This is a genomic window from Psychrobacter immobilis (assembly GCF_003148585.1).
GTDB classification, from domain to species: domain Bacteria; phylum Pseudomonadota; class Gammaproteobacteria; order Pseudomonadales; family Moraxellaceae; genus Psychrobacter; species Psychrobacter immobilis.
The window spans coordinates 57,672-115,342 of record NZ_QGGM01000008.1 but is presented as its reverse complement, the minus strand read 5'-3'; the positions used below and the strand labels follow the sequence as shown (position 1 = coordinate 115,342).

The following is a 57,671-nucleotide window of genomic DNA, read 5'->3' as shown; positions in this document are numbered from 1 at the left end:
TACACAACAATTGTATCATTGATAGAATAACCAACCAGTGCCAAGACGGCCGCCAAGACGGTTAAGTCAAATGGGAAACCAAATAACGCAAAAACACCAATGGTCACGATAGCATCATGAAACAGCGATAATACCGCACCAAGAGCGAGTTTAAATTGGAAACGTAAGGCAACATAGCCCAACATACAGACCAATGCTAATACCAGTGACATGACTGAGTTTAGATAAATTTCATTACCAACTTGGCTGCCAATAATATTAACGTTACTGATTTCAACATTATTATTAGGCAGGGTTAATGCTTTAGTCAGGCTACTATTTAGGCCGTCTACGTTATCAGACTGTGGTGGCAAGCGTACGAGGAGTTCTTCTCGCGTACCAAGATATTGTACCACGGCATCATCAAAGCCATTATCGGCCAATGCTTGTACGACTTCAACTTGTTCGACAGGTTGCTCGTAACGCACATCTGCGGACACACCACCCGTAAAATCAAGTCCTAAGTTTAGACCGTTTACTGCAATTGCAATGATACTACCAATAACCATCAATAGAGATAAAAGTGCCATTGGCTTTTCTATCTTCATAAACGGAATAATACGCTGGTTGCCAACGGCTTTGATACCGCCTTCAGCGATTGCAGCCGCATCATCAGCGGCATCACCCGATTCTACATCAGGATTGGCTGCTTGGGTGGTCAGTGCTTGACTGTCTTTACCCGCATCCTTACTGCCGCTCAGAGCTTTGCCTTTTTTTGATTTAGCGGTAGTTGGGTTATTGGCTTTGGTATTACTACCTTTCCCATCACGGCGTGGTTTTTTACGGCGGTGTGTGCTTGCCTCAACATTTGAGCCACTTGAACCATCTCGATCTGGATTATTCTGCTGTTCTAAAGGATTGTTCTTATCAATCGTCATAATGTTCTCCTAACCGATGCTCAAACGTTTGATAGATTTACGCTTACCATAAGCAATTTGTACCAACGCACGTGTCACCATAATAGCGGTAAACAGTGAACTGACAATACCAATAGCCAATGTAACCGCAAAGCCTTTAATCGGACCCGTGCCAATTGCAAATAGAATAAAAGCAATCAATAGGGTGGTGATGTTGGCATCGAAAATACTACTAAAGGCTCGATCAAAACCTGCCACGATGGCGGATTTGGGCCGTACCCCGTTTGCTAGCTCTTCACGTATTCGCTCAAAGATCAGTACGTTGGCATCGACGGCCATACCGATGGTCAAAACGATACCAGCAATACCAGGCAAGGTAAGTGATGAGCCTAAGATTGACATAATAGCAATGATGATAATAACGTTTACGGCCAGCGCCACGTTGGCAATCACACCAAATAGACGATAGAATATAATCATAAACGCAAACACTAATAGATAACCGACTTGCGTAGAGAATAGACCTTTATCAATATTGTCTTGACCTAATGATGGGCCAATAGTGCGTTCTTCTACAAAGTACATCGGTGCGGCAAGTGCGCCTGAGCGTAGTAGTAGTGCAAGCTCGGCAGCTTCAGCGCTACTATCTAGACCAGTAATACGGAAGGATGAGCCAAGGACCGCTTGAATATTGGCACGGTTAATGACTTTGGTCTCAGCATAAGGCGTTCTAACTTCGACAGTTTCGCCAGTTTCTGGATCTTCTTCGTAAGTGATTCTTTGCTTGTTTTCGATGAACAATACAGCCATCTGTTTGCCAACGGCGGTACGAGTGGCATTTTGCATGAGCTTACCACCAGCACTATCTAAAGTAATGCTGACTTCAGGAGAGCCGCTTTCATCCACACCAGTTTGAGCATTAGTGACTTTATCACCCGTGACAATCGCTTGACGTTCAAGCAGTACCGGCGGACCATCAAGCGTCTCAAACGGGAAAGCTTCGGTACCCGCTGGAGGGATGCCGCCCGTATAGTTTTCGCTGTCTTCAGCAACCATACGGAACTCAAGGTTTGCAGTGCGCCCTAAGACACGTTTTGCCTCAGCAGTATCTTGTACGCCAGGAAGCTCGACGACGATACGGCTAGCACCTTGAGACTGTACTAAAGCTTCAGTCACACCAAGCTCAGCAATACGATTGCGAAGGGTGGTCAAGTTTTGATTGACCGCATAGCTATTGATTTCATCAAGCGTTGCATCGTTGTACGCTAAAATCAGTGCAGGACCTTGCTCATCAATAGAGGATTGCAAGCTAAAGGTATTGCCCATTGAGCCTTGCAGAACATTCTGTGCACGGTTACGAGCATCTGTATCAGCGAAATGTAATACCACACTTCGATCTTCTGTCTTAATGCCTTTGATCGCAATTCGCTCAGCACGTAGCTCGCGACGCATGTCACGACTGGCACTGGTCAAACGCTGTTCAAGCGCCTTGTCCATATCGACTTCTAGTACAAAACGCACACCGCCACGCAAATCAAGGCCGAGTTTCATCGGTTTTGCCCCGATATCACGTAGCCACTGCGGCGTCGTTTGCGCCAAGTTAAGCGCGACGACATAGTCTTCGCCCAAGTTTTGACGCAGTACTTCCTGAGCTTTGAGCTGATCGACTGGATTGTCAAGACGTACCAGTGCACTGTTGCCCTCAAAGGTTCCATCATGGTTATTGATGCCAGCCTCTTCAAGCAAGCTTTGAGACTCAGTCAAGATACCTTCAGACAGCTGTGTACCTGCAGCGGCGCTTGTAATCTGCACGGCAGGTTCATCAGGATAGAGGTTAGGAGCAGCATATAGACCGGCAATGATTAGCACGACGGCAATAAGTAAGTATTTCCAAGCGGGATATTGCATAATCACTTCTTTAGGTTGATAAACGACTGGCGACGTAGGCCACAAGTTAGCAGATGGGAAGTTAGCGATAGCAATGGTTGAGTGCTGTATCTAGCAGTCGTCATCATGCACCATTGCGATCATCCGCGATGATAGTAAAACAGTAGAGCAAATAATACAGACGTATCTTTATATAGTCATCAAAAATATATAGTCAGCAAAATATCACTGATAAAATCAATAAAGACGGCATGGTCAAAAGCATAAACATAAATTGTCTATACTCTATGAGACTGTTTTTACATCATTGCTCTATAGCGAAAAATGACCGTAAATAAGGTACGGTCATTCTTAGGCACTGTATTAATCACTATATTTATTAATGACAGATGAGGGCGTGTCCTCAATTCAATCGATTATCCTCTAAATGGGCTAAAAATGGCTAAATTTTGCCAAACATCGTCAAATAGCTTATTAATATCTCGATATTATTTAAGCTACTTTCCTTGTTTAACAGCAATTTATTTCATTTTTACCACCATTTTTAAAATGAGGACATGCCCTAGTAATCATCAATAAAACGCGACTAATATTTCAATCATTAAACGCTTTCGATTGTGCCAGCAGGTAACACTGAAATAACAGAAGCACGTTGTACTTTGACATCAGTATTATTGTTTAGGCTGACCACAGCATAGTCACCTTCAATGGCTTTGATGCGACCCATCAAACCACCAGCAAAAATGATTTCGCTACCGACAGTCAATGCATTGACCATGGCACGATGTTCTTTGGTGCGCTTAGACTGTGGACGAATCACTAAGAAGTAAAAAATCGCAAAAAAAGCAACAGGCAATAGTATTTGACTAAATAGTGACATCGCACCAGCAGCTTCTGGTGCAGCATGGGCAGCTTGAATAAATAACAACATAATTTCTCTCAGTAAGTCATAGATAATAATAAAATTAAACGCATAGTAACAAAAAATCCCAGACTTGGTAACTGTTAATCATAGGCTGAGTATGTTTTTCTTAAGGTAATGGCATGCTAACGGTCATTACTTTTTGCGGCAATATTTTTGCCACCTCATATAAGTAACGCCAAGGCGCTGAGAGTATAACAAAATTCAAGCAGCGAATGGATGCTAGGTAGCAGTAGCGTAGCAAAAGGTGTGGTCAAGGATACCAAAAAACAAAGACTTAACAATAGCGTCTTATTGTGAAATGACATCATCAATGCTACTATCAAATGGCAATAATTCCCTGCATTTAGCACACGGTTTATTAGTATATAATAGATCCTATTATCTGCTGCTAAATCAGTTTTGAGCAGCGAGTTACCATCGTTTTAGCAGATAACTAATAGCTAATTAATCATGTTGTTTGCTTTTAATGATTTAGTATCGTTTGCTCATTATATTATAATTATCCCTTTTACTTTTTTCTGTTTAGGTTACCTAACTTGTTTACCACTTTTATGTTTGTACCTCGTTTATGTCGTCCGCGCGCTTGTAAAGAAGCGTCTGCTAAACCTCCTCCGACATCACGCTATTCAAAGCGTCTTCGTCGTACCAATTCAATTGCTGGGTTATCAGCGCTGACGGCGATGCTGCTATTGCCATATCCAGCTTTTGCCGCTGAAGCGTTAGCAGAGCCGACCGCGATCAGTGTGTTATTACTCATACTTTTTGTGGTTGTCGCCATCGGTATCTCGTTTGTCTGTTCATTGGCTGAGTCTGCATTACTGAGCATGACGCCGTCTTATATCGCTGATGTTCAAGAAAGCAATCCGAAAAAAGCAAATATGCTAAGACGCTTAAAGGTTGATAATATCGATCAGTCATTGGCGGCTATTTTGACTTTGAATACAGTGGCTCATACATTAGGTTCTATCGGTGCTGGTGCCCAAGCCACGATTGTGTTTGGTAGTGCATGGTTTGGACTGTTTTCTGCCATTATGACCTTGGCTATTTTGTTTTTATCTGAAATTATTCCAAAAACGCTTGGGACACTGTACTGGCGTCAACTAAGCGGTATGGTCGCTTATTTCGTTCGAGGCATTATCCTGCTGTTGTATCCACTTATTTGGATCTCAGAAAAGTTAACCAAATTGCTAGTACGTGGCAAAGAACCCCAAGCATTCAGTCGTCGTGAATTTGCGGCACTTGCCAGTATCGGTGAAGAGTCAGGACAGATTGATCCATTAGAATCGCGCATTATTCGCAATTTACTGGCATTTGGTGCGATTAAAGTCGAAGATATCATGACCCCGCGTTCGGTGATGCTGGCGTTTGAAGAAAACAAAACAGTCGCTGAATTATTGGTCGATCGCCCAAAATTGACGTTTTCACGACTGCCGATTTATGATGGTGACTTAGATAACATCACAGGTTTTGTATTAAAAACAGACATGTTATTAGCCAAAGTAAACCATGCGATGCACAAGCCATTGACTCAGTTCAAACGTGACATTACTTTTGTTTTTTCAAAAATGAAACTGTTTGATTTGTTAGAGCTGATGCTAAAAAACCGTATTCATATTGCGATTACAGTGGGTGAGTATGGTGAAGTCAAAGGTTTGGTTACTTTAGAAGATGTGTTTGAGACGCTATTGGGACTTGAGATTGTGGATGAAATAGACCGCGTCGAAGACATGCAAGCACTGGCTCGACAAATGATGGACAGACGAGTAGAGCGATTGGGCATGAAGCTTAGTGATGATGAACAACAATACGAAGATAATAGTACGGACGCTAAGTAAGCTTCCGTTTGGCTTATTAAATTGAGATTGGATTGACAGGAAGTGAATCAAAACTGGAGCGAAAACTGAGTCGTGTACTGCGTAAGTGGCTCAGTTAGTATATTTTGTATTTATGACAACGATGGGCAGTGACTCATATTTTCAGAAATAATTGTGCCATATAGTTAGTATTTTAGTATTCGCAATAATTACACAGGGTGTCACATAGCTGTGAGAATTGAATGATAGTCTCACTCTATGGTAAAAGTACGCTGTCATCATTAATAAGTAAGTGATGATCAAACAGAAATAAGTAAGTGATGATCAAACAGATATTTTTTACAAGTAAAACGGAAACGAAGAGGGCACATGCTAGCCAGTGCTCGCTTCATTTATCATGATGTTAATGAGTAATAAACGACTACTATATTTAATCAATAAAAAACGTTAGTCATCAAAAGATGGCAACAACGATAACAGCATTGCTAAGGATTATGATGAAACGATTATGGGGAAAAGGGCTTTTGGCATTATTGCTAAAAAGTGCCAGCGTGGCGGCGGTAGTGACCGTTGTAAGTACTGTGAGTATCAGTGCGCAAGCGGCAGCCATGACCGAAGCTTTGGTGCAGAATTATATAGCAGCAATGAAGTCATCAGCGAATAGCCAAAATGTCAATCAGGTCGCCCGTCTTGTCTCTGACGATGCACTGATTTCATTATCTAGAAAAGGTAAGTCTACCAGTTTAGATAAAGATGCTTATTTAAAGTTGTTGCAAAATAGTTGGAATAACACCTCTAATTACCGTTATGATATTTCTGTGGATAACATCGTTATTACGGGCGATCAGGCCAAAGCCAATGTAACGACCAATGAGAGCTGGGTGAAAGATGGTAAAAATGTCTCATTTGTCACCACTTCAAGAGTGACGCTGACGTTATCGACTGGTAATGCGGTGCTGCTACGTGCTGTATCACAAGTAACGATTAATTAATCGTTACTCGACTAATAACCCAGTACTAGCTAGTCAGCAATTATGCATTATCAACAATTAGGTATTAATGGATAAGCATTGATTAAGAAACGTCTTGATCAGTGGATAATCAAAGAAAATAGTGCATTAATCAGGCTCTTCGAAAGCTAAGCATTCCATCATAAATAACCATACAGATTCACAATGTTGAATAATTAAATGATTGATTGCATTTCGTGAGAGGTCTAAAAATTGACTCAACTTATGATGATTATCTTTTTATATTAGACTGGTCTTTGCTTCACATTGCATACTATACTAGCAAGCAACTTTATCTTATCACTTTCTGTCGTTAGGAAACTTCCAATATCATGTCTACTGTGCTATCAAAATCTCGCTCATTTATTGCGTTGCCATTGACGCTTGCTGTATCAACTCTACTTATCAGTGCTTGTAGCAATACGTCAGCGGTAAAAAAGGGTGCGACCAATAGCTCATCTGTTATTACTAAACGTCCAGCTACTAAAGCGCCTGCAGCAAGCAGCAGTACGGACTATTCAACGGCATATTTAGATGCAGATAGCTTGGATGAGTTAGCCGATTTACTCGAAGCCACTGACATGACTATGGTGGAAGGCAACAAACTTGCTATTCAGCAGTATGGTGATTTATGGAGTCGCTTACGTGCTGGCTATCGTATGAATGGCGGTCAGCCGACTTATAATCAGCGTATCGAAGGGCAAAAAAGCTGGTTTACCAGTCGACAAGACTATTTAAACCGTTTGACTGCACGTGCTAGTCGCTATATCTATCACACCGTACGAGAAGCTGAGCGTCGTAATATCCCGACAGAGCTGGCTTTGTTACCTGTTATTGAGAGCTCTTACGATCCAAGCGGTACCAGTAGTGCGGCAGCAGCAGGCTTATGGCAGTTCATTCCAAGCACGGGTCGTATTTATGGTTTGAATCAAAGCAGTACCTATGATGGTCGCCGTGATGTCATCGAATCAACTCGCGCCGCTTATGACTTCTTGACCGCACTGCATAACCAGTTTGGCAGTTGGGAGTTAGCATTGGCTGCTTATAATGCGGGTCCTGGTCGCGTGCAAAAGGCCATTGATGCTAATAGAGCTCAGGGTTTACCGACAGATTATTGGTCTCTGAGATTGCCTACTGAAACGATGAACTACGTGCCGCGTTTCTTGGCGGTAGCGGAAATTGTTGCCAAGCCTGAGCAATATGGTGTCTACTTGCCAGCCATCGCCAACCGTCAGCATTTCCGTAGTGTGCCAGTGAATTATGGCGTGAGCTTGGCTGAAGTTGCGCAAATGACAGGTGTGAGCTACGACGAATTAGAAAGATTAAATACGGCCTTAACGTCAGGGCGTGTTGATTCTTCTGGTCCCCAGCGTATTATTATTCCTAATGATGTGAGTCTTAATACCGACGTTAAATTGAGCTCATTGAGAGGCAATGGTACGGGCAATATACTGGCATCGAGTAATACAAGCACACCAAGTAGCACGACCACGATGCCAAGCTATAATAACAAACCCTATACTGGCTCTTCATTACCATCGACAGGTAGCGCCTTGGCTGATTATGCTGCAAGCGCTAGTGTGCCGCAGCAAACGACCAGTTATATATCACCGTCAGCCACACCTACTAGCAGCTCTGTCTACAGTAATAATGCCTCGGTGCGGACTGAGCCACCATTGAGCACGGCAGAAACCAACAAGATCAATGCTGAGCTAAAAAGCAGCAACAGTTTACCGACCACCTCTGCTCAAATTACACAGAATAATACGATTGTCCAAGAACCACCACTGAGCAAAGAAGAGCGTGATTTTATTGCCAATCAAATTCGCAGTAACACGCCTGAAACCAATGTAATCAATGCTGATGGTAATATTAATTTATCCGCAGTACAGACACAGCAGTCTATTCTAGAAGCCAGTGGCGAAGAGAAAAAGCTTAGCTTTGCAAAAACATCAGTAAGCAAGCCAAAACCCCAAGGTGCACGTACCACTTATACCGTCAAGCGTGGTGATACCTTATCTAATATTGCCAGTCGTGCGGGCGTCAGCTGGCGCGATATCGCTGAATGGAATCAAATAGATGCCAGCTCTAAGCTGCTATCAGGCAGTACCTTATACTTATACAATGCAAAAACCATCAAACCGTTGAGCACAGCTAACAATGCCGCGGCAAGCCAACCAGAGAGCTATGTAGTACAAAGCGGCGATACGCTGATTGGTACTGCTAACCGCTTTGGTCTATCGGTGACTCAGTTGGCAACCTACAATAATTTGAGTAGTAGAGCGGATTTACTACGTGGTCAAAAGCTATGGCTGATACCAGGTAAGGTGACTGCGCCAGTGACCACGCCTGCCGCTCCCTCGACCAAGCCAAGTAAATCAAGCACCGCTACTAAGAACTATAAAGTAAAAGCGGGCGATGGCTTGATTGCTCTCGCACGTCAGTTCGATGTATCAACTGATACACTTGCCAGCCTCAATAATATGAGCACTACAAGCTCACTATATGTTGGTCAAACTCTAAAAGTACCTGCAAGTGTCGATTTCGATGCAGCAAACACCTCAAGCTCTAGTAGCCGTAACAGCAGCTCAAGTTCGGTGGCAACCACCAACTATAAAGTAAAATCTGGCGATACTTTGATCGGCATTGCCAATAGCGTGGGTATCAGTCCAGCTGAGCTTGCGGCGGTGAATAGCAACTTTGATGCAAAAGCACGCCTACAACGTGGTCAAACCATCAAAGTACCCGTGTCTAAAGGATTGGTTGATCGTCAGCTAAATGATAAAACTGTCAGTTATAAAGTAAAATCAGGCGATACGTTAACAGGCGTGGCTCAACGTTATAATATCGGTCTTAGTGACTTGGCAACAGCGAACAACCTGAAAACCAACTCTAATTTGATACTCGGTCGTACGATTACGATTCCTGCCAGTGGCAGCGTTGTAGCGACCTCTAGTAGCAATACCCAAAGCAGTAGTACGGCTAGCAGCACTGCCGCGACTAGCACAGCGAGTAGTGGCAAAAAATTGGGCAACACCGAGAGCTATAAAGTTAAATCAGGTGATGGTTTGATTGCTTTAGCACGTCAATTTGGTGTTTCGATAGACGACTTGGCTGCGACCAACGATCTCGCGACCAATGCCCAATTACAGCGTGGACAAACGCTTAAAGTACCAAAGCTCACAGTGAGCTACACCGTTGGGTCAGGAGACAGTTTGATTGGCTTAGCACGTAAATATGGCGTCTCTACGCAAGAATTGGCTGAAATGAATAATATCGCGGCGGATACGATGCTACAGCGTGGTCAGCGCCTGACCGTACCTAATCGTTAAGAGTAAGCGGCTTAGTGGAATAATAGCCAAGTAAATACGATTAAGACAGATCATTCTGCACAAAAAAGCTGCTCTTCATAAGAGCAGCTTTTTTTATCTATAAAATTCAATTCTCAAAATATCTAATAGCACTTATCAACTAGACAGTTTGAGTTTTGATAGTCTCAAGATAACTTCTAATATTGCTAACATAATGCATGGCTTGGCCATAACGACTATTGGTAGCTTTATTGTCACCTAAGTACGCATAAACGTTCGCCCAGCTTTTATCATCAATACCCTGATCTCGCAGTTTACGCTGAATACTCTTTACTGCATTTGGTCCCATGTTGTAGCCGGCAAGCGCAAACCAAATACGATCTGTCTTTGGCACATCAGCAAAGTCATCTTTCATTTGCTCTAAATAACGTGCGCCGCCGCCGATACTTTGGTAGGGATCGACGCGATCTGAGACCCCCATTGCTTTGGCTGTATTATTGGTCAACATCATAAGCCCACGCACGCCCGTTGGCGATACGGCATTGGCATCAAGGTGTGATTCTTGATAACCCATGGCCACTAATAATTCCCAATCATGATTATAATTGTGTGCTTGCTCTTCAAAAGACGATTGATAATCAGGCAGTTTTTCGGTCAACGTTTTTTGGAAATGATCTTGGCTATAGGCGTCTTTTAGCAAGTTTTGATTGTAAAAGGCAGCAAGTTTTTGTGTGTTTTTCAGCTTAATGCTGTCACATAAAAAGTAACTGGCTTTTTGTGATAATGGATCATTGGATGAATTGAACGTCCAACTGACTTTTGGATGTAAACCATTCTTTGTTAAGCTGGCGTCATAGCCGCAACTGATGTTGATAGACGATAAGTTAAACTTGCTCTTTAACTGTGTACTGGCCGTTGTTAATGCCATGTCTACCTCGCCCGATCTCAGCGCCTTTAGGGCAGTTTCTTCATTGGCATACGCTTTTAGGTCGATATCAACGCCAAGCTCGTCAGCATAAGTACGCACCAAATCAAAACCAAAGCCATGTTGAAAACCGTCAGTCGCAAAATAAGTGCTGTCACCGGGGACGGCAGCGATAGTTAACGTGCTTTCTAGCATAACGTTATCATAGGCTGGCACTGGCGCACGCATCGTCGTCAGACTCTCAGCAGGTAAAGAGAGAAGGGCGATACTAGAAACTTGCGCAAGCTTTTTGGTTCTAGAAAAACGACTCGATGTCGTCGGGGTAACGGATGAAACGATGTTACTTTTAGTGTTCGGTAGGCGTTTAGATGGACGCAGTAAATAAGAAATACGGCGTCTAGCCCCTTGCGCAGATACTTTCACACGATAAGTAATACGCTGCATGGATGTCTCCTGATTTTAGCCATCCTGCTTACCGTAAAACGCTTATGAATGTATGCTTATAAAGTAGTCATACATCGATGTTGCATTTTAGACAACCACGCACTTCTTAATAAGATAAGTGCGTCGTCATCTTGTTTAATAATAGTGCCGCTAATGAATTTTTATCAGATGTAGCGGTGCAGTTTTTAATTAGCTGGTTATCTACTGGCGTATTCAGTGTATCAGGTAAGAGGGCTAAAAAATCTCTCAAAATATCAATATAAAACATCGATATAAAGTATCAATACAAAATGATGAACGCACAACACCGCGAAGGATATAAATCGGATGATTCCTTCATCGATGCATAGATAGGGCTAAGAATAAAACAACTATATATTAAACATAGGTAAGGTCATGAACTAAGTTATTGATACAAAACATAAAATGAGCGGGGTGCTTATGCACTCAGCTTTTCTATGCTGATATTAATGACCATGTCCTCTTTAAATCATTTGTAATAGAGTCAACAGTGATTAATTTTTTGTCCAGCAATAAGGGTAAGCAAGTCGCTATTTTCATTACTAATAAAAAAATGATAGAAAATTTACTCAAACATTCTATCAATCAGCGGTTACTAACCCAGTATCGCGACACTTAAATCAAGATAGACTATGCTGCTGAAAATATATCACGCACAGTGTATCTATTAGTAAACCGTCCAAAATCTCGTTATCTATATGACCTCAATAGCTATACAACATAGTGAGATTTTAGGCGGTTATACTGATTTAAGTACCATAACCGGAAGCTGTAATAAATGGGAAGCCTCATGACAAGACATTCTTTCTTCGGATATTAATATGCGGATATTCCTTGGATTATTCAAGTGTGGTTAAGAAATTAGCGATAAAACTTAACAATTGGGCTATAGACGGTTAAAAAGGCCATTGTTATTGGTACACTATTGAAAATTGAAGCAGCAAAAATTATGCATACTGGACAACCATACTGACTGTTATTAGCCTTGTTTTCCGAAAATTATTCTAAATTTAGATAGCTATGAGTAGAGTTGAGGACACAGTCTAAGCAGGATTATCAATATCTACAAAGGTCACCGGTATACCAAATGCTTGAGAAACTATGTGACCGAGTGCTTGAATACCGCCGCGTTCTGTCGCGTGATGTCCACAAGCGAAATAATCAATGCCCAGCTCACGGGCAATATGGGTGGTACGTTCTGATATTTCGCCAGAGATAAAGGCGTCACAGCCCATCAATGCAGCTTGTTCGATCATATCTTGTGCGCCGCCCGTACAAATGCCCACGTGTTCGATAATTCTGTTATTATCGATATGAGCGCTTGTACTATTCGGTGCGCTATAATTGGCAGAGATATGCAATGGCAATCGTCCTAGCGTCTGGGTAATGTGAGTAATGAGGCTTTGGGCATTCTGCGGGGTACAAGTGGCGATATTACCAACTGGATGCGACTCACCGGGGTATAAAGCGCCGATAACGGTCATGTTTAATGCGTCAGCCAACTTGGCATTATTACCAATGGCGGGATGGGCATCGAGCGGCAGATGATAACCAATCAAAGAGATACCATGCTGCATAAGTTTACGGATACGCTGACCTTTCATACCAGTGATGGGGGCAGGTTCGCCTTTCCAAAAATAACCATGATGCACCATAATGGCGTCTGCATTGTCAGCAATCGCCGCATCAATCAATGCTTCGCAAGCCGTTACACCAGTGATTATGCGCTTGATAGGTCGACCCCCATCTACTTGTAAACCATTAGGGGCATAATCTTTAAAAGCATCTGCTGATAAATAGTCATCACAGAATGTGGTCAGCGCTTGAACGGTAATGGCGGTATCTGAGGGCTCGGTTGAGATATTGTGTGTGGTCATGGTATTCCCTTATAATTGATTCAGTGGGGCAAGCATTTATGGCTAAGATGTGGCTTTTGATAATGAGTATTTTAACATGTGGCTACAGTAGGATAGACAATCCTACTCACTGAAATGGTACACGATACGTTACAACTGGGTAGTATTGGCGGTTATAATTTATACATGTAAGCTTGCCGTATAGATAGTGCAAAAAAATAACCATCTAGTGGGCTGTGAACGTTTGATAAATGCTACTCAATGCGTCCTAATATATACCATGCTTCTCACCTTATTCATCTTCGTCTGTTTGTATCAAATTTATAGAGGTTTTATATGTCGTCATCTCGGAACACCAGCAGCAAGGCGTCTGTATTAAAATGGTTACCTTGGGTTTTATTGCTAGTCGTGATTGCCGCATTTATTTGGTTGTTTGCGAGTATGAAGACGGCATCAGAGCAGGCATGGGAGCCGCCCAGAACCACACCTGCTGAGCAGCAAGCGTCAGCACCGGTTTCTGATACACCCGCAGCGATTTCTTCTTATCATAATGCGGTTGCTCGCGCCTCACGATCAGTCGTGAATATCTACACCACGCAAACGATGGCAGAGCATCCTTATATGAATGATCCTGTGTTGCGCCGCTTTTTTGAGTTCCATGGTGCACCGTCAGAAGAGCAGGGCAATACCAATTTAGGCTCTGGGGTGATTGTCTCAGAAGATGGCTATATCGTGACCAACGCCCATGTGATTGAAAAAGCCGATGAAATTACGGTCGCCTTTAATGATGGTCGTAAGAGCCGCGCTAGAATCGTTGGTACAGATCCAGACAGTGATTTGGCAGTGATTAAAGTAGATATGACCGGTTTGGCACCACTTGGTTTCCGTAAAGAACCTATCCGAGTTGGCGATGTTGCATTAGCGATTGGTAATCCGTTCGGTGTCGGTCAAACGGTAACGCAAGGAATTATCTCAGCGACAGGACGTACTGGGCTTGGAGTCAACAAGTTTGAAGACTTTATCCAGACCGATGCAGCGATTAACCCAGGTAATTCGGGCGGCGCACTCGTTGACGCTTTTGGTGAATTAATTGGTATTAATACGGCCATTTACTCACGCTCTGGCGGCTCTATGGGTATCGGTTTTGCTATTCCTACCGCCATCGTTGAGCAAGTGATGAATGCCATTATCAAAGATGGTAAGGTGAGCCGTGGTTGGTTGGGGATTGAGATACAGTCACAGTTACGTGACCCAACGCAGCTTGAAACCTCGACTGGGGTAGAAGTGCTTAATGTCGTTCCTAAGAGTCCTGCTGCTAAGAGTGGTCTGCGTATCGGCGACATTATTTTGACGATTGACGGTGTTGAGATGACGGATGCCAATACCTTGATTCAGTATGTCGCTCGTAAAGCACCGAATACCACACTGAATGCGCAAGTATTACGCCGTGGTAAAAATGCCCAAGTCAAAATCCTGTTAGAAGAGCGTCCAGCACAAGAGCCGATGGAACGTCCGGTTGTGATTCTTGATGAAAATGTTGGTGGTATGGAAGATCCAAATCTACAAGGTGAGAGACAAGACGTACCGATGATGTCAGAAGCCGAGCGTGACCGTATGCGTGAAGAGCTGTTGCAGCTGTTTGAAAGAGATGGTGCACCCTTATAAGGTCATTCTTCATCACCTAAAACTTAAGTAAAATAAGCTCAATCAAAATGGCTTGAACGGTTTATAGACAGTAAAAAAGCGCGTTATCTTGAAGATAACGCGCTTTTTGTTTCGAATTTTTTAGCACTATTTTGGTTGATATTACTCTATAGTAGGCTCGTGATTGATATAAATCACACCCTGTACACGGCAACAGCAGGGTAGGATCTCGTCTTCATCAATCATGGCAAGGGGTGCAAACGGATAGTCAATGACGTGTGAGCTGGCGATACGCTTTATTCGGCAACTGCCACAATAGCCTTCCTTACATTGATAATTGATATCATGTCCGGTGCGTAGCAATCCATCAAGCAAGCTTTCGTCATCATGCAAGTAAAATTGCTTTTTACTCGTCATTACCCAAGTCATAGTTTTATCCTGTTTGTTTCCCTATCATTCTGTACTTTCTAAACTATAGTCAATCCTATATAAATAAGATACGGTGTCAGGCTCGCTTAGTCTACTATATGTAGTACTTTCGCTCGCCTTCCTTGTATCCAAATTATTATGTAGTACTTTCGCTCGCCTTCCTTGTATCCAAATTATATTGAAACGACTATATAATCTTTCAAAAACTATTTTTTAAATGAACACATAAGCTCTAAAGCTCAAAGTCATCAAAATCACTGTCTGATAAGTCTGAATCAATCTGACCCACCAAGTATGAGCTGATTTCCGTCTCTTGTGGGGCAACTTGTACGTTGTCAGATGACAACCATGTGTTAATCCACGGGATTGGGTTTGATTTAGAATTCGGGAATGCGACTGGTAAGCCAACCGCTTCCATACGTAAATTGGTGATGTATTCGATATATTGGCACAGAATATCTTTATTGAGACCAATCATTGAGCCGTCTTTGAACAGATAGCCTGCCCATTCTTTTTCTTGCTCAGCCGCTTTACGGAATATCTCGATGCTTTCTTCGTAGCACTCTTTGGCAATGTCGACCATCTCAGGATCATCACGACCGATGCGCATGAGATTCAAAATATGCTGCGTGCCCGTTAAATGTAGCGCCTCATCACGAGCAATCAATTTAATAATCTTGGCATTACCTTCCATCAGCTTACGCTCGGCAAAGGCAAACGAGCAAGCGAATGACACATAAAAGCGAATGGCTTCTAAGACGTTGACTGCCATCAAGCACAAGTAAAGCTGCTTTTTCAGCGATTTTAAATCGACGGTAATTTGCTTGCCATTGATCGTGTGCGTGCCTGCACCGTATAGGTTGTATAGCGATGAGTTATAATACAAGTCATCGTAGTACTTGGCGATGTCCGCCGCGCGCTCTAGGATATGATCGTTTTGCATGATGTCATCAAAGACGATAGCAGGGTCATTGATAATATTACGAATGATATGGGTATAGCTGCGCGAGTGAATGGTCTCAGAAAACGTCCACGTCTCAATCCATGTCTCAAGCTCAGGAATCGATACCAGTGGCAGTAGCACGACGTTTGGGCTACGACCTTGGATAGAATCGAGTAGCGTTTGATACTTTAGGTTACTGATAAAGATATGCTGTTCGTGTGACGACAGATTGCCATAATCCATACGATCACGTGATACATCGACTTCTTCTGGACGCCAAAAGAACGACAGTTGCTTTTCAATCAATTGCTCAAAGATAGGGTGCTTTTGTTGGTCGTAACGCGCCACGTTGACCGGATTACCAAAAAACATCGGCTCTGTTAGCGCATTGTTTGGCGTTTGGGAAAAAATCGAATAAGTCATGAGACTGCCTTTATCATTGATATGGTTATTAGGTTATTAGGTTATTAGGTTATTAGGTTATTAGGTTATTAGGTTATTAGGTTATTAGGTTATTAGGTTATTAAGTTATTAAGTTATTAAGTTATTAAGTTATTAAGTTATAGGGTTTTGACTAGATTTGGTTTGATTGAATTATATTACAAGTTCTCTAAAGATATCTGTTCTGGCGTCTGTCCATCATTCATATACGCTTTAAATATCTCACTCAGCTCGCTATCGTCCAAACCCTCCAATTCATCGATCGCACTCTTACGCAGCGCACTCAAGCCATCATCATCTGATAGTTGCTGCATTTCTTTCTGTACGTCTTTTTTAGTCGCTCTCTTTACTGGTTTTTTCAATACTTTTGTAGCGACTTTCTTTGATGCTTCTGGTTTTTCTGTTATGCCTTCGCCTAATTGCTCACGGACGTCTGCCATGTCGACTTCCACTTGTACGATATGCGAGCCACCATCGTTTAGGTCTGAAAATACGTTTGGGATAAACAAACCACCGTCTTTGATGATTGCGGTATATTGCACATGACCTCCATCGTTTTTATTGTTTGTGTGTTTTAATTATGGCTGGCGTGTCGCAAGCGCATCATATACTTTGTTGTTTTCTCTTTTGCCGACTGCTAATACATAAACCACCACCACATCATCTTTTACGGTATATACCAGACGATAGCCTACGGTGCGTAATTTGATTTTATAAGTATCGGTACGTCCCGATAGTTTTGACGCAGGCACATGAGGATTTGACAATCGCTGCTGTAACTTTTTCTTAAACTGCTGCTGAATATTTGGCGCTATCTTTTTCCACTCTTTTAATGCCAAAGGATGAAACTCAAGATTATAAGTCATCCAAAGTTACCTTTATCGGTATCTGCCCATCATTCAATCGTGCACTAACGGTTTGGCTTAATGCCATGTCGTCCATCGCTTCCATCATGCGCTCAAAAACGTCTGTTGAGACTAAGTAAGCCACTGGTTTATTGTGGTTTAAAATAGCAATGGACTCGCCGTCTGACTGTTTAATCAGTGCCGACGGGTTAGTCTTTAACTCTGAAATACTCGCTGTCTGTGTCGCAAATATCGGTTGCATGATTCATTCTCCATTAAAATTAAGCTCTAAATATAGGGCTAATTTTAGCACGAAAATTAGGTCTTATTTGTTAATCTATATATTTTGTAGGGTGCGCCTCGCGCACCTTTAAATATAATTTACATATCATCGGTGCGCTGGGCGCACCCTACAACTACTTTGAGCCTTTATTAAATGAACTTAATAATCCTGTCAATTGTTCAAGACCATCAAAAGTTGCTGGCATTTGGTCTTCAGTAGCCACGATAGGAGCAAAAATAACACTCTCGAACCTTTCAAAGCTTTCTTTCATTCCTTCTCTTAGTCCCTTAGTGTCAGAATCGTAGTTATGTATAAACTGACAGAGAGTGAGACGTAAATCTATTTGCAGTATTTGTGATTTGATAGATCTAACGTTAACCAATGATATTTTAAAAAAATAAAGAAGTATGAAAAGGAACAAAACCGTTGAGATAGTAACTATGACAAATATTGGGTTCTCAAAGCTATTAGCACTTAAGTAATAAGCTGACCAGATAGATTTTGAGACTATAAGTAAAACTATTACAGCCATCAGACCATAATATATATAACCTTGACTATTCAATTCTTTTTTCTTCTGTTTTCTAAGTGTTCTGAAGCCATTTGACAAGCCAACAAAGTTATATTCACTTTTTTGGTTGTTTAAGGTTTCCTGTATTTCTCTAATGTCCTGTTTCAATAGAATATTTTTTCTATTTTCTTCCTCAATTAGATCTTGATGTTCATGCAAATTATTAATAGTTTGGATGACTGAACTATCGAGGCGTCGATTCAAATGTCTTGAGAATACTTCTTGTGGAATGATATACCATAAATAACAGAGTTTATTTAAACTATCATATGTCAGTGTATAAGAGTAAGACTGTAAGCTTGTTACTGCCTGCTCAAAAAAAGATCTATGTGTTTCAAAAGTAGTTATCAATGAAGCTTCATATATGTCTGCTAGTAATACTATATATATCGACTCTATGACTTTTCTAACTAAACTAGCTCGAGGTTTCTCTTGCTTAGAAAAATCATACAGATTTTTATTGTCTTCCGCTAAGGCGTTATCATTCAGTGCAACACCTATTTTTTCCCAGTTATGATACTTGAGATCAATACTATCTAAAATAGATAGATTTTTTTTGTTCTTACTATCTAATATACTGAGTACAGCTTTAACTAGGTCATTTGTTTCTGTGCTTAAATCTAAATATTCAGAATGTTTGTGTATCTGGTTTTCAAACTTTCGCTTTAGGTTTTCAAATTGAGGGCTTTTATAAGGAAAGATCATAGTTATCTCGATATTAGTAGATAAATATATGATAACAGCGTACAGCGGATTTAGCTCAAAAGCTAAACCCGCCATCCATCAATAGCCTAAATCTTACATGCACCGCCAGCACAATCATCTTCCATATCTGCTTGTGCATCGTTCGCACCATCACGAGTGTTATGATAATACAACGTCTTCACGCCAAGCTTATACGCGTTTAGCAGATCTTTTAGCAATATCTTCATTGGTACACGGCCGCCTTCATAACGAACGGGATCGTAGTTGGTGTTGGCAGAGATACTTTGATCGACGAATTTCTGCATGACAGCGACCAGCCTTAGGTAACCGTCATTGTTTGGCATTTGCCATAGTAGCTCGTACTGATTTTTTAGCTTATCAATCTCAGGAACGACTTGCTTTAAGATGCCATCTTTTGACGCTTTGATAGAGACCAGACCGCGTGGTGGCTCGATACCGTTGGTTGCGTTGGCGATCTGACTAGAAGTCTCAGACGGCATCAAGGCGGTTAGAGTAGAGTTACGCAGACCGTGAGTGGTGATTTCAGTACGCAGCGTCTCCCAATCGAGATGTAGCGGCTCTTGGCAGATTTTATCCAAATCTTTTTTGTACGTATCAATCGGCAAGATACCTTGCGAGTACGTCGTCTCATTGAACGCAGGGCACGCGCCTTGCTCTTTTGCCAATTTGTTTGATGCTTTCAAGAGATAAAATTGCAACGCTTCAAACGTTTGATGCGTTAGACCAAGCGCGCTGTCATCTGAATAGCGCACGCCATTTTTAGCTAAGTAATAAGCATAGTTAATCACGCCCACACCTAGCGTACGACGACGCATGCTGCCATTTTGAGCCGCTTTAACTGGATAGTCTTGATAGTCGAGCAGGGCATCAAGGGCACGGACGATGAGCTCGGCTGGCTCTTCGATATCGCTGACGTTGTCAACTTTACCCAAGTTAACTGCTGATAGAGTACAAAGCGCGATTTCGCCTTCTTCGTCATTGATGTTATCAAGTGGCTTAGTCGGTAGAGCGATTTCCATACATAGGTTTGACTGACGAATCGGCGCAACCGTTGGGTCAAATGGGCTATGCGTGTTGCAATGATCGACGTTTTGGATATAGATACGACCCGTGCTCGCACGCTCTTGCATCATTAAACTGAATAAATCTGCTGCTGGGATTTGACGGCTACGAATGCTTGGGTCATTTTCGTACTTGGTGTATAACTCTTCGAATTTGTCTTGATCTTCAAAAAACGCATCATACAAGCCAGGGGTATCACCTGGTGAGAATAACGAGATGTCTTGACCTTTGATTAGGCGAGTGTACATTGTTTTGTTTAACTGTACGCCATAATCCATATGACGCACACGGTTATCTTCCACGCCGCGGTTGTTTTTAAGTACCAATAATGACTCAACTTCTAAATGCCATAATGGATAAAACAACGTCGCTGCACCGCCACGGACGCCGCCTTGTGAGCAGCATTTAACCGCTGTCTGAAACAATTTATAGAATGGGATACAGCCCGTATGCTGCGCTTCGCCGCCACGGATAGGGCTACCAAGGGCGCGTATGCGACCTGCGTTGATACCAATACCAGCACGCTGTGACACATAGCGTACGATGGCGCTGGTGGTCGCGTTGATCGAGTCTAGGCTATCACCGCATTCAATCAATACGCATGAGCTAAACTGACGCGATGGGGTACGCACGCCTGCCATGATAGGTGTTGGTAGCGAGATTTTGAACTGCGAGGTCGCATCGTAAAAACGCTTTACGTAGTCCAAACGATCTGACTTGTTATAACGGCTAAACAAACACATACCAACCAGCATGTACAAGAACTGCGGGCTTTCAAAGACGGTCTTGTTGACGCGGTCTTGGACGAGGTATTTACCTGCCATTTGCTCAACGGCTGCATAAGCAAGGTTCATATCGCGCCAGTGATCAAGATACTCTTCTAGCTCGTCAAATTCAGCACGGCTGTAGTCAGCTAGGATATGCTGATCATATTTACCAGCGTCGGTCAGTTTTTTGACATGATCATAAAGGTGCGGCGGGGTGAATTTATTGTAAGCAATTTTACGCAGATGGAAAATCGCCAAACGCGCAGCCAAATACTGATAATCAGGCGTATCTTCAGAGATAAGATCTGCTGCTGACTTGATGATAGTCTCGTGAATATCGCGAGTCTTGATACCTTCATAAAACTGAATGTGCGACTTTAGCTCAACTTGCGACACAGACACATTATCCAAATTGTGAGCTGCCCACTCGATTACCTTATGAATTTTATCCAAATCAATAAGCTCTAATCGTCCGTCACGTTTGGTCACTTTGATTTTGTCGATGTGTGTCATGTTGCCCTCTTAAGTTGATAACTTGGTAATTATTTATAATGTTGCTTATAGTGATGCTGCACAGTCAGTAAACGGCAGGCATTCTTTATAATGCTACGATGCTTGCGCCGCGATAGGTGTTTTTCTAGGCAAAAATCTACCGCTACTCATAGTGACAATTAAATTCACTGAGTACTACATATAGCGTGTTTGTTAGTAGGTAGGCACAATATAGCGGTAAAATTTTGAAAATACTATATTGATTTTAGGATCAAACTATGTTGCTGTGAGGTTGTGCTGTGTCTGAATTTTAGCAAAGGACGATGGGGTAAGGGTTAGACGCGATTGACTCAAATAATAAGTTTTTTGTAAAAATCGTATGATCATTTGCTTTTTATTCGCGAGTAAATGACCCACCAATAAGGGGACATAGAACAATAATAATGAGGGCGCAGATTGTACAGCAAACCACAAAAAATCGCCACCCGTATGTGATTAATAGCGAGTGACGATTTCGACGGAAAAGCGGCTGGCTTTTTTTAAACGACAATTATCTGCTTATACGACCAAACGAACTGTTTTGGCAGCGTCGAGTGAGGCATACAGCACATTGACCTGATCGGCTGCTGTAAGATATAGATTGACTCGTGCTGAATGGAAGCGACCCGTTTTAGACGGTTTCACTTCTATTGAGGCCAAATCAAAATCAGGGAACTGACTGCCCAAGATAAGCTTCACTTCGTTGAGTAAGTTCTCACGCTCGCCTTCATGACCAATGATGCTAAGTGGATAGTTCATTGGAAAGTCCCAAAGCTCAGGATTTTGAATATCCGTTCTTTTGCCTGTGATCACACCTTGATTGGGCGTTAGGTTGGTCATTTTTACTGATTTTTCATTTGTTGGTGCTTGGTTGTTGTTTTTATTGGTGCTGTCTTTTGGATCATCAGTCATGATTGTGCCTCGCTTTATTAAATGTTAGCTATTAGCATAAGAGCTTTATTCACCATTTATAGTGGCACTAAACTTATAATTCAAGTGCTAAAATGGCAATGACAGTATGCTATGGATCACTGTGATCTGTCATAACTTTTGCTCAGTCATCCATGCTAATCAAATGCTAGTACACACAGCAGTTCGTTTTTTATAAGCACAAACAGCAACATAATCCCCACGGTCATAGCCTTCGACGACTTCTTGCACCTTGTCATTGGCATACATAGGATGGGTCAGTAAGGTTTGTGCATACTCAAAATCGACAAAACCATTGGCTTGCATCAGCGCGATTTTTTCATCAGAGGTGCGCCAATTGGCTGATTTAACCAGCTCAATAGGATAGGGATCAGCAGGAGAGATGTGCGCAAGTAGCGAATGCTCCCACGTATTTAATGAGCTTGCCAAATTATATAAACTGGCAAAGCCGCTTTCTTTTGGCACATCGATAACAATCAATTTGCCGCCCGTTTTTAAGGCATAAAATGCCTTTTTAATACAGATATCCAAATCGCTAATATAACTGACACTGCCATTAAACATGATGATATCAAACTTATTTGGCTCAATATCGCAAGTCTCGGCAGGACTAATATCCACTTGTAAGCCGCGCTTTTTAGCGATTTCAGCCATGTCTTTAGAAGGCTCGATACCATATTTGATATGGATATCATAATCCTGTGCCAATAGTGACTCAAACAGTCCACTACCACAACCGATAGACAATATCTCACTGTGCTTATCTAAAAAATGAGCGACCAGTTTTAGCTCACTGGTCAGTAAGTTTTGGTTGTCAAAAAACCAGCTGTCATACGCGCTTGCATGTTCATCGAATGCTGCCATGATGTTTCTCCTTGAGTATTTTTTGTTGTATCGTTAATCCACTATAAAAGAGTGACAGCGTTAACCTCGCTTAAAGTATTACTCATACATCTGCACTTGGTTGCCTTGTCACTGTTTTAAATTGAATCAACTATATTGAATAGTACGTGACGTTAAATTTGCCATAAAGCTAGCACTTTGCATAGGGGCTAGGACAGATCAAGCGCCTGCTGCCAAAAATTCACTTCCATACGTGAAGCAGTATTAAATAACTGTTGGAATTTGTCTGCCTGAGTAGGATTAGCCTGTGCTAGTAGCGTGTTGATCTGCGCTTCATTCTGCGTGGTAATCGCTTGAAATTCGTCACTGGCAAAGACATCAATCCATGGCTGGTAAGGATTGTCCGCGACAAAACCTTGTTCTTTAATGCGTTTGCCAATTTCGCCATAACCCATCAAACAAGGAGCAATTGCCGCATAAAGCTCAGCCAATGAGCCTGACATCGCAGCGTCTAATAGGTAGCGGCTATAGGCAATGGTCACGGCAGATTCAGGGGCGCTTTCTACTTCTTTAAGTGGGATGTCCCACTCATGACATAAATCGAGATACATGCCAATTTCCATATCGAGCATGGCATTGATGCCTGCTTGACCGACACGCATTTGTGCCAGCGTATCACTCTTATATACGCTCAATGCCATCACACGGGTATAGTGAATCAAATATAAATAGTCTTGCACAAGGTAGTGACGAAAGCTGTCAGGGGAGAGCGTACCTGCCGTTAGCTGTTTGACAAAATCATGCTGAATGTAGCCATCCCATGTTGGGCAATGGTGGCGTAACGTTTGGTAGTTCATAGTGTTCACTTACTGTTATAAAATGCGAGTAAGCAAAGAGTAGGAGGTGATCAGTGAGCAGGCACAAAAAAACCTTACCAGGTTATGTGAATAAACCGGCAAGGCTTGCTTAGCAATAGATGCTTAAGAGGTGTGCTATAAAATGTCACGCTTGTTTCCTACGTCAGTGCTAACTGCATCAGGTTCGCGGGTAACTCTCAGCCATGATTTTGAATTGTAGTTAAAGCATCAAAAATCAAAGCACCCCGACAAGGTTTATTTTTCAGAAATAAATATAAAGTTTACATAAGTTTAAACTGCTCGTACTTAAGCAATCGGCTCTATGGTAGACGAATTCAGCCATCATTAGCAAGTAATGCGAAAAAAACCATGAATAAAGGTTGTCTTACAAGCGTGAATAGACAGGATTTTACCTTTTATTAAGCTATTCAAATACCACGATAATGGCGAGAGAAATCACTATTTTTAAATGCATTTTGTATTCATAAAAGCTCTACTATTGCTTATATTATTTAGCTACCCGACGGTAGGGTATATAAAAAATATCTAATAAATTAAGGCAATACGTTTATGGGACACTGTCTCATTTCGTATTGATTGCTTTATGATTTATAGGCGTTCAGCTAAGAGGCTATGGTAAATAGCCATTGATAGGAGTGATCTCAGGTGGAATATCTGCCTCTTCTAGTGCTTCTCGCAGATTGATCTCGATAGTACGCGATAATGCAGTCAGGGGTAGTTTGTTGGCGGCTAAGCCGAAAGGCTCTTCTAGCTCTTCACTGAGGGCATCCAAACCAAAAAAGGTATAAGCGATCACGGCACAAATCAGCGGGGTCACCCAACCGAGCGAGGCCACCAAGCCAAAAGGCAACATGATGCAATACAGATAGGTCGTGCGATGGACCAGCAGCATATAAGCAAACGGCAGCGGTGTATTATGAATGCGCTCGCAGGCTGCCAATACAATGGTCATAGATGTCAGGCGCTCGTCCATGTTCTGTATGACTTGCTCTGATACCAGTCCTTGACGCCGAATGTCGCCGAGTTGCTTGCCCATGAGGCGCATGATGTAATCAGGTAGGTTGCGCGCTTGGCGCATACTATCATGGTGTTTTGATGCGACAAAAGGCTCGACATCATGCCAAGGTGACGAGCCGCGCAGGCGATGGCGCACAGCATGCGCAAAAGCAATGGTCAGGTAAACCATCGCTCGCCCAGTCTCGTGCCCATTCTCGGTATCAGCATCTATAAAAGACAGCACTTGACGGGTTAAGCTACGCGCATCATATACCAGCTGACCCCAAAGCCCTCGAGCTTCCCACCAGCGTTGATAACTGGCATTGTTACGAAATCCAAGAAATAGCGATAACGCGATTCCTAGCAAGGTAAAAGGAGCCATACCATAATAAGGAAAAGAGTCAGGAAGCCAGTGCTGAATAATTGTTATAAGTGTGCTGAGAAGCGCGATCAGCAAAATTTGCGGATAAATTTTTGGAATGACAGAGCCGTGCAGGGTAAAAAGTATCTTGAGGGCGTTTGGGGTTTGCCGGACAATCATGTCGGTTTCCTATCGATGGCATGTATAAAAAAGCGATGGCAGAGGTATTAATCAGCGTATACTCAAATCATCGCGACCTATGATATCAGTAGTTACCAATATGGCAATAATAAGATGATACTTAAATACTTGAATCACTCTTGTATTACGCAGCAGCCAGGGAAACTGTAAGCACGCTTTAAAGGGTCTCTTCTTCACGCAGCGTCAGCACTTCATAACCATCATTGGTCACCGCAATAGTGTGTTCCCATTGAGCAGAGAGTTTTTTGTCCGCAGTCACTACCGTCCAGCCGTCTTTTTTTATTTTTACTTTGGCTTTGCCTTGATTAATCATTGGCTCAATAGTAAAGGTCATGCCTTGTTTTAAAACCAAGCCTGCACCTGCGCGACCATAATGTAAAACTTCAGGCTGTTCGTGCATTTCGCGACCGATACCATGCCCGCAGTATTCTCTAACGACAGAGTAACCGTTCTGTTCGGCATGGCTTTGAATGGCATGCCCGACATCACCGAGCGTTGCGCCCGGCTTGACCACACGGATACCTGCCCACATGGCCTCATAAGTGTTATCGACGAGGCGTTTTGTTAATGGCATCACATCGCCAATCATATACATTTTGCTAGAATCGGCAATAAAGCCGCCTTTTTCTAAAGTAATGTCTACATTGATGATGTCGCCTGATTTTAGGACTTGGTTGCTTGAGGGTACACCATGACAAACCACTTGATTGACAGAAGTATTGAGCACGTATTGGTAGCCGTATTGACCTTTGCTGGCAGGTCGTGATTGTAAAACATCCACAATATAGCGCTCAACTAAATCATTGACAGTCATTGTGGAGATGCCAGCGACCATGTGCGTATCTAGGTAAGCAAAAACCGATGCCAATAAGCGTCCAGACTCACGCATGATGGCCAACTCTTCAGTAGTTTTTAGCGCGATTTTAGCCATCGATAAGATTTCCTATATTAACATCTGCTCGTTTTAACTGCTCGCTGATGATATCGGTATAAGATGCGTGAGGATTGGCCTCGGCCAACATACCTATTTTTATCCAATACTCTGCCTGCGCGTTAATCGAACGTACCATTACCGCACTGGCTTTACGAAGCTCTTCGTGTAGCGCATCATCAATTTTAACAATACCCATTGTTTTACCTAGTATATGAAATGTATATGAATCATATATACTGTATAGTGCCATTGCAAGCTCGTTCTTGTATTCCTTGATGCAGATATGTAGTTATAGCATTCGAGCCATCAAATCGATGACACAAAAAAGCCGAGATAAACTCGACTTTCTTATTGGTGCTTAGTTTGCTTTATTATTAATCATTCTCTAAGAAAGAACGCAGATGCTCAGAGCGTGACGGATGACGCAATTTACGCAGTGCTTTTGCCTCAATCTGACGAATACGCTCACGTGTTACGTCAAACTGCTTACCTACTTCTTCCAAGGTATGGTCGGTTGGCATGTCGATACCAAAGCGCATTTTTAGCACGCGTGCTTCACGCTCAGTCAGATTGCCCAATACATCACGAGTCGCTTCACGCAGACCAGCTGCGGTCGCATCATCAACAGGGCTTGAGATAGTACCATCTTCGATGAAATCACCTAGGTGTGAATCTTCATCATCACCGATTGGCGTCTCCATAGAGATAGGCTCTTTGGCAATTTTTAGCACTTTACGGACTTTAACTTCGTCCATCTCTAAGCGTTCGCCCAATTCCTCAGGCGTTGGCTCGCGTCCCATTTCTTGTAGCAACTGACGAGAAACACGGTTTATTTTGTTAATGGTCTCGATCATGTGTACAGGAATACGAATGGTACGCGCTTGGTCAGCGATAGAGCGGGTAATTGCCTGACGAATCCACCATGTGGCATAGGTTGAGAACTTATAACCACGGCGGTATTCAAATTTATCGACGGCTTTCATCAGACCAATATTACCTTCTTGGATTAGATCCAAGAACTGTAGACCGCGGTTGGTATATTTCTTCGCGATAGAAATAACCAGACGCAGGTTAGCTTCGACCATTTCTTTTTTGGCGCGGCGAGCTTTTGCTTCACCGACTGCCATACGGCGCGCCACGTCTTTCATATCGTGGATTTTCATGTCGAGCTGTTGCTCGTAGTCACGAATGCGACGTTGCAATAAAATAACATCATCAGTGACTTTTTCTAGCGTACCAGCAAACGCAGGCTTACCTTTAATACGTTCAATCAACCAATCAACATTGGTCTCGTTGCTAGGGAAAGTCTTACGGAATTCTTCGCGCGGCATACGACCACGGCGAATGACCAAACGCATGATTTGACGCTCTTGCTTACGCACGTCATCATATACATCATGCATGATAGCCATCACTTGGTCTGACAAGCGATTGTTCAACTTTAGCATCATAAAGCGTTCGGCAAGTAGGGCATAAGCAGTATCTGCTTCTGTGCTACCACGGCCATAATCTAGCAAGGCTTGCTTGGCTTTGATAAATAAGTGTTCGATTTCTTCTAGACGCAGACGTACTTCTTCAGGATCGATACCGCTGGTTTCTTCTTCAGCTTCCTCTTCAACGTCGTCTTCATCCTCGTCCTCATCATCAAGCGCCGCTGCTTTGGCTTTTGCTTTGATCACAGGCGGATTTTCTTTTTCTTCTTTGATGCGTTCACGTTCTTCTTTTGCTGCCTCTTTTGCTTCTTGGGCAGCGATTTTGTCTGCTTCGGTCTCAGGATCTAAAAAGCCAGTAATGACGTCAGAAAGCTTTTTTTCGCCATCTTGTACTTTTTGATACTCATCAAGGACGAACTGTACGGTACCCGGCCAGTAAGACATCGCATGCTGTACGTCACGAATGCCTTCTTCGATACGCTTGGCAATGGCGATCTCACCTTCACGGGTCAATAGATCAACCGTACCCATTTCACGCATATACATACGCACAGGGTCAGTGGTGCGACCCGGCTCAGTCTCAACAGAGGCCAATACCGCCGCTGCCTCATCCGCTGCCATGTCATCATCACTTGAATCGTCGTTCATCAAGATGTCATCGGCATCAGGCGCAGATTCAAAGATTTTGATACCAACGTCGGTCAGCATTTGCACAATATCTTCGATCTGATCGCTTTCGGTAATAGAGTCGGGCAGTTGGTCATTCACCTCAGCATAGGTGAGATAGCCTTGCTCTTTACCCATTTGGATTAAGGTGGCCAGTTGAGATGTGGACTTAGAAACTGACTTATCGTTCATAAATACTCGCTTACTTGCATCGGACATTTTTATATTGTGACGCGCTATCGCTCGCTCAGTGCGTTGATATAATCAATCGATTCATCAAAATATGGCGTAGAGGTTGTCAATAATATCAAAAATGAGTTGATATGAATAAAGGCTCAAAATACTACAATTACAATGCTAAAAAACTGCTAGAAATTAGTAACGCTAAAAAGTTTTCAAGATAACATTATCTAAAAAATAATATATAAAAATAACGGTCCCTAAAAACGGATACTTCAAAATAATATCTAAAATTTGTGCTTAAGGAGGCGGATTATTGCCATCTATTAAATTGGGCTATAAATAGTTAGCGACACAGTTTAACACACACCAGCGTAATCAAGCACGAGGTAGTGATATCTACCGACCATTTCTTACTGATTATTTTATATCAGCCAAATGATTAAATGGCAATACATGCTATTGGGCATAATCATTAGTAGTGGGGGCAGCCGCTATACTTTTAAAGGGTTGGAGATTTTTTAGCAAAAATAATGGCAAACGTTAAGATTTGACGGTAACCATCTGCGCTGACTGCTCAGCTTGCTGCGCGCGTAACCAATCATTTAATAATTGCGACTGCTTACGGACAATCGCCAGCTTAATATGGTCAGGATTTTTGATGAGCTCTTGCATCTTTTTTTGCAGATGTAACTTGAGCAACTGCATCACCAAGTTTTCGATCAACTCATCCAAGCTCAAAATATTTCTGCCAATTAATGTCTTATAAAATCCGCCCCAGCTACGGCTAAGTGTCTCTTGGGTGATTGGTTTGACATTAGACAATATAAAGTGTGCGGCGGCGTTGGCATCTTTGGGTAAATGATTCAGGCAGCGTTTGATGGTGCTAACGATATCCAGCAAGGCGATATCTTGCAAATCTTCCCAAGCCAGCGGACGCAAGATGTCAGGCGCGGCCTTTTGCTTGATGTGTGCTGGCAGCTGTAAATCATTAATACCTGCCTGCTGCCAAATGGCTTCGATAGGGTCTTCAATTAAGGCGCGTGGCTGAAACAAAAAACAAAGTTGCAATTGCTGACTGATGGTCATGTCACCATCAAAATCTAGCAGCGCATCTTTGGCTTCGATATTTTGGCTACGTTTACCACCCAGCTTCTGATAGACGTCATTGTTCAGCAAATAGCGAAAGCTACTGCCTTTAGGTAATGCAGTGGTCAAGGCACGTACTTGTGACATGAGCTTGGCTTTGCCTTCTGCCAAGGTTAAATCGTAACGCTCGCTTAAATAGGCAAAAATATACTGTGACAATGGCATGGCATTCGCGATTTGCTCACGCATGGCATCGCCGCCCTGACTCTTAATAAACGTGTCAGGATCATGATTATTAGGTAAGGTTAAAAACCGCAGTTCTTTATCATCGGCCAGTACTGGCAAAGCCACTTCAAGGGTACGCCAAGCGGCTTTTTGTCCCGCGCTATCACCATCAAAGCTCAAGGTTAGGGTTGGGTTCAGCGTCAGTAATCGTGATATTTGACTCTCATTAATCGCCGTACCCATAGAAGCGATAGCGCCATAAATACCCGCTTGGTAAAGGGCGATGACATCCATATAGCCTTCGACCACTAGCCAGTCGTTGGCGCGCTGCTGGCGAGACTCATAGTAGCCATATAGCACATGCTGCTTATGAAAAACAGGCGAGTCAGAGGAGTTGATATACTTGGGTTTTACTTCATCATCGAGCGCCCGCCCACCAAAACCAATGGTGCGTCCTTGATTGTCTCGAATCGGGAAAATGACCCGATCACGGAGTAGATCATAGTCGCGTCCTGACTCTGATTGGCGCACCAAACCAAGCGCCTTTAGCCCTTCAATATCTTGTGGAAACTGATGCTCAAGATGCTGCCACCCAAAGGGTGCATAGCCCAAACCAAACGTCTCAAAAATGTCTTCTGTAATACCACGTGATAAAAAGTAATGCTTGGCATGCGGATGAATGGTGAGATTGTGCTGATAAAACTGCTGGATTTGCTCTAACAGCTCATACAGGTTACCGTCTTTATCGGAAACGCTATGATCATCGTACAATGCCGCAGCGTCAGTATCGCCACCTGTCAACCATGCTGGTGGATAGCTATTATCATCTTGATAGTCTGCGCCATAAGAATCTTCTGGATAAGACGCTGAGTCGTAAGCATCTAGCGGTGGATACTCATCGTAGCCGTTGCTACTATCGTGATAAACGGGTTGATCGGTATCGCCGTACTGGTTTTGTTGCTGAATAGCCGAAGTAGCGTTAATAGAAGGTACATTAATTGTTTGAGCAGGACTTTTAGCGTCGATAGTCGGATTAGGTATTGGCGGTGGTGCAATCGGTTTTGGTACACGGCGCTGGTAGCTGACGTTTTGTTGTTCTTCTTTTGGGACTTCGATACCCGTCTGCTTTGATAGCTCATTAACTGCTTCAATAAAAGTTAAATTTTCATAATCGCGTAAAAAACTGATGGCATTACCGCCGACACTACAGCCAAAGCAGTGATAGATGTTTTTTTGTGGATTGACATAAAAAGAGGGCGACTTTTCACCATGAAATGGACAGCAGCCTTTAAACTCACTACCAGCACGTTTAAGCGTCGTATGACGCCCAATGATACTGATTAAGTCAGCTTGGCTATTTAGTTGGTCGAGAATGTGATTTGGAATACTCATGCAAAAAACAGTTTACCATAGGTGTATTATCTTAAGCATAGGCAATATCGGGCACAAACAATATTGGGCATAGATAATGAAACAGAAACAGAAAAAATAAGGCCAACTCTGTCGTTGACCTTATTTTTTTCATGATGTGGGTTGATGTGCTAAAAACAAGAGACGTTCTCTTAATTAAAAGAGAGACGTTGCCTCAAATTTAGCGCATTTATTCATCATTCATATCGACATCTGCTGGCATGATATCAATCCCTTGAACAGGCAATGTCGTACGGCGTACAGGATTGGTGTTTTGCGGATCGACATTGGCTTCTCTTGCCGTAGAGCCAGTGCTCGATTGGCTAGTAATACGCTCAGCGGATGCTTCAGGCAGACCCAAGCCGACATTGATGCCAGTATTGGCGCGCACAGGTGAAGTACCTTGCGCTGCACTGGCTGCTGCTGCATTATCGCTTGGCAGTCTCAATTGACTGGCGTTACGAATAACCTGAGTTTTGGTCGCACCGTTATAGTCGCCTGTCGCAACTGATGAAGTATCTTTGTTAAAACGACTTAACTGTCCAAAAGTCAATTTGTTGATGAAAGAACGCTCACGTTTGGTGTCGAGTTTAACGCGTCCATCAGCACTTAACATGTTGGGATAATTAATCTGCAATAGAGTTTTGTATTCTGCTGCCAAATCAGACATACCCAATTTGTCATAGCTATAAGCTAAGACCGCGATTGCGTCAGGGATGGATTCACTAAGTGGATAGTATTGAAACACCCATTTGGCACGGTTAACAGCAGCGACATAAGCTTCGCGCTCGATATACCAGTTGGCGGCACTCATCTCACTTTCAGCAAACTGATTGTAAATGAAAGTCATGCGTTGAGCGGCATCTGGCGCGTAAGGGCTATTAGGGTACTTGTTAATAAGCTCTTGAAAGTTAGCGAAGGCAATACGTAAATAGGCGGTATCACGCTCAGCTTGATTGAGCTTAAACAGTTTTAGACCTTCTGATGAGCCTTGCATATTGGCAACGCCGCGCACATAGTAAGCGTAGCTGACTTGCGGATTAGAAGGATATAGGTTAATAAATTGCTCAGCGCTGGCGGCTGCCATTTCATACTTACCACTGGCATATTGTGCGTACATCATGTCGAGTAATGCTTGCTCAGCGTACTGTCCAGTAGGATAAAAAGTGCGCAGATTGGTCAAATCTTCGATGGCTTGTGTATAGCGGCCTTTATCAATCTGGGTAATGGCGTCGTTATAATAGTTCTGCTCTGATTTTTCGGCAGTTTCTACTGCATCGACGTCTTTACCGCCAGTCAGATTTTTGAAAGTCTGACAGCCCACTAAGTTTACGCTTAGCGCAAGTAGGGTTATTGAGGACAGTTTGATAAACGTATTGCCAACAGCTTGCATACTTCTTCTCCGACACAAGACGTATAATAGCAGCGACGCTATCATACTAGATATTAGGTTAATGATAAAAAACGATGCGTAGGCATCAATAGTGGTCTGTCATCTACTATGTCAATCATCGGACATACCAGTTATCGTTATTAAAAAACGCTTGATGGCATAGGGTTTATATCAAACCAAATGCTTTTAATAAAAATTCGATAAGCATACAGTGGCATAGCATACAGCAAAATATGGCTATACTTTATAGAATAACGTTTGCTTCGTCTATTTTTTCGCCATCTATATTGTACTTAATCCAATCGTGCTCATCGAATTTGAGTCAGTATCGTACAGTTATTAGTCTACTGCAACGCATATACGATATGCTGCTGCTCGCAATGAGCTGTACACCAGCACATGTCAGTTTGGCATTTTAACATGAGCTGCTGTCACGAGCGATATCGAATGTCGCTGACACTGACAAATATACAGTAAATTACAGCAATGTCATATTTTAGAGAGTTAAGTACGGCGCTGACGCTCGCTGCGGTATAATCAAAAAATGACAGATAACACACAGCTTCTATAGGGCTTAGGCGCTTGGCGTGATACACTAGCACGGTATTGCCTCCGCTTTTTTCGACGACGATCGCTTTTATGATAAGCGATTGATAGCGAATGGCCTTTTGTTTTTTATAGCGTTACGCTTAACACTTTATTAGAAATTTTCTCAAAAGCTACCTTTCAAAACCATGTCAGGCGCTTTGCCATATATAAATCTGCTATGAATAATAATGCTATGACTACCCATTTACCACCGAATCAATCACGACAGACTGATTCATCAGCACAAGAGTCACCGATGCCAAATGACGTTTTAAATAATAGTGAATTACCTGACGATAATCAGTCGATGCTTGATGAGCAAAGCCATAGCGATCATGTTTTAGAAGACGCTGTGTCAGAAGAAGCTACGTTAAAAGATAGTGATGTGCTTGACGACGATATGATAGATAGCAGCGATGAAGATGCTGACGACATTGATGATAGCGACGATGATGAAGCGTCAGCCGCCGGTCAAGTGGTGCCAGTAATTATTAATATGACGCATACGGTTATAGAAGACGAAGCTGGTTTACGTATTGATAAATTGGCTTCAAAAATATTTACCGATTTCTCACGTGTTCAATTACAAGGTTGGATCAGTGATGGCAGCCTGCTGTATAACGGTGGCGTGCAAAAACCAAAAATTCGTGTCAGAGCGGGTGATGTGCTGCAGTTAACCACCACATTAGAGCAGCATAGTGAAGATCAACCAGAAAATATAGACATCGATGTGGTCTATGAAGATGATGACGTATTGGTCATTAATAAACCTGTTGGCATGGTAGTGCATCCTGGTGCGGGCAACCAAACCGGCACCTTGGTCAATGCACTGCTGTATCATTATCCGCAGCAGCACCATCTGCCGCGTGCAGGTCTGGTGCACCGTATTGATAAAGATACCTCAGGGCTATTGTTGATTGGTAAAACCAAGCCAGCACAGCTTGCGCTGATGGAGCAACTAAAGGATAAGTCGGTCTATCGTCATTATCAATGTGTGGTAGCGGGGGATGCAGCGAGTCTATCGCGCCATCGCCGTATTGACGCCCCAATCGGTCGTCACCGCAACCAGCGTACTAAAATGACGGTAATGACGGCAGGACGCGAAGCTGTGACTCATTTACTGAATGTGACCGCGCTTAATGGCAATTATTGCCTGTTGGATGTAGGTCTTGAAACGGGACGCACTCACCAAATTCGTGTGCATTTAAGTCATGTGACTTATCCGATAGTGGGTGATCGTGTCTATGGTGGTCGTCGTCAATTGCGGGCAGGACTGACAGAAGCACAACGTCAAGCGATTAATAATTTTCCACGTCAAGCCTTGCATGCCTACACACTGGGTTTCGTACATCCAACGACTGGTGAAGATATTGAAGTCACCACACCACTGCCTGAAGATATGCAGCAGTTAATGGCTGTGCTAAGTGATGGCTATGATGACGAGTAGACCGCTCCTTGTAGGCGAGAGCGTAAAGTCGCTTGTAAAAAACAGAGCCTAGTAGTAAATAGCGATCCATGATATAAAAATGACTCATTAAGACGGTAAATCAGCCATGACTCGTCAGTTTCCTATGACATTGCTCGCACAGATTGATGATGTGGCTGTTTTTCAAACAGCTGCCTTTTCAAGCGATGATGTTGACTCACAAGATCAGCCCACAGAACAGCTGGTACGAAAGCAACGTCAAGCGAATTACGGTGAGCTAAATTTAGGTTTGCATGTCAATGACGATGCTGCAAAAGTACTGAGCAATCGCATGCGTTTATTATCTGCTATCAATGAGCAGCTTGCACCCTTATCATCGACAGCTTGCCAACAGGTACCCATCAAACGCTTACACTGGGTTAACCAAGTTCACGGTAAGCAAATTCATGATGTTGATGGCACGGCGCTAGGTATGACGCCAATGTCTGCTGACGCGATGGTCAGTCGGCAACAAGGGCTTGGGCTTGCGATAATGACGGCTGACTGCGTACCGATAGTCTTATATCAGCCAGCTAGTGGTCAAATAGCAGCGATTCACGCGGGTTGGCAAGGTCTGGCTTGCGGGATTATTCAAGCGACTGTGCACTGTTTTACGCAATCGGGACAAATCAAAGCTTGGATTGGTGTTTGTATCAGTCAAGATAGCTATGAAGTTGGCGCTCAAGTTCGCAATCAATTATTGAAAGGTTGCACAGAAAATAAGTTATTGAACACAGCAAGTATTGAACATTTTGATTCGTTATATGTCATAGATTCTGTGGCTATTATTAAAGGCGATAGCAATACTCAACATGTACAGGATACGGTTGATAAGCTGTCAAGCTGTGACACAGTTGACGCAATGAAAATCAAGCTAAACTTACCAAAGTTGGCAGCGGATCAGCTTAGTGCGGCGGGCGTCATAGTAGATGACACCTTATCTAGCAGCTGTAGTTATGCTGATGACCACTATTACTCTTATCGGCGTCAAACGCATTTGCAGCAGCCTGCTACAGGTCGAATGGCGCTGGTCATTGTACGTGGCGCTGCGTAGGATTACGCTATTTGCTGTTGCGCGCAATTAACTGCTGAACTTATATTGTTTTTATTTAACCATTTATAGCCATTATTAGAGTTTGTATGAATACACCTGCCAAATTGTCCATTACTGATAGCATACCGACTGTATCTATTGCTGTTATTTATCATAGCAACTACGGTCATACCAAGCGCGTCGCTGAAGCGATCGTTAAAGGGGCGCATCAGCAATTGCCAGCAGCACAGGCCAAAGCCGTTGATGTCCACAAGGTTGACTGGGATTATTTGGATCAGGCGGATTTGCTGGTTTTCGGTAGTGCCGTATATATGGGTAGTGTCACTGCTGAATTTAAGACTTTTATGGATGAAACCTCAAAGCGCTGGTATCATCGTAAATGGGAAGGCAAGTGGGCAGCCGCTTTTGCCAACTCTGGTGGGCTGAGCGGTGATAAGCTGGCGGTATTGCAGCAGATTTCTTTGTATGCGATGCAGCATGGCATGAACTGGATTGGATTACCGCTGATGCCGACAGGTCATGAGGCTCATGATTTAAACCGTTTATCTAGCTTTTTGGGCTTGATGACCCAGTCGCTTGATGGTCCCCCTGAGGAAACGCCAGGACGGGGAGATATTGATACGGCTATTTGGTTCGGCGATCATTTGGCTAAGACAATTATCAAACATCAGCCAGCGGCACGCCCTTGAAATGAATGGCTATTGAGTCATTCAAGGTAATTTATTAAACATTAAAGGCAGATATCAAACCGATATCTGCCTTTTTTTTGCTTATTTTATGAGTGTGATGGCACTATTTTTGATTTTTTGTACTGGTATTATTTTGAACCTGCACAGTGGTGGCAGGCGTATTTTTGACCAAGATGCTATTGGTAGGGGTAGTATTCACAGGAATAGGGCTGTCGACAAATTGAAATGATTGACAGCCTGTCAGTAACAGGGCTGATGTCAGTATATAAGCAAGAATCGGTAACTTCATAGTGGTGTCTCAGGCGGCGATCGGCAACGTGGAAATAGCGCCTATCATAAACAAAATATGGTGCGGTGCAATAGCTTGTTTCGTAGCATTATAAAAATCTGACTGGTAAAAAAAGCGAGTGCTAACTTAAGTCTATGTATCTATTATGTACAACTAAAATCGATGATGACAAAAAATGAAGCAAATTTTTGACAGCTATCTACAATGATAGGTTTTTTATAAAAAATATACGCCCAAAAAATAGAACTTTAGTGACTGATTTTAAAGGTATTATTTAAATAACCTATTATTATAATATAAAAAAATATATTACGTTATCAAAAACTGATAATGATAATGCGGTTCTTTACGTTTTGTAAAAATTTGAGACCAATACGTTACTCATTAAGTAATAGTAGCGAAATAGTCTTACATTAGTAGAGTGAGTAGACATCATTTAGTAACTATGCTTAGTAACTATGTTTATGAAATTACTTTTATCACGCTATTTTATTAAGCATTTACTGGATGATTTGCTACCTCATTTAATGGACTATCAATTGAGTATAACAAGTCGTCACTCATTAAGGCTTGCTCAATACTAAATGTTTCATCTCAATCATTCATCCTAATAATAATTACAACACCCTAGGTGCCAGCTATATGAGGATATTATGAAGCCACTTTCTGTGATGTTATCGATGCTCGTCATTGGTATGACCTCCAGCGCCGCTATGGCTGAAGGCGCAAGCGTCGTCAATACCAGCCTAGCGAATGCTAGCTTGCCTAATGCCAGTTTACCTAATATTAGTCCAGCCAATAGCGAGCTTGTCAATCGCGGTGCTTACATTGCCCGTGCGGCCGATTGCATGGCATGTCATGGCGAAGATTATACTGGCGGTACAGCGATCGAAACGCCGATGGGAGATATCTATTCAACCAATATCACCCCGTCTAAACGTTATGGTATCGGCGATTATACCGAAACGGATTTAAAGACCGCGTTGCAAAAAGGTCGTACGCCAAGCAATATGCTTTACCCTGCCATGCCATATCCTTCTTATAGTGGCATGAAAGAAGAAGATATCAGTGCGTTGTTTGCTTATCTGCAAACCGTACCTGCTATCGATGAAGCACCGAAATATAAAACTGACCTGCCATTTCCCTTTAACATTCGCAGCTTAATGATTGGTTGGAATTTTCTTAATGTCCCGTCTACTGAAAACCGTGATGGTCTCACCGAGATGCAGCAACGTGGTGAATATATTGTCAATAACTTAGAGCACTGTGGTACTTGCCATACCCCGCGTAATAGCACCATGGGCTTCGATAAAAAAATGTATCTGTCAGGTGCTCAGCTTGGTCATTGGCATGCACCAAATATCACGCCTGACGAGTCGAGCGGTATCGGTAGTTGGAGTGAGCAAGATATTGTCACTTATCTACGTACTGGTGAGCTTGACCAGCGTGCCTATGCGGGTGGTCCTATGGGCGAGGCGGTTGCACATAGTACGCGCTACTTAAAAAATGAAGATTTGAATGCCATTGCTTCTTATCTAAAAGCGGTGCCTGCTATCCAAACAGATGATAAGGTCGCAGCCGTTGATGTCTCGCGTTTGCCCACACCCACTAGCGAATCTATCACTCATGATTTACTGGCGCAAAAAGATTATTTAGCCCAAGCCAAAGCGCAGGTGAGTAATGGCAGCAATTCACCAGAATCGCTATATTTGGCAGCCTGTGGTAGCTGTCACGGCGTTGACGGTTATGGTCAGCCTGATGCGCGTTACGCTCCTATCGTTGGACTCAGCAGTATTCGCCGTGAGAAACCTGATGCGCTGGTCAATATGATCCTTCATGGGGTAGAAGGCGCGACTAACACGTCACCTATCATGCCAGGGTTCTCAGATGAGCTAAATAGCGAGCAAATCGCTGGTATTACCAATTATGTGCGTGTGAATTTTGGTGGTCTCAACAGTAGTGAGGTGAGTGCTAATGATGTTGATCGTATCGCAACGACAGGTACTGATAAGCCTTTTTTAATAAAATATGCGGGCTTACTGGCAGTAATCGGCATCATCGTGGCTATTATTATCATTGTGTTTATTATGCGAGCAATCTTGCGGTCTAGGCGCCGTCGTTAATTCACTGATTCTATAAAGACGATTTACATATTTATTATAGGACAAGATCTACAGGCAACATGGTAAGGCACAACAGCTCGAAAAACAGACGTAGAACTAAGTCGAGCTGATTAATAATACATATGCCTACCGTCTTGCAGGAACGTCTACTTTAAGGACATTATTATGAAAGACATGCTTCAATCACCAACGCGGCGCCAACTGCTCTCGATGATTGGTAAAACAGCGGGCGCGACCGCGATGTATCAGGCGATGACGACATTAGGATTTGCGTCAGAGTCGAGTTTTAAAGAGACCATGGATCTTAAAGGTGCACCTCCTGGTGCTAGTATCGTCATTCTTGGTGCGGGTCTTGGCGGGCTGACTGCAGCTTATGAGTTACGTAAAGCGGGCTACGATGTCAAAGTACTCGAATATCAAAATCGTGGCGGCGGTCGTAGCTGGACATTGAACAGCGGTGATAAATATACTGAGCTTGGCGGCGAAGAAGTTACCTGTGATTTTGAAGAGGGCAATTACTTTAATGGTGGACCGTGGCGTCTGCCAAGCCATCATTATGCCGTCTTCCATTATTGCAAACAGTTTGGCGTTGAAATGCAGCCCTTTATTCAAACCAATGATCGCGCTTATTTGCATCGAAGTACTCATTTCGACGGCGTACCTCAGCGTTTGGGTGATGTGAAGAACGACATCCAAGGTCATGTCGCGGAGCTGCTATCGAAATCAGTTAACGTCGGTGGTCTTGATCGCTCGGTCAATACTGAGGACAAAGAAAAGCTATTAGAAGGTTTAAAAGGCTGGGGGGTGCTAGATAAAGATTATCGTTATCGCGCCAGTAATGAAACCAGTAAACATCGCGGCTTTAGTGTGTTTCCGGGTGGTGGCTTGATGCCTGATGCGACGCCATCAAAACCTTTGCCGATCAGTGAGATACTAGATTCAGGTATGTGGGCAGATATTTATGGCAACCATATGACTTATGGTCATCAACCGACGATGTTTCAGCCAGTAGGTGGTATGGGGAAAATTGGTGATGCGTTCACCCGTGAATGCCGCGATATGATTGAGTTTAATGCAAAGGTCACTAAAATTCATCAAGATGACAGTGGCGTCACTGTCGATTATGTAGACAGCAACAGCCCAGATGGTGCCACCAAGACCATTCGTGCAGACTGGTGCGTGTGCAATATTCCATTAACTGTATTAACGCAGATGGATATCAATGTCTCAAAACCAATGAAGCAGGCGATGGCCGCCGTGCCTTATGAAACCTCTTATAAAGTTGGTCTAGAGTTTAATCGCCGCTTTTGGGAAGAGGATGAATGGATATTTGGTGGTCTGACTTATACCGACATGCCCATTGCTCAGATTGCTTACCCGTCACAAAATATGTTTAAAGATGGTACGGGCGTGCTACTCGGTGCGTATGGTTATGGTCCGACGTCTTATAAGTTTAATACCTTAACGCCGCAAGAACGTATTAATGTTGCGCTTGCTTATGGTAAATACATCCATCCTCAGTATCCAAAAGAATTCCGCGCAGGGACATCTGTTGTCTGGCACCGCATCCCATGGACGCTCGGCTGTTACGGTATTTGGAATGAGTCGACCCGTCGTCAGCATTACGATACCTTGTGCAGTATTGATAATCGTATTGTGCTGGCGGGCGAGCATTGCTCACATATTCCAGCATGGCAAGAAGGCGCTATTTTATCTGGTATGGATGCCGCAAAGCGCCTACATAAAAAAGCAAAAATGCTGGTTTAATAACGCTTGGGTTATATAAATAACTATAAGATTCAGAGGCTATCATGGACAATGCAATTGTGAAGAAGGCAATCGTGGAGAAAGCAATCTTGAAGAAAAAAGTCATGAAAAACATGACACTCAAACTGCTGACGTTGATGCTGCTGAGTGGGATCAGCAGTGCGGCACTGTTGGGCTGTAGTCAACAGTCAGATGATGAAATGACGGTTTCCAGTGTACAAGATCAGGATTCCTTGACAACCAATGACTATCAAGCAAGCCGAAATACGGGTGCGTGGGGCGGCGTTTATATGAGCCGTGAGGAGCTTACTGCACCTGCTATCAATATTGTCGATGACAGCTCATTGCCCAATATGGAAGACGACCCAAGTATTACTGAATGGGATGCAAAGTTTGAAGGCACAAATGGCTTTGTGACGACAGATGGCAAAAAGCTGTATCACGACTCTTGTGCGGCTTGTCACATGCACAAAGGCGAGGGTGCTTACGGTGCAGGCTATTATCCGCCACTGGCGAATAACAGTAAGATGCAATCAAAGTATTACATCATCGACATCTTGATTAATGGCTTTCGTGGTATGCCCTCATTCCATGGGATGATGAACGATGCGCAGATGGCAGCGGTTACTCAATATGTGGTCAGTGACTTAAATGGTTTTACCGATACCGTGACTGCTGAAGATGTGGCAAAACTGCGGCATCCAAATCCATCAGCGGGTGATCCGAGTGATGATTAATCGTGTTTACTATTTTAGTCAATAATTGTCCAATATATCCTAGTAGCAAAATGATTTAACCGTGCTTCGCAATATAAAAAAGCGCCTAATTATTTATTAGGCGCTTTTTTTGTGAGCAAGACTTTATGAATTAAGAAAGAGGGTTTATTTAGGACTAGATGACCAGACTGGTGAGCGAATAGTGCCTTGACCCGACTTACCAAACGACTCACCACCATTCAATGATTTGATGGTTAATACACCTTTGCCGCCTTGCTTTGAGGCGTAAACGACACGCTTACCATTAGGCGAAAAGCTTGGCGCTTCATCGATACCCGTATTGCCCAAGTTAGTAGTAACAGCGCCGCCGCTATTCATGATCGCCGCTGAGCGACCACTTAAAAAGGCAATTTGTGAGCCATCGTTACTAAATTGCGGGCTAGTGGCATAACCGCTACTTGATACCTTAGTAGTACGTCCTGAACCAAACTCATAACGATAAATCTGTGGTTTGTTAAATCCAGTTTTGTCTGATACAAAAACAAAGGATTTGCCATCAGGCGCATAACTTGGTTGCACTTCGCTGCTTGGCCAATTGATAAGCCTTCTAGGTTGACCACCACTAGCACTCATCTCATAAATATCTGCACTACCTTCAAAGCTACTAGAGAATAATATCTTGCTGCCATCAGGAGAGAATGATGGACTGAGATTGCTGCCAGGGAAGGGCGTTAACGGGGTTGCACCGCCACCGCTTACACTTTGTACATAAATAACGGGATAAGATTTATCACGTTGTACGGAATAAGCAATGCGATTGCCATCTGGCGACCATGTTGGTGAAAAGATAGAACCGGTTACTTCAGTAATGGTTTTGGCATTTTCGCCATCGGCATCCATTACTTTTAAACGTGAGACTTTTTCTTTACCAGTACCAGTCTCTTCAATATAAGCAATACGCCCTGAAAAGTCACCTGGCGTACCAGTAATTAGCTCATATACTTTATCAGCGATGACGTGACCAGCATAGCGCATGCTTTCTTTATTATTGTCAGCCGTTAAGCTTTGTTTGCCTTCGATTACTCTACCAGATTTAACGTCAATTACTTCGTAATCGGTTACTATTTTACCGCGATTGCTGCGGGTGCTGCCGACCACTAGATAAGGAATCCCCATGCTTTGCCATACTGGCAATGTGCCTGCCAGCTCGCTGCTACTGCGCGGCTGCTGTGGTAGATCTTTGCTAGTCACTTTTAGCTCTGTTTTGCTCAAATCATTTAGAATAATCGGCGATAATACAGAATCACCAGCAAAGGGTACAAACGCGACTTGGTTTTGTTGTCTTGGCGCGGTAACAGTCATATCAAGCACCATTGATTCAGCAGCATAAGCAGGCACTGATAACAAGGGAGTGATTAACAACAGGCTTGAAGTGGCACGAAGGATAGAATGTGTAGATAGCTTCATGAAGTAATATCCTAAAATAGAAATAATTGGTTCATCATACAGGCTTAATTATTATTTATAGTGAGATTAACTGTACAACGTTAGGTGTTTTTTATTGAACGTTAATTTTAATTATCAAGTCTTTAAAGTTTTCAGGTTTATTTAAGCCAATGGGTAATGGACTAGCAGATAGAGCAGCTTTTTCCACTGCCTGATTTACAGCAGGATTTGCACCTTGAGCCTTAACAGATAACACATTACCTTTTTCATCCAACTTAAAGTATAAAGTAGTTGTTGATTCTGGGGTAGCAGTGGGTAGAGTAATATTACGTTTAATTTTTTCTAATATAGCTGTTGTTACATGACTCTCATTACTTAAATCATTTTTTCTAGTAGTAATAGCGGCAAACAAGGCTTTTTGATCCATAAACTCATTTTTGACATTATGGCTTTCTGGTAATGTGCCAGCGATAGAGTAGCTAGATAGTAGAGAGAAAGATAGCAATAGCAGCAAAGTTGAGGTATTACGTAATATATGACACTTGCTTAAACTCATAAACCAGAACCTTAAGATAGTAGAAAATCATTAACGATATAGAATTAGAGGCTATACAAAATCAATTAATAGTAACGTTGATTGTCAAATTTGTAAAACTTTCAGGATTATCTAAATCAATTGGCAATGGGCTAGCAGCGCGTGCAGCTTGTTCAACTGCTTGGTTGACGACAGCATTTGGACCACTAGCCTTTGCAGATTTCACGTTGCCTCTGGTATCTAATTTGAGCGACAATGACGTGGTTAGACCCTGTGTTTCGATTGGGGTATCAAGTTTGCTTTGTATTTTACTTAATATAGCACTTTTGAACTCACCAGTAGAACGAGAGGTACTGCCACTACCACCATTAGATGTTGTTGAGTTGCCGTCTGCTTCTAGATCATATCTCTGACCTGCGCTACCAGAATCACCTGTATTAATCTTTAAATTTTTATCAGTCGCAGTCGGGCGTGTAATCTTTGGCGGGTTATTCTGTTTATTACGGAAATCGCCCAGCTGTTTTTGTTCTTCTATTAGCTGTTCTTTTTTGTTTTGCTCCACCTGACCATGCTCTTCTGTCACCGACTCATCTAATTGTGCTGCCCACTCTGCCATTCGACGTTCGTAGTCTTGGTTTTGCTCAAGTAAGCGTTGATGCTGCTCTTCACTCATCAGCATTGGTTGACTGGCAGAATCGTTAGAGCGCGTAAAGACAGGTACACGCTGCGAGTTTGGCTGACTGGCGCTATCGCTAAAACTTTCTGATGATGAGGTGCTCGATGTACTGCTTGTGCTAGTTTCAGCTTGCATCGCGCTAGCTGCCGCTGCACGATTGGCAAGGATTTGACCTTGCATTTCAGCCAATTGCTCAGGGGAGACCATGACCGTCTCAATACTTTCCACAGTGTCGGTTTTAGTATGTTGATAAGTATAAACGAGTATCCCAATCACGAGACCATGTGCCAGCACGCTAAGTAGCGTAGGCAATGTTAGCCCATTGCCTTCAGGTTGGGTCGGTACATAAACGACAGGAGCATTATGCATGGTAAAGATACTCAAGGACGAGGTTCATCAAATTATCTACTTTATTATAGCAAGCTGAGCGAGGAATAGGATTTATTACAATGATGGTGTGGGCAAGGGTGCGCCTGTTAATAATCCCACCTTTTGAATGCCCGCTTTTTGTAAGGTGGCCATGAGTGTCATGATAGCGCCATATTGATTGTTTTGATCGGCATTAATCATCACTTGTACGGGCTGAGCGCCTACATTGCTGCTTTGGCTTTGCAGATTGGCGAGCGTATCAATCAATTCTGGCTCACTAATCGGCAGGTCGACATTGTCTTCATAACTGATAAAAATATCGCCACTATCGGTCAAGGACACAATGACGGGTAATTGGCTTTGGCTCATGGTATTGGTTTGCTCTTTTGGCAAGTCAACATCGACGCCCGTAATCAGCATGGGCGCTGTGACCATAAATATGACGAGCAGCACCAACATCACATCGATATAAGGAACGACATTCATCTCCGCATTTAGCGCTTTTTTTTCACGGCGATAGGGACTCTGTTTCATGATTTCATAGTCCTTGTGCCTGATTAGCAGTAGATGTCGTTTCTCTCGTAGCGATACTGTCTCTACCAACAGTGCTTTCTGCACTGGTCTCGCGCTGGAGCATGCCTGTCATTTCATCACAAAATAAGGCACGTGAGTCATAAAGGCGGCTTGATTTGGCGGTAAAGTGGTTATACGCTAGTACGGCAGGAATCGCTGCAAACAAGCCCATAGCGGTTGCGATTAGTGCTTCGGCAATACCAGGTGCGACAGAGGCGAGGGTCGCTTGCTCCGTTTGTGACAATCCTAAAAAGGCGTTCATGATGCCCCAAACCGTACCGAACAATCCAACATAAGGCGCGACTGAGCCAATACTCGCTAGCGTGGTCAGTCCTGATTCTAATAGTTGCTGTTGACGCCCTAAACCGACTCGTAGCTTGCGCTCAACACCATCGATGATGTCATCTTTGGGTTGGCGCTTTTTATGCATTCTTAAGTATTCAGAAAATCCCACATAAAATATTTGCTCAAGTCCTTGGCGTTCAGGCGAGCCTTGTACACCTTGGTAAAGCTTGGCTAAGTCTTCACCTGACCAAAACCAAGTTTCAAACTGTTGATCGAAATTTTTGGCCGTACCAAGCCGCGCGCTCATACGAAAGATAATTACCCAGCTGAGTAAAGACGCCAATAACAATAATGCCATCACAATCTGCACCAAGAGACTGGCTTGGGTAATAAGGCCGATAATATTTAATGATTCAGGCATGTATGGGACTCATGGGTAATTAATAATAGCTGGCATGGCGCGACACGCAGACCAGATAGGATCTTTAATAACGAAAATATAATATGACAGTCATGATGCATATTGCTATCAGCCGCCTAGTGTACTGCTAAATGTTGAAAAGGTCATTTGTTAAAGTGTTAAATACCAAATAATTAACAGCTGTTTGTAGAATTCATAGTATCAGGTTAATTTATATGTGGATGTCTGAAATATTGTCTGGCTGTTATGTCTCAATTGACTGAAAAGGTGGGTTTGTACCCATAAGGCACGGGTAATGATTGAATTTGTACCGCAACTTCTCTAAAATGTTGCACCTTGTTACCGCTGTCTTTTGATAATGACGTCGCCATCCATTGGCTGACGTCATATTTATTTTAGGCATCAATAAATTTGTTCTTTCACTAGCAAGCTGGGCGCGACACTTATGAATGCAATTGAACGCTATTTTGGGATTAATGGTGAAAACACCACAGTCAAAACGGAAATCCTTGCCGGTATAACTACCTTTTTGACCATGGCTTATATCATCTTTGTCAACCCCAACGTATTGGCGGAAGCTGGTATGGATAAAGGGGCGGTATTTGTTGCTACCTGTTTAGCAGCGGCAATAGGCTGCTTTATTATGGGTATCTATGCCAGACTGCCGGTGGCACTCGCACCAGGTATGGGTTTGAACGCCTTTTTTACCTACGGCGTTGTATTGGGTATGGGCTACGCTTGGCAAACTGCGCTAGGTGCTGTTTTCTTATCGGGTTGCTTGTTTATTATTTTGAGTTTGTTTAAGATTCGCGAATGGGTTATCAATGCCATTCCAAACAGCCTTAAGCAGGGTATTGTGGCAGGTATTGGTGCTTTTTTAGCATTTATTGCGCTACAGAGCTCAGGTATCATTGTCGGTCGTGATGCGACATTGGTGATGCTTGGTGACATGACCTCATTTGCGCCTATGATGGCTGCTTTGGGTTTCTTTATTATTATTGGTTTGGTCTATAAAAAAGTCCCAGGTGCCGTGACGATTGGTATCTTGGTTATCACCGTGATTAGCTTGTTGACAGGCCATACACAGTTTGCTGGCATCATGTCTGCGCCGCCATCTATCACACCAACATTGATGGAGCTTGATATTGCCGGTGCGTTTGACGTTGGTATGATCAGCGTTATTTTTGCCTTCTTATTCGTCGATTTATTTGATACGACAGGTAGTTTGGTTGGTATTGCCAATAAAGCGGGTTTAATTGATAAAGACGGCAATATTCCTAATATGGACAAAGCGCTACTGGCGGATTCTACTGCTACGGTCGCTGGTGCAATGTTGGGTACGTCATCGACCACCAGTTATATTGAGAGTGCTTCTGGAGTGGCATCAGGTGGTCGTACAGGTCTGATGGCAGTGACGGTTGGCGTATTATTTGTACTGAGTATTTTCTTTGCACCATTGGCTGGTATGATTCCTGCTTACGCCACAGCTGGCGCGATTTTCTATGTGTCGGTACTGATGTTATTTACCCTAAAAGAAATCAACTGGGAAGATTTGACAGAGGCGGCTCCTGTAGCGGTTGTTCTGTTATTGACTCCGCTGACGTACTCTATCGCTGATGGTATTGCGCTTGGTTTTATCACTTTTACCGCGGTAAAACTGATGACCGGTAAATTCTCTGAAATTACGATCCCAGTTTGGGTATTGACGGTTATTTTGCTGACCAAGTTGGTGGTTTTATAAGTTTTACTAGGATGCAGTGAGCGTTCGATATTACTTTACTGCTTTTGAGTTTTGTTACGTTAAATTCCTCTTTATTCGGAAACGATAAAGGGGGTTTTTTTGATTTAAAATGGCTCAAATTTCCCTAAATTTATTCAAGTGTTTGATTTAATAAAACAATTAATCGCCAATAGTAAATAGAAAAGTATAACCAGTGCGTCATAAGGGATAAAGTGCTGTTAACTAATTGTTTTTTAGAAATATATTAATTTGTGAAAATAAGCAATATCGTTAGTTTGAAATTTTTTTTCATGATATTATAGCCGAGTTAAGCGCATCACCTCAATCAACGCCGTAGAGGTTTTTCTTACAGTGAATTAGCAGCACCCAAGATGGCAGATTTTTTTGCTAAAGCGATTTTTTCGTTTTAATAGCGATATCTGATCATCACACTCCTTTCACTACAAACAAGAAGAAGGCACTAATGCCGCTTAGCTGTTCGTTGTTGCCTTTGTATTGTTAACGTAGCCCGTTTAACAGTCGAACGACCTACTTAACCGCTTCCAGCCTACGCTGGATTTTCTCGTTTTGTGATGGCGCCGTTTGGACTTTTGATTATTGTTATAAGTATCTATCGATAGCCATCATCTAAATGAATGATGGTGATGGCTAGTTATACCAGACGATCAGACTTCCTAAAGCACTATTTATGATGGTTTTTAAACGATAGTTATGGAGTTGTTATGAACCCAGTAGACCAGTTTACCCCGCAAGAGCCGATTTTGTTTAATCCTGTCGATTTGCTATCGCCAGATTATATTGCCCAGTCGGCAGAAACTCTGCACGCCCGTATTTCGCCGTTGTATAGCGTTGATGAAGAGCGCTGGTTGTCCAAATTATTGCCACTTGCTAAACCCAGCACAGAAGAACGTGACGCCGCTGCTGAGCAAACGCGCCAGCTGGTCGAGCATGTACGTAATGATGGCAAAGCGGTCAAGATGGTCGACTCGTTACTGCTTGAGTATAGTCTTGATACCCAAGAAGGTATCTTGCTGATGAGCTTGGCAGAAGCCTTGATTCGAGTGCCAGACAATTATACTGCTGATGCCTTGATTCATGACAAAATGAGTGTGGCTGATTGGAAAAAGCACATCAAAAATGACAACGGTTTTATGGTCAATGCCTCGACATGGGGCATGATGATGACAGGTCGTGTCGTCAGTATTGATAGTAGCACCACAGCATCAGGCTTTTTGGATCGCATGACCAAAAAGATGGGCGAGCCTGTTATTCGTAGTGCCATGCAAAAAGCCATGCGTATCATGGGTCATCAGTTTGTATTGGGCGAGACCATCGAGGACGCCAATAAAAATAGCCAGCCTTATCGTAATAAAGGCTATACCTATTCGTTTGATATGCTCGGTGAAGCGGCTATTGCGCATAAAGACGCTGAAAAATACTTCAATGACTACCTGCATGCGATCAGAGCCACTGCCAGTATCAAAGTCAAAGAAGGCATGCCTAAGCCATCAGTGTCTATCAAGCTGTCAGCATTGCACCCTCGCTATGAAGCCACGCAAGAAGCCCAAGTCATGGGTTTATTACGTCAACGCTGCTTACTGCTCATCGAAGCGGCACGTGAAGTCAATGTGGATCTTAGTATCGATGCCGAAGAAGCCGACCGCCTTGAAATTTCTTTAAAACTGTTTGAGTCTTTGTACCGTGACAATTTGACGGCTGACTGGGATGGTCTTGGCTTGGTCGTGCAAGGTTACTCTAAGCGCGCCATCGCTATTTTAGTGTGGCTTGCTCGTCTATCGACTGAGGTGGGAGATCGTATTCCAGTACGTCTGGTAAAGGGTGCCTACTGGGATACTGAGATCAAGCTTGCCCAGCAAAAAGGTCTGTCAGGCTATCCTGTCTGGACACGCAAAGAAGGCACAGATACTGCTTACCTTGCCTGTGCGCGCTTCTTATTGTCAGATCATCTGCGCGGCTTGATTTGGCCACAGTTTGCGACACACAATGCGCACACCCTAGCGTCAATTATGACCATGAGTAAGCATAGAGACTTTGAGTTTCAGCGTTTGCACGGTATGGGCGATGCTCTTTATGATCATATCTTACAAGCGTATCAAATTCCGGTACGTATTTATGCCCCAGTTGGCGCGCATAAAGACTTGCTGCCGTACTTGGTACGTCGTTTGTTAGAGAACGGTGCCAACAGCTCGTTTGTCCATCAGCTACTAGACAAGTCTTATCCGATTGAAAAGCTGACAGTACATCCTTATGACAAGCTACTGGCCAATGCGACGTTGCACAATCCAGAGATTCCGTTGCCGTTAGAGATTTATGGTGCGCGCCGTGCCAGTTTTGGCCCTAATATATTCGTAGAGTCACAATGGCTGCCCTTTAAATCTGCTATCGATAGCCATTTGCATAAAACTTGGTCAGCGACGTCCATCGTCAATGGCAAAGCAGTTGATGAATATGAAGTAGAGGGCGTAACGCATAAGCTTGAGACTCAAACCGTACATGCACCTTGGAACCACGAAGTAAGTGCTGGTGAAGTCACTTATGCCAATGCTGAAATAGCTGGTCAAGCGATCGATGCGGCAGTGGCAGGGCAAAGTGTCTGGCAAGCAGTATCAGCTACTAAGCGTGCTGAAGTATTGCGTAAGATAGCTGATCTCTATGAAGAAAACTATGCTGAGTTAATGGCGCTATGCCAAATCGAAGCGGGTAAAACCCTTCAAGACGGTATTGATGAAATCAAAGAAGCGGTTGATTTCTGCCGTTTTTATGCCGATGAAGCAGAGCGTTTAGACGACGTCGTGCATGAATTCACCGATTTGGCTGGCAAGCAATCTCGTCAAGTTTATAAAGCACGTGGTACCTTTGTCTGTATTAGCCCATGGAACTTCCCATTGGCTATCTATACTGGTCAAATCGTAGCGGCGCTAGCAGCAGGTAATACGGTGGTGGCGAAACCTGCCGAACAAACCAGCTTGATTGCCCATTTTGGTGCTCAGCTAATGTACCAAGCAGGCGTACCAACACAAGCCTTACAGTTAGTGATCGGTGCTGGCGATGTTGGTGGTGCATTGACAGCGGCTGACAATATAGCAGGTGTGATATTTACGGGTTCAACCCAAACGGCTCAACGTATTAACCAAAGCCTAAATGATCATGCACAAGCCAGTGGTGAGTTACCTGTTTTTATCGCCGAAACTGGTGGTCAGAATGCTATGATTGTCGATTCAACGGCATTGCCAGAACAAGTGGTTAGAGACGCTGTCTTATCTGCATTTGGTTCAGCAGGTCAGCGTTGCTCAGCTTGTCGTATATTGTGCGTGCAAGAGGAAATGGCTGATAATTTAATTGAGCTATTACAAGGTAATATGGCTGAGCTATCGGTCGGCAATCCTTTATATGCTGCTACAGATGTGGGCCCAGTGATTGATGCGGATGCCAAACGTAGTCTTGAAGCGCATATCGAGCGTATGGACGCTGAGCCAACGGCGACTATCTTGGCACAGACGCCAATGAGCTCAAGCTCAGTTGTCAGTCAAGAACAGTCTACCTTTGTATTGCCAACAGCGATCGAAGTGAAAAGTATCGACGTGATCGGTGGCGAGCATTTTGGTCCGATTTTGCACGTACTGCGTTATCAAGCACGTGATCTGAATAAGCTGATTGATGCCATCAACGCGACAGGCTTTGGTTTGACCCTAGGTATTCATAGTCGTATCGAAAATACCGTTGAGCACATCGAGCGCCGTGCGTTTGTAGGTAATACTTACATCAACCGCAACCAAATCGGTGCCGTCGTAAACGTACAACCATTCGGTGGTTGTGGTCTGTCTGGCACGGGTCCTAAAGCTGGTGGCCCGCATTATGTCGCACGTTTGATGCAGCTTAGCTCAGAGTCAAATAGCAACAACCGGACAACTGCTAATACTATTACCCAAACCACCACTCAAACAGAACTCGCATAAGGAGTAGCAACATGGCGACTGAATTCAAAAAAAATCATGCCCAGGTTTGTGAATCTTGGCGATTACTTGGCGCAGTGAATCGCGCAACATATCTGCAAGCGGCTATTCCAAAGTTGGCTCTGCTGACTGGTGATGCCAATAAAGCAAAGCGTTTGTTCAATCATCTATTGAGCGCCGCGCCTAGCTTGGATGAGGTGCATCGCATGACTGGTGCAACTGGTGAGTCCAACGATCTATATGTCACTGGTCGTGGTAAGACGATGGTTGTTGGTGGTGAATCTGCTAGAGCCATGGCGGTATTAGGACAGCTGGTAGCCGCACTATTGACAGGTAATGAAGTCATTCTGCATTGCCCAAGCCAAGATGAGATGTGCAATGAAGCTGCCAAGATACTATACGATACAGGTATCAGCGAAGATGTATTGAGTGTGGCGAATGACTCGCAAACCGTCACGCTTTTATATATCGATCGTCTGGCACAGGTTGCAGTCTCTGGCAATCGAAGCGAAGTGCAGGCTATCAGTCAAGAGCTTGCCAATACAGACGGTATCTTAACGCAAGTCATCAGCGTCACTGATATGGAAGGCTTGTCAGAGATGCTAACGCCTGATTATTTACATCGTTTTGTCACTGAGCGCGTCAAAACAATCAATACCACAGCGATCGGTGGTAATGCTAGCTTGCTTGAACTTGGTACAGAATAACCGTATTAATTACAAACCTGCTTCGCTCTTATATCCGTTTTGATCAGTGCTAAGCAGTGTTTGGTATAGCTATAAATACCGAATACGATTTATAAGAAAAAACCGCTATCTGAGTAATTGTCGGATAGCGGTTTTTTTATTTGCGTTATTTGATTAATGTCTGATTAATAGATATTATTCAGCAATATCAATCCACACCCAGCCGTTCTCTAGCCATTCGCTCAAATCATCTGCATCAACATCGGTGACATCTTGACTATTTAGGTGTTCGCCATTAGCCAAACGCACCAATACCGCTACTGCTGTATCATCAAGCCCGTCAATGCGCTGACCATTGGCATATAGCACAATGCCATCATTAGTCTGGCTATAGAGCAAACGATTGCTATAATCCGCTTGCAAGGTGGCACCTTCTGCTAGAGCTTGCATGAGCTCATCCGTATCTAGTGTATCCTCTGGCATCAGCGCATCATACTGGCGTTTGCTGACGACTTCAGAAACTGCTTGACGAATGATATCATCACCACGCTCAGACTGTAGCATTTGTAATAGCTGATCTTTGATCGCATTGATGCTGCTCGCTTGCAATTCACCTGACGCTTGCAGCGCTTGTGGCAACAGCATTGGGATAAATAAATCGCTATCGTTGGTAGCGATATCAGCTAAGTTGTCGATGATTTGCATCAAGTTAGGACGACGGCAGCCAAATGAAAAGGTTAGGCAATCGTCTTGTGCCACACCAAAATGTGACAGCTTCGGCGGTACGTAAAGCACGTCACCGGCTTCTAATATTTCATCAAAAATAATCTCACCCATGTCATCAAAGAGGCGAATCGGCTCATCGGCGACAAACTCGGTATTTTTATCACAGAATTTGCCCAGTTGCCAACGTCTAGTGCCGTAGCCTTGCGCAAGAAACACATCATAATCGTCATAGTGTTTGCCGACTGAGCCACCTTTTGGCGCATAAGAAACCATGATGTCATCACGTTGCCATTGTGGAATAAAGTCAAAGGCTTGCCACAATTGACCAAGCTCAGGCGACCACTGTTCCATATTCTGCACCAATACCGTCCATTGCTCAGGTAAGTTATCGAAATCAGTTTCAGTCAATGGGCTTTTTTTAAGTTGCCACTGCGCCTGACCTTCTTTTTTACTTGCTGCTTGAGTTAGTAAACGTGCCGCAGCATCTTCTTCTAGGGCTAGACCAAGCATGTCGTCAGGTTCAAACATGCCAATTAGCTGTGGTAAGCCTTGTTTAATTAAGAGTGGCCTTTTTTGCCAGTATTCGCTTAAAAATTGCTCAGGCGTGATAGAGTCGGGTAAACAAAGCGGTATAGAAGTCATGGGTAGATCCGTGTGTTTAAGTAGAAAGGATATCAAGGTAGACAGAATATAAAACTAGAACAGTGCTTTATAGCTGACGTATATTGGTTTATGATTAGCGTCTAGCTGATGGTCAAAATATAGCCATCAGTGCCTCTCATTATCCGTAGGAAATTTATGAAAAAATTACAGTTTATCGTCATCATCGCCAGTATGTTTATGCTGCAAGCTTGTGTGCATAAAATCGTCACCGTACCTGTAAAAGTCGCCTACAAAACCACTAAAGGCGTCGTCAAAGGTACTGTTGCTGTTACCAAAGCGATCATACCGGGTGATAGCAGTGATAAAAAAGATGAAGACGATAAAGAATAAAACCTCACCCATTAACTATGTATTTAAAAAATCATAGTGTTTAGAGTAAGGTTTTTCTAAAAAGATATAAATGCATATTCGTTTATATCTTTTTTACATTTTATAAAGATAAGATTGTTACCAGTTAAATCTTAGCAATCCACTCTTTAATCGTGCGCGCTTGTTCAGCTGCATTACCAATATAGGTCGCAGGCGTCATCTCACGTAGGCGCGCTTTATCCGCATCGCTCACCGCAGATAGCTCATCACTTTCAACGAATGTCAGCATGGCTTCGCGAGTCATGGCATTACCACGAGTCAGAGCTTTAAGCTTCTCGTAAGGGTTCTCAACACGGTAGCGGCGCATAACCGTTTGAATCGGCTCTGCCAATACTTCTTGTGCATTATTCAAATCATCGTTTAAGCGCTGCGCATTCAATTCAAGTTTGCTCACGCCTTTTAAACAAGCATCATAAGCAATCATACTTTGCGCCAGACCAACACCGATATTACGAAGTACGGTAGAGTCTGATAAATCACGCTGCATACGCGAAATTGGCAGTTTTTCACCCAAATGAGCCAGCATCGCATTAGCAACGCCCAAGTTACCTTCAGAGTTTTCAAAATCAATCGGGTTGACTTTATGCGGCATGGTAGAAGAACCAACTTCACCATCTTTTAGGCGCTGTTTAAAATAGCCTAAGCTAATATATTGCCAAATATCACGGTTAAAATCGATTAAGATAGTATTAAAACGTTTGACTGCATCAAATAGCTCAGCGATATAATCATGCGGCTCAATTTGCGTGGTATAGGGGTTAAAAGTCAGCTCAAGACTTTCATCAATGAAGCGTTCTGCATGTGCTTGCCAATCGACGTCAGGGTATGAGGCGTAATGAGCGTTATAGTTACCAACCGCGCCATTAATTTTACCTAACAGCTCAACTTGCCCTACTTGCTTAATTTGGCGAGCCAGACGATAGGCGACGTTTGCCATTTCTTTGCCTAGCGTTGTTGGGCTAGCGGTTTGACCATGGGTGCGTGATAGCATGGGTTGGTCAGCATGAGCAATCGCCAAATCAACGATGCTATCAGTCAATTGCTGCATTTTCGCAACCACAATCTCGCGACTGTCTTTTAGCATTAACGCATATGATAAGTTGTTGATATCTTCACTGGTACACGCAAAATGAATAAATTCTAATGAATCTTCAAGCGCTGCCTGACCACGGAACTTGTCTTTGATAAAGTACTCAACGGCTTTTACATCATGATTGGTCGTCGCTTCGATGTCTTTGATGGCTTGGGCATCTGCTTCACTAAAGTCATCAACGATACTGTTTAAAAAGGCATTGGTATCGGTATCAAATGCTGCCAATTCACCAATCGCATTGTTATCAGCCAATGACTGTAACCAGCGAATTTCGACAGTGACGCGGGCTTTAATGAGACCAAATTCAGATAAATAAGGACGCAAGCTGTCAGCTTTGGAGGCGTAACGACCATCGATTGGGGAGAGTGCGGTAAGTAAGTTCATAATAATGCCTTTAAATTAAAAAAGTAAAAGTGATGAAAACTGTGAAATCCCACAAATGAACACATCATATAAGACTGTGGTCAAAAAAATACGGGTAGTGTAGCAAATGTAGCCGTTGATAAAATCAAAATATGCATATAACGCTATTATTAAGGGATATCGGGTGTATTAGAGTGTGTCGTGCCATACTTAGTATTAAAGTAAAAACTACGTTTTGTCCTTGGATCTAAAATTGAGGTTACCGTTTTAACAGTACCGTTATTGCCGATAGCGACGCTGTCTGCGGCATATTCGCTTGCTTGATGAATTGGATTCGCAAGTTTTGACGTCACTATCGCGCCATTCACATTTTTTTCTTGCAAGATATCTTGTAGAACAAAGTGATTGATATTAAGGTTGGCTCGATTGGTCGCAGTAATTTTGTAGGCAATACATTGTCCTGGAGTTACTTCAGATAGGGCGGCTTTACTATAGGCAAGCTTGTTTTCTAGATTTGGTAACAATGAGGCGATTTTGCAATCGTTAAGTGCTTGTTCTTTTTCAAGGACTAAAGCTGCGTTTTTATCAATCACTCTGCCAAAGTTATTATTTTCATAGTTATACTGGTTAGTAGTCAAGGAAATAACCGTTTTTTCATTAGTAGTACGAATGGGATAAGTGCTACCACTATTTTCTTCAATCAGGCAGACAGTACTTTTGCCAGTTAGAGAAGCGATAGGCATTTTAATCTCATATTTACCGACAATATTAGTAGGAATATTTATAGTTTCAAGAGGAGCATTGGTTGTACAGTCAACCAGCTTGACTGTGCTACCTGCAATACCACTTTCAGCAGAGTCAAAAGTACCATTGAAGAAGTTGGTATTGTTATATATACCGCTGTCTATCGTAGCGTTATCTTTTTTGACATTGATGTCGCTATCGTTTATACCACCATTATCATTGAATACAGTGCCTGAAAAGACATAATTGAACGGTTCACTTTCTACTCCAAAGCTGATCCATTCGTTATAGGTTTCACCGACTACGTTACGCGCAATGCCGATATTACCATTCATAATACCTTCATAAGTCAAAGTTACGGCGTTCGCGTTTCTTACCGCGACAACGTAATTGCTTTGACTGTTTTCGATGCCATAACTGACATAAGTACCACCATTGGAAATAGCGGTATTAGGTGAGAGTGCAGAATACGTGCTGCCATTATTGATACTTTTAATAATATTTTCAAAAGTTGGCGTCGGTGGTAAAACTCCGTTATTTGAACTGAGGCTTACTTGTTTATTCGTATTCAAGGTAGGTGTATATGGGTTTTGGCTACCAGTAACACCCGCTAGATTAGTAATATTATAATAATATAAACCATTACCATTCACATTTGAGCTATCGGTACGCAGCTGCGGGTTGAACACAGCATTTTGTGAATTCAATTGAGTCGCATTAAGTTTGGTACCCATAAAATAATCACCCATTGCATTATAGTAATAGGGGACATCTGGGTTGTTTTTGATAGTGGCTTGCGCAGGTATACTGATTTGACTATTTTGGGTAAAACTTAACGTTTGACGTGCAATTTCTGAGTTACCACCCATTGAATAGCTGGCTTGACCAATCTTTATGGTATGTATAGAGGCGTTATCATCAGGCGTAATAGTAAAAGTGTACTTAAATTTATCTCTATCAATACTAGTATTAGAATCATTTCTGATCTCAATACCATTGGTACGCGTACCATTAGATGGTGTTATCTCAGCATTACTGTTATAACCAATATTTTCATTGCGCACTAAAGTAAAACGACCAGTAGCACCAGAACCTGCTGCTATATAGGTGCCAGAAGCACTACCAGTCGAAGCATTAGAGCTGGTCACCGTGATACTACCCATCTCTGCTGGTGCTGACTGTGCACTAAATGACGCAGCAATGAAAGTAAGTGTAAGACCTCGCTTTACCCATATCGAACAAGAAAATGAGATATTCAGCAAGGCGAAAAGGCGAGCGGTCATTCAGTATCCTAAAAAAAGACAAATCATTGTATTAATTAATGTTAACTGAGATGTCAAATCCCGCAAGGCGCGTCAATAGAGGCAATGACGCCGCCGCCCAAACAAACCTCATCGATATAAAATACTGCTGATTGACCTGGCGTCACTGCACGTTGCGGCGTAT

At 43.0% G+C, this 57,671-nt stretch carries 45 protein-coding genes (2 of these 45 cut by a window edge); 14 read left to right on the top strand and 31 right to left on the bottom strand.

All coding sequences use genetic code 11. The annotated features are described in order from the left end of the window. The 3 genes from secF to yajC all read right to left on the bottom strand — a co-directional run. Positions 1–917, bottom strand: partial view of a protein translocase subunit SecF gene (gene secF, locus C8D84_RS08185; protein WP_087815635.1) — the 5' portion only. 346 nt of this gene lie to the left of the window's left edge; 917 of the gene's 1,263 nt are visible here — the first part of the coding sequence; its start codon is at positions 915–917; its stop codon lies beyond the left edge, outside the window. Positions 918–926: 9 nt separating this feature from the next. Next, on the bottom strand, positions 927–2,804 hold the full coding sequence (gene secD, locus C8D84_RS08180; RefSeq protein WP_055124186.1) for a protein translocase subunit SecD: 1,878 nt from the start codon (positions 2,802–2,804) through the stop codon (positions 927–929). 580 nt (positions 2,805–3,384) lie between these two features. Then, positions 3,385–3,714: a preprotein translocase subunit YajC gene (gene yajC, locus C8D84_RS08175; protein WP_045446152.1), complete on the bottom strand. Its 330-nt coding sequence runs from the start codon at positions 3,712–3,714 to the stop codon at positions 3,385–3,387. Positions 3,715–4,259: 545 nt separating this feature from the next. Here yajC and C8D84_RS08170 point away from each other — a divergent pair. The 3 genes from C8D84_RS08170 to C8D84_RS08160 all read left to right on the top strand — a co-directional run bounded on the left by C8D84_RS08170 (position 4,260) and on the right by C8D84_RS08160 (position 9,864). Continuing rightward, on the top strand, positions 4,260–5,543 hold the full coding sequence (locus C8D84_RS08170; protein ID WP_109591391.1) for a CNNM domain-containing protein: 1,284 nt from the start codon (positions 4,260–4,262) through the stop codon (positions 5,541–5,543). Between the two features lie 476 nt (positions 5,544–6,019). Beyond that, on the top strand, positions 6,020–6,514 hold the full coding sequence (locus C8D84_RS08165; RefSeq protein WP_060490899.1) for a nuclear transport factor 2 family protein: 495 nt from the start codon (positions 6,020–6,022) through the stop codon (positions 6,512–6,514). 350 nt (positions 6,515–6,864) lie between these two features. Then, positions 6,865–9,864, top strand: a complete 3,000-nt coding sequence (locus C8D84_RS08160) for a LysM peptidoglycan-binding domain-containing protein (RefSeq protein ID WP_109591389.1) — start codon at positions 6,865–6,867, stop codon at positions 9,862–9,864. Positions 9,865–10,003: 139 nt separating this feature from the next. Here C8D84_RS08160 and C8D84_RS08155 read toward each other — a convergent pair whose 3' ends face one another. Together C8D84_RS08155 and C8D84_RS08150 are read right to left on the bottom strand one after the other, a co-directional pair. Next, complete coding sequence (locus C8D84_RS08155) at positions 10,004–11,212, bottom strand: transglycosylase SLT domain-containing protein (protein ID WP_109591387.1); 1,209 nt, start codon at positions 11,210–11,212, stop codon at positions 10,004–10,006. A gap of 1,064 nt (positions 11,213–12,276) precedes the next feature. Beyond that, positions 12,277–13,110 carry a Nif3-like dinuclear metal center hexameric protein gene (locus tag C8D84_RS08150; protein ID WP_109591385.1) on the bottom strand — a complete coding sequence of 278 codons (834 nt, stop codon included), beginning with the start codon at positions 13,108–13,110 and terminating at the stop codon, positions 12,277–12,279. Between the two features lie 315 nt (positions 13,111–13,425). Between C8D84_RS08150 and C8D84_RS08145 the strand changes: the two genes are divergently transcribed. Continuing rightward, the gene (locus C8D84_RS08145) at positions 13,426–14,754 is read left to right on the top strand and encodes a S1C family serine protease (protein WP_109591383.1); all 1,329 of its coding nucleotides are present in this window, start codon (positions 13,426–13,428) and stop codon (positions 14,752–14,754) included. Between the two features lie 141 nt (positions 14,755–14,895). Here C8D84_RS08145 and yfaE read toward each other — a convergent pair whose 3' ends face one another. The 16 genes from yfaE to C8D84_RS08065 form a co-directional block, all read right to left on the bottom strand. Then, complete coding sequence (gene yfaE / locus C8D84_RS08140) at positions 14,896–15,162, bottom strand: class I ribonucleotide reductase maintenance protein YfaE (RefSeq protein WP_045446158.1); 267 nt, start codon at positions 15,160–15,162, stop codon at positions 14,896–14,898. 232 nt (positions 15,163–15,394) lie between these two features. Continuing rightward, positions 15,395–16,528: a class Ia ribonucleoside-diphosphate reductase subunit beta gene (gene nrdB / locus C8D84_RS08135; RefSeq protein WP_045446160.1), complete on the bottom strand. Its 1,134-nt coding sequence runs from the start codon at positions 16,526–16,528 to the stop codon at positions 15,395–15,397. 176 nt (positions 16,529–16,704) lie between these two features. Then, the gene (locus tag C8D84_RS08130; RefSeq protein WP_109591381.1) at positions 16,705–17,088 is read right to left on the bottom strand and encodes a hypothetical protein; all 384 of its coding nucleotides are present in this window, start codon (positions 17,086–17,088) and stop codon (positions 16,705–16,707) included. 36 nt (positions 17,089–17,124) lie between these two features. Next, entirely contained in the window at positions 17,125–17,412 is a 288-nt protein-coding gene (locus C8D84_RS08125) for a type II toxin-antitoxin system RelE family toxin (protein ID WP_109591379.1), read from the bottom strand. Next, positions 17,402–17,653, bottom strand: a complete 252-nt coding sequence (locus C8D84_RS08120) for a type II toxin-antitoxin system Phd/YefM family antitoxin (protein ID WP_109591377.1) — start codon at positions 17,651–17,653, stop codon at positions 17,402–17,404. Before C8D84_RS08120 ends, C8D84_RS08125 begins: the two co-directional genes overlap by 11 nt. 154 nt (positions 17,654–17,807) lie before the next feature. Then, positions 17,808–19,025: a hypothetical protein gene (locus tag C8D84_RS08115; protein ID WP_109591375.1), complete on the bottom strand. Its 1,218-nt coding sequence runs from the start codon at positions 19,023–19,025 to the stop codon at positions 17,808–17,810. An 11-nt stretch (positions 19,026–19,036) separates the two neighbouring features. Further along, positions 19,037–21,313, bottom strand: coding sequence for a class 1a ribonucleoside-diphosphate reductase subunit alpha (gene nrdA, locus C8D84_RS08110; RefSeq protein ID WP_109591373.1), 2,277 nt, complete (start codon positions 21,311–21,313; stop codon positions 19,037–19,039). 537 nt (positions 21,314–21,850) lie between these two features. Then, positions 21,851–22,171: a YbeD family protein gene (locus C8D84_RS08105; RefSeq protein ID WP_045446256.1), complete on the bottom strand. Its 321-nt coding sequence runs from the start codon at positions 22,169–22,171 to the stop codon at positions 21,851–21,853. Positions 22,172–22,402: 231 nt separating this feature from the next. After that, positions 22,403–23,125, bottom strand: a complete 723-nt coding sequence (locus C8D84_RS08100) for a class I SAM-dependent DNA methyltransferase (protein ID WP_109591371.1) — start codon at positions 23,123–23,125, stop codon at positions 22,403–22,405. 188 nt (positions 23,126–23,313) lie between these two features. Then, complete coding sequence (gene tenA, locus C8D84_RS08095) at positions 23,314–23,961, bottom strand: thiaminase II (RefSeq protein WP_109591369.1); 648 nt, start codon at positions 23,959–23,961, stop codon at positions 23,314–23,316. Positions 23,962–24,592: 631 nt separating this feature from the next. Further along, positions 24,593–25,519, bottom strand: a complete 927-nt coding sequence (locus tag C8D84_RS08090; RefSeq protein WP_109591367.1) for a bestrophin family protein — start codon at positions 25,517–25,519, stop codon at positions 24,593–24,595. A 178-nt stretch (positions 25,520–25,697) separates the two neighbouring features. After that, on the bottom strand, positions 25,698–26,471 hold the full coding sequence (gene map / locus C8D84_RS08085) for a type I methionyl aminopeptidase (RefSeq protein WP_109591365.1): 774 nt from the start codon (positions 26,469–26,471) through the stop codon (positions 25,698–25,700). Then, positions 26,464–26,670 carry a ParD-like family protein gene (locus C8D84_RS08080; RefSeq protein ID WP_045446174.1) on the bottom strand — a complete coding sequence of 69 codons (207 nt, stop codon included), beginning with the start codon at positions 26,668–26,670 and terminating at the stop codon, positions 26,464–26,466. Before C8D84_RS08080 ends, map begins: the two co-directional genes overlap by 8 nt. 178 nt (positions 26,671–26,848) lie before the next feature. After that, a complete protein-coding gene (gene rpoD, locus C8D84_RS08075) occupies positions 26,849–28,765 on the bottom strand; it encodes an RNA polymerase sigma factor RpoD (RefSeq protein ID WP_045452235.1) in 1,917 nt (638 codons plus the stop codon). Positions 28,766–29,296: 531 nt separating this feature from the next. After that, positions 29,297–31,459, bottom strand: a complete 2,163-nt coding sequence (locus tag C8D84_RS08070) for a DNA primase (protein WP_109591363.1) — start codon at positions 31,457–31,459, stop codon at positions 29,297–29,299. Between the two features lie 208 nt (positions 31,460–31,667). Beyond that, positions 31,668–32,870, bottom strand: coding sequence for an outer membrane protein assembly factor BamD (locus C8D84_RS08065; protein ID WP_109591361.1), 1,203 nt, complete (start codon positions 32,868–32,870; stop codon positions 31,668–31,670). A gap of 781 nt (positions 32,871–33,651) precedes the next feature. Here C8D84_RS08065 and C8D84_RS08060 point away from each other — a divergent pair. The 3 genes from C8D84_RS08060 to C8D84_RS08050 all read left to right on the top strand — a co-directional run bounded on the left by C8D84_RS08060 (position 33,652) and on the right by C8D84_RS08050 (position 36,666). After that, the gene (locus C8D84_RS08060; protein WP_083475680.1) at positions 33,652–34,905 is read left to right on the top strand and encodes an RluA family pseudouridine synthase; all 1,254 of its coding nucleotides are present in this window, start codon (positions 33,652–33,654) and stop codon (positions 34,903–34,905) included. Between the two features lie 106 nt (positions 34,906–35,011). Continuing rightward, positions 35,012–35,977, top strand: a complete 966-nt coding sequence (locus tag C8D84_RS08055) for a polyphenol oxidase family protein (RefSeq protein ID WP_109591359.1) — start codon at positions 35,012–35,014, stop codon at positions 35,975–35,977. A gap of 86 nt (positions 35,978–36,063) precedes the next feature. Next, positions 36,064–36,666 (top strand): flavodoxin family protein, encoded by a 603-nt coding sequence (locus tag C8D84_RS08050; protein WP_109591357.1) that lies wholly within the window; start codon positions 36,064–36,066, stop codon positions 36,664–36,666. A 103-nt stretch (positions 36,667–36,769) separates the two neighbouring features. On the opposite strand, the gene C8D84_RS08045 is transcribed toward C8D84_RS08050, so the two are convergent. Then, entirely contained in the window at positions 36,770–36,955 is a 186-nt protein-coding gene (locus tag C8D84_RS08045; RefSeq protein ID WP_109591355.1) for a hypothetical protein, read from the bottom strand. Positions 36,956–37,608: 653 nt separating this feature from the next. Between C8D84_RS08045 and C8D84_RS08040 the strand changes: the two genes are divergently transcribed. The 3 genes from C8D84_RS08040 (at position 37,609) to C8D84_RS08030 (ending at position 41,582) form a co-directional block, all read left to right on the top strand. After that, a complete protein-coding gene (locus C8D84_RS08040; RefSeq protein WP_109591353.1) occupies positions 37,609–39,078 on the top strand; it encodes a cytochrome c in 1,470 nt (489 codons plus the stop codon). Between the two features lie 165 nt (positions 39,079–39,243). Further along, positions 39,244–40,845 (top strand): flavin monoamine oxidase family protein, encoded by a 1,602-nt coding sequence (locus C8D84_RS08035; protein ID WP_045452247.1) that lies wholly within the window; start codon positions 39,244–39,246, stop codon positions 40,843–40,845. A gap of 104 nt (positions 40,846–40,949) precedes the next feature. After that, the gene (locus C8D84_RS08030; protein WP_211181265.1) at positions 40,950–41,582 is read left to right on the top strand and encodes a c-type cytochrome; all 633 of its coding nucleotides are present in this window, start codon (positions 40,950–40,952) and stop codon (positions 41,580–41,582) included. A 144-nt stretch (positions 41,583–41,726) separates the two neighbouring features. On the opposite strand, the gene C8D84_RS08025 is transcribed toward C8D84_RS08030, so the two are convergent. The 5 genes from C8D84_RS08025 to tolQ all read right to left on the bottom strand — a co-directional run bounded on the left by C8D84_RS08025 (position 41,727) and on the right by tolQ (position 45,866). Continuing rightward, positions 41,727–43,028, bottom strand: coding sequence for a PD40 domain-containing protein (locus C8D84_RS08025; RefSeq protein WP_109591351.1), 1,302 nt, complete (start codon positions 43,026–43,028; stop codon positions 41,727–41,729). Positions 43,029–43,119: 91 nt separating this feature from the next. Further along, positions 43,120–43,563, bottom strand: coding sequence for a cell envelope integrity protein TolA (locus C8D84_RS08020; RefSeq protein ID WP_109591349.1), 444 nt, complete (start codon positions 43,561–43,563; stop codon positions 43,120–43,122). Positions 43,564–43,624: 61 nt separating this feature from the next. After that, a complete protein-coding gene (locus C8D84_RS08015; RefSeq protein ID WP_109591347.1) occupies positions 43,625–44,587 on the bottom strand; it encodes a cell envelope integrity protein TolA in 963 nt (320 codons plus the stop codon). 75 nt (positions 44,588–44,662) lie between these two features. Further along, complete coding sequence (gene tolR / locus C8D84_RS08010) at positions 44,663–45,121, bottom strand: protein TolR (protein WP_109591345.1); 459 nt, start codon at positions 45,119–45,121, stop codon at positions 44,663–44,665. Between the two features lie 4 nt (positions 45,122–45,125). Beyond that, on the bottom strand, positions 45,126–45,866 hold the full coding sequence (gene tolQ / locus C8D84_RS08005; protein ID WP_109591343.1) for a protein TolQ: 741 nt from the start codon (positions 45,864–45,866) through the stop codon (positions 45,126–45,128). 445 nt (positions 45,867–46,311) lie between these two features. Between tolQ and C8D84_RS08000 the strand changes: the two genes are divergently transcribed. The 3 genes from C8D84_RS08000 (at position 46,312) to C8D84_RS07990 (ending at position 52,288) form a co-directional block, all read left to right on the top strand. Beyond that, entirely contained in the window at positions 46,312–47,607 is a 1,296-nt protein-coding gene (locus tag C8D84_RS08000) for an NCS2 family permease (RefSeq protein ID WP_055124161.1), read from the top strand. A 722-nt stretch (positions 47,608–48,329) separates the two neighbouring features. After that, on the top strand, positions 48,330–51,584 hold the full coding sequence (gene putA / locus C8D84_RS07995) for a bifunctional proline dehydrogenase/L-glutamate gamma-semialdehyde dehydrogenase PutA (protein ID WP_109591341.1): 3,255 nt from the start codon (positions 48,330–48,332) through the stop codon (positions 51,582–51,584). A gap of 11 nt (positions 51,585–51,595) precedes the next feature. Then, a complete protein-coding gene (locus C8D84_RS07990; protein WP_109591339.1) occupies positions 51,596–52,288 on the top strand; it encodes a 1-pyrroline-5-carboxylate dehydrogenase in 693 nt (230 codons plus the stop codon). Between the two features lie 174 nt (positions 52,289–52,462). On the opposite strand, the gene C8D84_RS07985 is transcribed toward C8D84_RS07990, so the two are convergent. Continuing rightward, on the bottom strand, positions 52,463–53,635 hold the full coding sequence (locus tag C8D84_RS07985; RefSeq protein WP_109591337.1) for a cupin domain-containing protein: 1,173 nt from the start codon (positions 53,633–53,635) through the stop codon (positions 52,463–52,465). Positions 53,636–53,791: 156 nt separating this feature from the next. On the opposite strand from C8D84_RS07985, the gene C8D84_RS07980 reads away from it, so the two are divergent. Further along, on the top strand, positions 53,792–53,986 hold the full coding sequence (locus tag C8D84_RS07980; RefSeq protein WP_109591335.1) for an NF038104 family lipoprotein: 195 nt from the start codon (positions 53,792–53,794) through the stop codon (positions 53,984–53,986). A gap of 124 nt (positions 53,987–54,110) precedes the next feature. Here C8D84_RS07980 and purB read toward each other — a convergent pair whose 3' ends face one another. The 3 genes from purB to mnmA all read right to left on the bottom strand — a co-directional run. Then, positions 54,111–55,502, bottom strand: coding sequence for an adenylosuccinate lyase (gene purB, locus C8D84_RS07975; protein ID WP_109591333.1), 1,392 nt, complete (start codon positions 55,500–55,502; stop codon positions 54,111–54,113). 149 nt (positions 55,503–55,651) lie between these two features. Next, the gene (locus tag C8D84_RS07970; protein ID WP_109591331.1) at positions 55,652–57,508 is read right to left on the bottom strand and encodes a hypothetical protein; all 1,857 of its coding nucleotides are present in this window, start codon (positions 57,506–57,508) and stop codon (positions 55,652–55,654) included. Between the two features lie 53 nt (positions 57,509–57,561). Then, positions 57,562–57,671, bottom strand: the end of a protein-coding gene (mnmA, locus tag C8D84_RS07965; protein WP_109591329.1) for a tRNA 2-thiouridine(34) synthase MnmA. The gene runs 1,117 nt beyond the window's last position; only the last 110 of its 1,227 coding nucleotides appear in the window; its start codon lies off the right edge, out of view — the gene reads right to left on this strand; it ends in the stop codon at positions 57,562–57,564.

Excerpts from the sequence above, each read along its gene's own strand:
- secD (WP_055124186.1), bottom strand. The coding sequence starts at position 2,804 with ATGCAATATCCCGCTTGGAAATACTTACTTATTGCCGTCGTGCTAATC.
- yajC (WP_045446152.1), bottom strand. The coding sequence starts at position 3,714 with ATGTTGTTATTTATTCAAGCTGCCCATGCTGCACCAGAAGCTGCTGGT.
- C8D84_RS08170 (WP_109591391.1), top strand. The coding sequence starts at position 4,260 with ATGTTTGTACCTCGTTTATGTCGTCCGCGCGCTTGTAAAGAAGCGTCT.
- C8D84_RS08165 (WP_060490899.1), top strand. The coding sequence starts at position 6,020 with ATGAAACGATTATGGGGAAAAGGGCTTTTGGCATTATTGCTAAAAAGT.
- C8D84_RS08160 (WP_109591389.1), top strand. The coding sequence starts at position 6,865 with ATGTCTACTGTGCTATCAAAATCTCGCTCATTTATTGCGTTGCCATTG.
- C8D84_RS08155 (WP_109591387.1), bottom strand. The coding sequence starts at position 11,212 with ATGCAGCGTATTACTTATCGTGTGAAAGTATCTGCGCAAGGGGCTAGA.
- C8D84_RS08150 (WP_109591385.1), bottom strand. The coding sequence starts at position 13,110 with ATGACCACACACAATATCTCAACCGAGCCCTCAGATACCGCCATTACC.
- C8D84_RS08145 (WP_109591383.1), top strand. The coding sequence starts at position 13,426 with ATGTCGTCATCTCGGAACACCAGCAGCAAGGCGTCTGTATTAAAATGG.
- yfaE (WP_045446158.1), bottom strand. The coding sequence starts at position 15,162 with ATGACTTGGGTAATGACGAGTAAAAAGCAATTTTACTTGCATGATGAC.
- nrdB (WP_045446160.1), bottom strand. The coding sequence starts at position 16,528 with ATGACTTATTCGATTTTTTCCCAAACGCCAAACAATGCGCTAACAGAG.
- C8D84_RS08125 (WP_109591379.1), bottom strand. The coding sequence starts at position 17,412 with ATGACTTATAATCTTGAGTTTCATCCTTTGGCATTAAAAGAGTGGAAA.
- C8D84_RS08120 (WP_109591377.1), bottom strand. The coding sequence starts at position 17,653 with ATGCAACCGATATTTGCGACACAGACAGCGAGTATTTCAGAGTTAAAG.
- C8D84_RS08115 (WP_109591375.1), bottom strand. The coding sequence starts at position 19,025 with ATGGCGGGTTTAGCTTTTGAGCTAAATCCGCTGTACGCTGTTATCATA.
- nrdA (WP_109591373.1), bottom strand. The coding sequence starts at position 21,313 with ATGACACACATCGACAAAATCAAAGTGACCAAACGTGACGGACGATTA.
- C8D84_RS08105 (WP_045446256.1), bottom strand. The coding sequence starts at position 22,171 with ATGACCAACCTAACGCCCAATCAAGGTGTGATCACAGGCAAAAGAACG.
- C8D84_RS08100 (WP_109591371.1), bottom strand. The coding sequence starts at position 23,125 with ATGGCAGCATTCGATGAACATGCAAGCGCGTATGACAGCTGGTTTTTT.
- tenA (WP_109591369.1), bottom strand. The coding sequence starts at position 23,961 with ATGAACTACCAAACGTTACGCCACCATTGCCCAACATGGGATGGCTAC.
- C8D84_RS08090 (WP_109591367.1), bottom strand. The coding sequence starts at position 25,519 with ATGATTGTCCGGCAAACCCCAAACGCCCTCAAGATACTTTTTACCCTG.
- map (WP_109591365.1), bottom strand. The coding sequence starts at position 26,471 with ATGGCTAAAATCGCGCTAAAAACTACTGAAGAGTTGGCCATCATGCGT.
- C8D84_RS08080 (WP_045446174.1), bottom strand. The coding sequence starts at position 26,670 with ATGGGTATTGTTAAAATTGATGATGCGCTACACGAAGAGCTTCGTAAA.
- rpoD (WP_045452235.1), bottom strand. The coding sequence starts at position 28,765 with ATGAACGATAAGTCAGTTTCTAAGTCCACATCTCAACTGGCCACCTTA.
- C8D84_RS08070 (WP_109591363.1), bottom strand. The coding sequence starts at position 31,459 with ATGAGTATTCCAAATCACATTCTCGACCAACTAAATAGCCAAGCTGAC.
- C8D84_RS08065 (WP_109591361.1), bottom strand. The coding sequence starts at position 32,870 with ATGCAAGCTGTTGGCAATACGTTTATCAAACTGTCCTCAATAACCCTA.
- C8D84_RS08060 (WP_083475680.1), top strand. The coding sequence starts at position 33,652 with ATGACTACCCATTTACCACCGAATCAATCACGACAGACTGATTCATCA.
- C8D84_RS08055 (WP_109591359.1), top strand. The coding sequence starts at position 35,012 with ATGACTCGTCAGTTTCCTATGACATTGCTCGCACAGATTGATGATGTG.
- C8D84_RS08050 (WP_109591357.1), top strand. The coding sequence starts at position 36,064 with ATGAATACACCTGCCAAATTGTCCATTACTGATAGCATACCGACTGTA.
- C8D84_RS08045 (WP_109591355.1), bottom strand. The coding sequence starts at position 36,955 with ATGAAGTTACCGATTCTTGCTTATATACTGACATCAGCCCTGTTACTG.
- C8D84_RS08040 (WP_109591353.1), top strand. The coding sequence starts at position 37,609 with ATGAAGCCACTTTCTGTGATGTTATCGATGCTCGTCATTGGTATGACC.
- C8D84_RS08035 (WP_045452247.1), top strand. The coding sequence starts at position 39,244 with ATGAAAGACATGCTTCAATCACCAACGCGGCGCCAACTGCTCTCGATG.
- C8D84_RS08030 (WP_211181265.1), top strand. The coding sequence starts at position 40,950 with ATGAAAAACATGACACTCAAACTGCTGACGTTGATGCTGCTGAGTGGG.
- C8D84_RS08025 (WP_109591351.1), bottom strand. The coding sequence starts at position 43,028 with ATGAAGCTATCTACACATTCTATCCTTCGTGCCACTTCAAGCCTGTTG.
- C8D84_RS08020 (WP_109591349.1), bottom strand. The coding sequence starts at position 43,563 with ATGAGTTTAAGCAAGTGTCATATATTACGTAATACCTCAACTTTGCTG.
- C8D84_RS08015 (WP_109591347.1), bottom strand. The coding sequence starts at position 44,587 with ATGCATAATGCTCCTGTCGTTTATGTACCGACCCAACCTGAAGGCAAT.
- tolR (WP_109591345.1), bottom strand. The coding sequence starts at position 45,121 with ATGAAACAGAGTCCCTATCGCCGTGAAAAAAAAGCGCTAAATGCGGAG.
- tolQ (WP_109591343.1), bottom strand. The coding sequence starts at position 45,866 with ATGCCTGAATCATTAAATATTATCGGCCTTATTACCCAAGCCAGTCTC.
- C8D84_RS08000 (WP_055124161.1), top strand. The coding sequence starts at position 46,312 with ATGAATGCAATTGAACGCTATTTTGGGATTAATGGTGAAAACACCACA.
- putA (WP_109591341.1), top strand. The coding sequence starts at position 48,330 with ATGAACCCAGTAGACCAGTTTACCCCGCAAGAGCCGATTTTGTTTAAT.
- C8D84_RS07990 (WP_109591339.1), top strand. The coding sequence starts at position 51,596 with ATGGCGACTGAATTCAAAAAAAATCATGCCCAGGTTTGTGAATCTTGG.
- C8D84_RS07985 (WP_109591337.1), bottom strand. The coding sequence starts at position 53,635 with ATGACTTCTATACCGCTTTGTTTACCCGACTCTATCACGCCTGAGCAA.
- C8D84_RS07980 (WP_109591335.1), top strand. The coding sequence starts at position 53,792 with ATGAAAAAATTACAGTTTATCGTCATCATCGCCAGTATGTTTATGCTG.
- purB (WP_109591333.1), bottom strand. The coding sequence starts at position 55,502 with ATGAACTTACTTACCGCACTCTCCCCAATCGATGGTCGTTACGCCTCC.
- C8D84_RS07970 (WP_109591331.1), bottom strand. The coding sequence starts at position 57,508 with ATGACCGCTCGCCTTTTCGCCTTGCTGAATATCTCATTTTCTTGTTCG.